Below are 57,671 nucleotides of genomic sequence, written 5' to 3' on the forward strand. Positions count from 1 at the left end.
CGATCAGTTCCGCACCTCGGCGATCATCGCCATGCTCATTGCCGTGGCCGCCATTGCCCTGCTGCTAGGCCTGCTGATCCCGGTGCTGATGCGCCCGCTGACCACCATGGGCCGCGCCATGCGTGACATCGCCGAGGGCGAAGGCGACCTGACCCGCCGCCTGGAGGTGGTGCACAAGGACGAGTTCGGCGAGCTGGCCACCTCGTTCAACCGTTTCGTCGAACGCATCCACACCTCGATCAGCGAAGTGTCCTCGGCGACCCGCCTGGTGCATGACCTTTCGGAAAAAGTGGTCAACGCCTCCAACGCCTCGATCATCGGCTCCGAAGAGCAGAGCATGCGGACCAACAGCGTGGCGGCGGCGATCAACGAACTGGGTGCTGCCACCCAGGAAATCGCCCGCAACGCGGCGGATGCCTCGCAACATGCCAGCGGCGCCAGCGAACAGGCCCATGGCGGCCGAGAAGTGGTCGAGGAAGCCATCAGCGCCATGACCGCCTTGTCCCAGCGCATCAGCGAATCCTGCGCGCAGATCGAAACGCTCAATGCCAGCACCGACGAGATCGGCAAGATTCTTGACGTGATCAAGGGCATCTCCCAACAGACCAACCTGCTGGCCCTCAACGCCGCCATCGAGGCTGCCCGCGCGGGCGAGGCCGGGCGCGGGTTCGCCGTGGTCGCCGACGAAGTCCGCAACCTGGCGCACCGCACCCAGGAATCGGCCGAAGAGATTCACCGTATGATCACCAGTCTGCAGGTGGGTTCACGCGAGGCCGTGCACACCATGAACACCAGTCAGGTCTCCAGCGAACAGACCGTGCAGGTGGCCAACCAGGCTGGCGAGCGGCTGGCCAGCGTGACCCAGCGCATTGGCGAGATCGACGGCATGAACCAGTCGGTGGCCACGGCTACCGAAGAGCAGACGGCCGTGGTCGAGAGCCTGAACCTGGACATAACCCAGATCAACACCCTCAACCAGCAAGGGGTGGAAAACCTCAACGACACCCTGCGTCATTGCGATGCGTTGTCGCAGCAGGCCGGGCGCTTGAAGCAATTGGTGGGCAGCTTCCGGATTTGAGGGCCTTTTGGGGGGCGCTCTGCGCCCCTTTCGCGACACAAGGCCGCTCCTACAAAAGCACGCGAGTCGCTGTAGGAGCGGCCTTGTGTCGCGAAAGGGCTGCGCAGCAGCCCCTATGCCACCACCGCTTTCCCCTGCCTACCCCGCCGCGCCCAGGCCAGCAACACCGCCGCCATCAGCACGAACCCCAGGTACCCGAACAGCGGATACACCTCACCCACCAGGCTGATGAACCCCACCAGGCTGCAGACAAACGCCGCCGCCCCCGTCACCACCGAGCCCCAGCGGAACTTCGCCGTGCCCGCCGGCAACAGCCGCGACAAGAACGAAAACAAGGTACCCACCGCCGTGTTGACGATCATCCCGAAGATGATCAGGCACATCACCAGCCCCAACAGCGGTGACACCTCATTGGCGATCGACAGCATCGGCATCGGCAAATCGGCGACGCTGTCCAGGCGCGACAGCAACCCGGCGCTCATCACCAGCATCAGCCCACCCAGTGCCGCGCCGCCCAGCAAGCCGCCCCACACCGCCGTTTTCTCGCCCTTGGCCGAGCCGCCCAGAATCGCCAGGATCGGCGCACCCGCGACGATGTTGTACGACACATACAGAAACGCCCCCAGCAACCAGTGGCGCGTACCGGCCTGCTGCTGACTGGCCAGTTGATCGAGCATGGCGAAACTCTGCCCCCGGGTGAACACGGCGTACAGCGCGATGGCCGAGGCCACCAGGATCAGCAGCGGCGTGATGGCGCCGATGGCGACGATCACCTTGCGCACGTCCAGGCACACGATGCCCACCACCAGCAGGGTCACCAGCACACTGCCGGTCAGCGCCGCAATACCGAACTGCTGCTCCAGCAAGGCACCGCCGCCAGCCAGCATGACCACGGTCACAGCGAACATGAAGAAGGTGATCAGCCAGTCGACGAACAGGCCCAGGTGACGCCCACAGATAGCCTGGATCACATCTTTGTGCGAGGTCGCGCGCTGGCGGTTGCCAAGCCCGGCCAGGGCCATGCCGAGGAAAGTGAACAAGGCGGCGCTGACCAGCGCACCGACCAGGCCCCAGAGGCCAAAATCGACGAAGAACAACAGCAATTCCCGCCCGGACGCGAAGCCCGCTCCCACGATCACGCCGACGAAGGCCCCGGCGATCTTCAGTTGCTCTTGCATGTGAACCTCAGGTTATTGTTGTTGTGCGCGCCAAGGTCCTGTCGCGGGCAAGCCCGCGAAAGGGTTCTACTCAGCGCTCGCCGACATACGCTTGCACTTCGATTTCCACATCCACCCCCAGCGCCAGCGCCGAAGCGACGGTCGAACGCACCGGCAACGCAGCGCCGAAGAAGGTTTTGTAGACCTCGTTGAAACCGGCGAAGTGGGCCATGTCGGACAGCCACACGGTCACCTTGACCACCTGATCGAAGCGCGCGCCGCACGCCTCCAGGCTCTCGGCAATACGCTCGCAGGCGGCGCGGGTCTGGGTCTGGATATCACCGCGCACCACCTCGCCGCCGGCACTCATCGGCACCTGCCCGGAGAGGAACAGGAAGCCGCCGGCCTTCACGGCACGCGAGAACGGAAATGGCAGGCTGCTGGGGAAACGCTGGATGTCGTTGCTCATGGGAAGCTCCTTTCAGGATGACTGGAAACGTGCCGGGGACAGGCGCTCGGGCGCCACCCCCTGGGCGATCAGGCTCGGGCACAGTGGTTGCCCGAGCAGCAGGTCGGCGGCCAGGCGCGAAGCACCGGCTGCCGACTGGATACCATAGCCGCCTTGCGCCGCCAGCCAGAAGAACGCCGGCATCTGCGCATCGAAGCCGATCACCAGGTCGCCATCGGCGACAAAGGAGCGCAGGCCGGCCCAGCTGTGGCTCGGGCGTCGAATCGCCAAGGTGGTCATGGCTTCGATGTTGTAGATGCCGAGGGCGATATCGAGCTCCTCGGGTGCGGCGTCCTGCGGCTCGACCGGGTCGGCGTTGGCCGGGGAGCCCAGCAGTTGGCCGGCGTCCGGCTTGAAGTAGAAGCTTTCGTCGACACCGATCACCGCCGGCCAGTGGGCAAAATCCTGATCGGCCGGGCCGGGGAAGGTAAAGGCGCTGCGCCGGCACGGCTGCAGGCCGATCGGTGCCACGCCACACTGCACGGCCACACGGTCGGCCCAGGCTCCCGCGGCATTGATCAGTTGGCGTGCCTGCAGGTGGCTGCCATCGGCCAGCGTCACCTGCCACAGCCCGTCCTGGTATTGGGCCTTGTGCAACTCGGCATTGCAGCGCAACTCACCGCCAGCGGCGCGGTAGCCGCGCAGGAAGCCTTGGTGCAGCGCGTGCACATCGAGGTCCATGGCACCCGGTTCATGCACGGCACCTGCGATGACGTCGTCGCGCAGGCTGGGCACCAGGGCCAGGGCGGCATCACGGTCCAGCAGGCTGACCTCGGTGCCGTTGGCCAGGTTTTGCGCGTACGTGTCTGCGAGTAGCTCACCTTGTTCATGACTGGCGACATACAGGCAGCCACGCGGCTCCAGCAACGGATGTTCGCAGAAACCTGCCGGCGGCGTTTCGTAGAACGCCCGGCTGGCCCGGGTCACGGCCTGGATCTGCGGGGTGCCGTAAGCCTCCATGAACATCGCCGCGGAACGCCCGGTCGAGTGGTAACCCGGCTGCGTTTCACGCTCCAGCAGCAGCACCTGGCGCTGGCCCGCCAGGCGGTAGCCCAGGGAGGCGCCGGCAATACCGGCGCCAATGATCAAGGTGTCGTAGATCGGGGTCATGCACACTCCTGCCAGGCAATTATCATTTATGAGAATTCTAATATATGAGAATTTCGAAATGTGCAAGGGCGCAAGGTAAGATGCGCGACCTTTGCCGTATACCGAGAGCCGCGAATGCCCGATGACCGCCCTGCCGCCACAGGCCGCCCCGATGCCCTGCCCCTGCTCGATCGCGCCGAGGTCGGCGGGCGCCTGCGCCAGGTGCGCAAGGCCCGCCAGCTGACCCTCAAGCAATTGTCCGCGCTCAGTGGTGTACCGGTCTCGACCCTGTCGAAAATGGAGCTGGCGCAGGTCTCGGTGGGCTACGAAAAACTCGCCGCCGCGGCGCGGGCGCTGAATGTCGACATCGCCCAGCTGTTTCGCGCCAGCGGGCCGGTGAGCGCCCCAGTGCCGGTGACCGTGGTGGTCGATTCCTTGCCCGCGGCGGCGGGCTATTCCACCGGCACCTACGACTACCACCCGCTCGCCGGGGCCTTTCCCGAACGCCGCATGACCCCCGCCTATGCCCGCATCATCGCGCGCGAACGCGGCCAGTTCGACGATTTCATCCGCCACCCCGGGCAGGAGTTCGCGGTAGTGCTGAGCGGGCGTGTGCGCATCGAGTTCGAAACCGGTGAAGCCGTGCGCATCGGCCCGCAAGAGACGGCGTACTTCGACAGCCAGGTGGGGCACATCTACCTGTCGGAAAGCGAAGACGGTGGCGATGCCCATGTGATGGTGGTGATGACCGACCGTTGATCGGCAGTGGGTTATAACCTAATAACGAACAAGTCTATTTGGCTATAAAAAACTCCCTATATGCTGGCGTCCATCCGATCACGGGCAAAGCTGGGCAGTCGAGTAGCGTATGGATGTAGGTTCTTTCGGTTTCACCCTCGCCGGACTGGTGGTGGGTTTCATCGTCGGCATGACCGGCGTGGGTGGCGGTTCGCTGATGACGCCAATCCTGCTCTGGTTCGGTATCAACCCCGCCACCGCCGTGGGCACCGACCTGCTCTATGCCGCCATCACCAAGGCCAGCGGCGTCTGGGTGCATGGCCGCAACAAGAACATCGACTGGAAGATCACCGGCCTGCTCAGCCTGGGCAGCGTGCCCGCGGCGGCACTCACCCTGTGGTTCCTCACCACCCTGCACACCGATACCTCGGCGCTCAACGCCGTCATCAAGCAGGGCCTGGCCGTGGTGCTGATCCTCACCGCGCTGGCGATCCTGTTCAAGTCGCGCCTGCAGGCGTTCGCCAACCGCCATGCCGGTGACCACTACCACCTCAGCGATCGCAACCTGAACATCCTCACCGTGCTCACCGGCGTGGTGCTGGGAGTGATGGTCACCCTCACCTCGATCGGTGCCGGCGCGCTGGGTACCGTGGCGCTGTTCCTGCTCTACCCGTTCCTGGCTACCCGCCGCCTGGTCGGCACCGAAATCGCCCACGCCGTGCCCCTGACCCTGGTGGCGGGCCTGGGCCACGCCGGCATGGGCAACATGGACTGGTCGCTGCTGGGCTACCTGCTGCTCGGCTCGCTGCCCGGCATCTACCTGGGCAGCCACCTCACCGGGCGCATTTCCGACCGCGTGCTGCGGCCGTGCCTGGCCACGATGCTGCTGCTGATCGGCTACAAACTGGCGTTCTGACGGCGGCCCGGAAGGAACGCCAGGCTATGATCGACACTCCAACCTAGGCGAAATGCCACCAGAGCCGATCCGATGCCTGCCAGCCCCAGCCCCAGCCCGTTACTGCTCGCCCTTCGCGAGGGAACCCTTGCCTGCCACCAGTCGCTCGAAGCGCGCCTGCCGTTCTTCGATCCCGGCTTTAACACCGCCGCCTACAGCCGCTTGCTGCAAGCCTATTACGGTTTCCACGCACCGCTCGAAGCGTGCCTGGGCGCGTATCAGGACCCCCTGCGCGCCAAGACGCCCGCACTCACCCAGGACCTCCAGGCCCTGAAGCTGAGCGCCCGTGAAATCGACACCCTGCCCGTATGCCAGGCCTTGCCGGCGATCCGTGACGAAGCCAGCGCCCTGGGCGTGATGTACGTGCTGGAAGGCTCGACCTTGGGCGGTCAGGTACTCAAGCGGGCAATGGCCGAGCGCCTGGGTCTGGGGCCCACCAGCGGTGCGGGTTTTCTCGATGTCTACGGCGCCCTGACTGGCCGCTACTGGCGTGACTTCCTCGACCGCCTTGGCCAGGCATCGACCGCCCCGGCGGCGCAGGCTGCCACCGTGCGGGCGGCAGTCGACACCTTCGAATGTTTCGAACGCTGGCTGGGGCAATGCCGTGTGCTCAACCCGGTGCGAATCAACTGATCCACTGCAATAGGCCCCATACTGGCAGCGCCGCTACCAGTCCCACCGCCAGCCGTGGCCAGTAGGGCAACAGCATGACCAGCAGCAGCCCCGCCAGCGATAGCATCGCGAACCACGCCACCGGCCCCATCGCCCAGCCCCAGGCCTGGGCGCAAAGCCACAGGCTGGCCAGCAGCGCCAGCCACCCCACCCCGCGCAATACCTTGCCCAGGGCCACCGGGCAGGCGTGATGCCATACGTGCTTGTAGTGCCGTTCCAGCCCTTGGCACAACCCGAGCATTCCGGCATAGGCGAACAGCGCTCCCCCTGCGACCAGCCACATCATGCTTCAACCTCCACACGTCGACCTGCCCTGACCTTGCGCGCGGTCGGTTGCGCACGCTGAACGCGCCACGCCACCAGGCCCAGCAGCACTCCCAGCACCAGCGCGCACGCCGCCACACCCAGACGCAGGCCATCATCCAGCCCGCCGAAAGCGACCAGGCCGATGCACAGCAGCGCCGCCAACCCCAGTTGCTCGACCCACGCCTGTCGCGCAGGCCGGATGCCCGCATGCAACAGCGCCAGCAGCCACAGACCGAAGAACGCGCGTACCTCCCAAGCTCCCCGACCGGCCAGCTCGACCGGCAGCAGCCGGCTGGCCCACAGCAGGCCGACGCAGGCCAGCAGCAGCCCGGCGACGAAGCCCACGTTGCACACCTCGGCCAACCGATACCAACGATGCCCCGGCACCTGGGCAGCGGCGTATTTGCGCCCGCGCTTGACGCAGAACAGCACCAGACCGCTGGCGATCATCACGCAGCTGATCACGCCGCAGACGAAATACAGCCAGCGCATCGGGTAGCCGCCGAACTGGGCGAAGTGCAGGCCGACCATGACCCGCTGGGTCAGGGGTGCCGCACGCCACTCGCTGACGTCGCTGAGCAACTGCCCGCTGACCCCGTCGAAGACCATGGCCTGGCCCTTGGACAGCGCAATGCGGTTGCCCAGTTCGGGGCGGATCTCGATGCGTGCCCCGGCGGTGTTGGGATTGCGGATATTGAACCCGGCGATCGGCCCCAAACGCGCCTCGGCCTGGGCCAGCAGCGGCGCCACGTCGACCATCTCGGCGGGCTGTTTGCTCAAGCCCCGTGGTTGCTCCAGGCGAGGGTTGCCCTGGGCCTGGAAGTAGGCGCGGTTGTCTCCGGCGAACAACGCATCGACCCCGGCCGGGATGTAGATGAGCATGAAGATGACCAGCCCGGTGTAGGTGATCATCAGGTGGAATGGCAGCAACAGCACCGCACTGGCGTTGTGGAAGTCCAGCCAGGAGCGCTGGCCCTTGTTGGGCCGGAAGGTGAAGAACTCCTTGAAGATCTTCTTGTGGATGACGATGCCGGTGACCAGCGCCGCGAGCATCACCAGGGCCAACGCACCGACGACGAAGATGCCCCAGTTGCGCGGCAGGTCGAGGGTGAAGTGAAAGCGGAAGAAGAAGTTGCCGCCCACGCTGTCGCGTACCGCGATGGCCTCGCCGGTGCCCGGGTCGAGTTGCACCCCGCCGCCATGGCGCCGATCGCCGGTGGAGACGCGCAACCCGGGCGAGCGCTCGGTCGGCAGGCTGACGCCCCAGTTACCGGCCTGCGGCTCATGGACCTGCAGGTAGGCGATGGCGCGTTGCGCGGCTGCCGCTTGGGACACCGGTGTGGCCGGGATCTCTGGCTGCATCCAGTGGTTGAGCTCTTTGTCGAACACCGCCAGGGTGCCGGTGACGAAGATGGCGAACAGCAGCCAGCCGAAAATCAGCCCGGCCCAGGTATGCAGCCAGGCCATCGATTGCGTGAAGGTGTTCTTCATGCCAGCCACTCCAGGGCCTGGGGCCAGAAGCCGACCAGCGCCAGGGGTGCGGCCACGGCCAGCGGCGCCCAGGCGCGCAGGGCGTCGCGGCTGGCGAAGGCCCAGAGGATGGCCAGGGTGTAGAAGATGAAGGTTGGCAGGGTGGCGACGATCACGGCGTCGCTGGGTGACAGTGGCAGCAGCCGGGCCAGGCAGGCTGTTGCGGCGTAGCTGAAGGCATAGCCGCCGAGCAGTGCGGCGCTGCTGCGGGAGAGGATCTGCAGCCAGGCGGGGACTTTGCTCATGAGAGAGTCCTTGAGGTTGTGGTGGCATCTGGGGCTGCTTTGCAGCCCTATCGCGACACAAGGCCGCTCCTACAGGGGCGTGTAGGAGCGGCCTTGTGTCGCGATAGGGCCGCAAAGCGGCCCCAAGGCTCAAAAGGAGATATTCAGCGAAGCAAACAGAGCCCGCCCCGGCTGGTTATAGGTATTGGCCCCCGAGCTACTGGCATTGCCCCCCCGGTAGATCTGCTTGTCGAACACGTTGTTCACCCCCACCCGCACGTCATAGTTGGCGTTGAACCTGTACCCGGCACTCACATCCACCAGCCCATAGGCCTCGACATCCTGCTGCGCCTCGATGTCGTAGTTTTCCTGGGTGCGGTAGTTGTAGCTCGGCGACTTCTGTTTGCCGTAGTAGGTGCCGGCGATCTGGAACGACAGCTTGTCGGTGGCGCGCCAGTCGAGGGTCGTGTTGACCGTGTACTCGGGGATCACCGACAGCGGCTCGCCGGTCTCGCGGTTGTCGTTGTCGAGCATCCAGGTCAGGTTGGTATTCCAGTCCAGCACCGGGCTCAGCTCGACGAACAGGTTGCCTTCGATCCCTTCCACCCGCGCCTCGCCGGCATTTTCCCACTGGGTCACGCGGCGCCCGTTGTTGATGGTGTAGAGCACATCGGTGCCACCGATGATCTTGTTCTGGTAGTCGTTACGGAAGTAGGTCGCACTGGTACGCCAGGTGCCACGGTCGTACTGCAGGCCGATCTCCTTGTTGACGCTGATCTCCGGCTCGAGGTCGGCGTTGCCCTGCAGGTAGCAGCCGCCTGAGTTGCCCTGCTGCACGCTGCAGCCTTGGCCACGGCTGTAGAGCAGGTAGTTGGGGTTGGACTGGTACAGGTTCGGCACCTTGTAGGCACGGGCGATACCGCCCTTGAACGTCAGCGCTTCGGTGAGCTTGTGCGACAGGTTGAGGCTCGGGCTGAAGTTGTCGCCGAAGGTCTCGTGGTGGTCGAAGCGCAGGCCCGGGGTGACGGTGGTGTCACCGAGGATGATGTTGTCCTCGACGAACAGCGCGTAGCTTTTCGCGGTCATCTTCGAGTCGCTGCGGTCGAAGCCGATGATCGCGTTGTTCCCGGAGCCACTCGGGTCGAAGCTCTGCGGACGGAACGAGCCCTGGTCGTTGAGCGACTCGTACAGGTACTCGCCGCCCAGGGTCAGCACATGCTCGGTGCTGTCCATGGCGAACGGCAGGTTCACTTCGCTGCTCAGGCGGGTATTGCGCAGCCGCGACATCGCGGCGCCGCTGTCGTTGATCGCACCTTCCGGACCGCCGGCCAGGCCCTCGTTGAGGCGCCAGTTGCGCACGTATTCGTAAGCCAGGGTGCTCTTGCTGGTGCCCCAGGTGAAGTCGCCCAGGTGCGTCAGGTCATAGGTGCTGCGCTGCATGACGTTGGTTTCATGGCCATACAGGCTGGAAATCAGCTCGACGTCGCTGCCGCCGTTGCTGTTCATGGTGTCGCCGGCATAGATGTTGCCCTGGCGGCTGTAGCCGGCACTGGCTTCGAGGCGGTGCTCGTCGTTGAGCTTCCAGCTCAGCAGGCCATTGATGTCCTTGTTGCGCACGCCTTCACGGCCGGCGACCAGCGCGCTGTTGGCGTGGTCGGCGTTGATGTCCAGGGCGTCGGCGTCGGTCTTGGCCAGGCCACCGAACAGGCGGAAACCAAGGTTGTCGGTGAGCCCGCCGCTGAGGTTGAAGTTGGCCCGGCGGCTGGCGCCCTCGGCATTGTCTTCGGGCAATTGCGTATAGAAATTGAGGTTGCCCTTGAATTCGTCGGTTGGGCGCTTGGTGATGATGTTGACCACCCCGCCCATGGCACCGGAGCCGTAGCGCGCCGCCGCCGGGCCACGGAGGATCTCGATGCGCTCGACCGCCTCGGCCGGCACCCAGTTGGTTTCGCCGCGGGTGTCGCGGTCGCCGTTCCAGCCATAGCGCACGGCGTTGCGGGCGCTGGATGGCTTGCCATCGATGAGGATCAAGGTGTTTTCCGGGCCCATGCCGCGCAGGTCGATCTGCCGGTTGTTGCCGCGTGCACCGCTGGCGCTGTTGCCGGTCAGGTTGACCCCAGGTTCGCGGCGGATGATGTCCGACAGGTCGTTGGCCGGTGGCCGGCGCTTGATGTCTTCTGCGGTGATGATCGACGAGCCCAGCGCCTGGCGCGCCTCGCGCTCGGCGGTGACCAGGGTGTCCTGGATCACCAGCGCGTTGTCGGCCGCCGGTACTTCCAGCACCTCACCGGCGCGCTGCTCGTCAGCTTCGGCGGCGTTCGCCAGCATGGCCGGCGATGCCAGGGCAACGAAGGCCAGGGCCAGGCTGTTGGGTGAGGTTCTGCACTGCATCGATACATCTCCTGCGAATCATGAGCGAAAAGGCACATCCCTGCCGCAAGCCGGGAGCCCTCGCCCACCGGCCTCGCAAACAGTGTTTGGGGGCCAACAGGGATGGTGAATATAGTGATTCTCAAATGAGTTTAAATCTTATTTACGAAACTTACATGTTTGTAACTGAACTTGTCCAAAGCACCCAAGGCCCGTGAGGAGTCGTCACCGCAGTTGCACGACATCCCCACCGTGGGGCTGCTTTGCAGCCCCTCCTCGTCAAGCAACCCTTTACTGCGCGTTGGTCGGTACAGGCTCATCGCTGACACGCAGCAGCCCCCACATGCCGCCCAGATTGCCGAATGCCGCATAGTCCCGGTACAGGTAGTCGCCAGGTATCGCGTTGGCGCCGCCGGCACTGGGGAACATGAAGCTGAAGTGCGCCGCCGGCAGTACGCTTTCCTGAGCGCCGATGTACATGGCCATGGGGTTGTAGCCAAAGCGCACCGAACCGATTCCCGCGTCTTTCATGGGGTAGCCCCACAGGTCGACCCTTTCGGCCTGGAACGGGTTGAACGCCCAGACATGGCCGTCGAGCTGGAAGGTCGCGCCACGGCTGCCGCCCGAAGGCATCAGCACGTGGGTGCGGAACGGCTGCCCGGGCTTGACGCGCAGTATCGGCGTGACCGGGTCGCCACCGACCAAGGTATTGCTGTAGGCCATGTGGGCGTTCGGGACTGCGCCCAGGCCATTGCCACCCGCCTGGCCAAACGGTGCGTTGGGCGCACGGGCGAATCGGTACCACAGGGGCTCGCTCTTGTAGTTGATGGCCATGTCCGAGTTGTCTTTCGGGTCGTTGGGAATGCCCGGCCCTTCGGACGACATGTTCTCCACGGGCAAGCCGTTGGCCCAGCGCATGTTCAGGGACTTCTGCCAGACCGTGATGAAGTCGCGGTAAGGGCTGGCGCCCGGTGCCTGCACCGTAGCCGACGCTCTGGACGCGGCATCCTCTTGCCAGGTGGCGCCCGCTGGCGTCACCGACATGGCCGCCACCAGGCCTTTTTGCGGTTGCTTGATCGGGTCGGCCGGCATCAGGTTGAGGCCACCGAACTCGATGGGGGTCGCCTCGATCATGTCGACGTTGCGCCCCAATTGCGACGCCACCGGCTGACCGGCGCGCTCCAGGTGCCCGGCATAGTACTGATAGGTGCGGGTTGGCCAGGCCCCCGTGTTGCCTGCCCGGGGCGCCACTGTCTGCACCGGGTTGCTGCCGACGTTGAAGCCATCCGACTTGCTCACGTCGTAGGTCAGCAACTGGGCGTGCAGGCCAACGTGGCTGGAGGGTCGCATCAGGTTGTTGTTGAACGTGGTCGAGCCTTGCGCACTGGAACGGTCACGCTTGACCGTGCCTTGCATCACCGCGTGGTTCGGCAGGTCCGGCATCATCAAGGGCAGGCGATTCTCCAGGGTGATGTTGATGCAATCGCCGGCGGCGGCGCGCAGTACCAGCGGCTCGACGGGCACCCCGGGCTTGAGCTTGCCAGTGACCGGGTCCAGATCGGCCTTGCGCACATACAGGATGGCCGTCGGGTCGTGCAGAGGGCCGGACTGCCCGCCAATGGTGAAAGTCTCGCCATCTTCAGGGTCGAAGATCGTCACCTGCGGCACCGTCACCGGCCTTGGGTTGTAGACCAGGGTGCCACCGACCGTGTTGAGCGGGCCACCGACATGCTGGCCGGCACCTGCCGGGTCGCCGATGGTCAGCCCCAACGGGTTGGCGAGGATATCGTTGGCCAGCGCTGCAACCACCTCATAGTTGCGCTGCACCGTCGTGCGGTTGCCGACACCATTCGGATTGGGGGTGACGCGCGGACACACGCCATTGAAGTTGACCGTGTTGCGCGCGGCCACCGGCCTTGGGTTGTTGGGCAGCGGGAACAGGTCACTGCGGCTGAGCGAATAGTTGCGCATGATGCCCCACAGGCCACTCCAGTAGCCCTCCAGGGAAGCATCCATGGAGTACAGGTAATCGCCGGTATCGCTGGCCGCACTGGACATCATCGCTACCGGTGCCATGAAGCCGAGCTGCTCGGAAATCGCCACCATCTGCGACGCCTTCCAACCGGTGTTGGAGCTATTGCCGAAGCCGCTGCCCGAATGCAGCCACTTCACGCCGTGCAACGTCAGGTTGTGCTCCTCTTCGTGGCCGCCGGCATTGACCCGCAGGCGCACGTTGTCGCCGGTATAGGTGCGTAACATCGGCGTGAACGGATCGCCCGGCAAGTCGCCCCGGTTGATATGTCTGGGCAATACCGTGACCCCGCCGGTGGGGCCGGTCGCCGTGGTGATCGCGCTGGGGGCCAGGTTGAGTGCAGGGATCGCCCGGTCGGTACGGCTTTGCAGGGCATGGGCCAGGTCACCGGCCAGACCATCGGCCTGCATGCCCGGCTTGCCGTCTGGCGCCACCTTGTTCGGGTCGTAGACGCGCAGACCCAGGGGCTCATGCCGATAGTTGACGACGAAGATGCCAGGGTCCGACGCCGAGATCGCTTGCGGGCACGGCCGCGTCGGACACGTCAGCAGTTGGCCACTGGCAGCTTCCACGACAGACTCCAGCAGGTTGGCGGCCGCCTTGCGCCCAGGCGGGTTGATGGCGTAGCGGAAGCTGTCCGCCGTGGCCGGGAAGGCTTGCGCATCGGGAATACCATCGGGGCCCGCGCCGACGTAGACACCGGCTTCATAGGCGTGCTGGAAGTCGCTGAACTCGAGGAAGAACTCGCGGTAACTGTCGTTCTTGTTGTCACCGTTGAGATCCCCGGTCTCGATCACGGCTTGCCAGGAAGTCGGGCCGCCGTCCTGGCGCCCGCCGCCGTTATACAAGGCCTCGCCGGTTTCGGCGTGGTACCACTTGGAACCGGCAGGCTCGGCCAGCACGGTGGCGTACATGCCCACTTGCTGATGGGTCGAAGGGCCAAGGTGATCGTGGGTAAAGATATTGCCCAGGCCACGGTCGATGTTGTGCACGTTCACCACTGGGTCGGCGAACCAGCGTTGCAGGGTGGTGCGCGCCCCCAGCCAGTCCGCGCGATTGAATCGCCCGAAGTAAGGGTGCTGCTTGGCCACGGGGCAATCCTCGGTGCCTTCGCGTGGATCGCCGTCCCGGCAATCGTTGAACCGGCGAATGGCGTGGATGCGTTCGACCACGGTGGACGGCGAGAGCACGCCATCCTCGTAGTTCCATCCATTGGCCGAGCCGTCGGCGGCCGTCAGGTCCCACTTGGGCAAGTGGATATGCTGGCCGATGACGTCGGTTGGCGTACGCACCTGGTAATCGTCGAGTTCGTAGACTGAAGGCACCAGGTTGGTGTGCTGGTACATGGTGCAGTCGAAGGTGTTCATGCGCATCACCAACGGTTCAGGTGGGCGCTGTTTGTTGATCACCGGCCACGCATCCTCCCACAGGGTGAGGATGCGGGTTTGCGGGAAGTGATAGCCGATCTTGTTGAACACGGCGTCGAACTGGATATTGGCGCCTTTGTAGACCCGTGGGTGATCGGCACTGAACGGCGAGGCGCCGGTGAACGACTGGGCATCGAGACGCTCACCACTGTTGAAATTGCCGGTGCCGGCACTGCGGGTCAGGCGTTTTTGCCGGTCGTCCATGCACGGCTCGAAAAACGGCGCACCCGCCACGGGCGGCGCTCCGTTGGTCAGGAAGTCGCGCGGCAGCGTTTGGCCATTGGGCAGCACGGCGAAGCTGGCATGCGCTGGCTTGGCGTGGAAGGCCATGGCCGACTGTTCGACCTCGGTGCCCTCCTCGGGGAAGTACACCGGTTTGGCGCGCCCCAGGCCCTTGCTCATGTCCAGCAGACTGGTGGTCACGTGCGCCTCACCGCCCGCCGCCCAGCCATCCAGGCCATGACGTGGCAGGCCGCCATCCCAACCACCGGCCTGAGCCGGATCCAGCGCCGCCCACAATGCCTTGCCGCTGTCCTTCAAGGCCGTGGCCTTTTGCGCGTCGAGCATGTCCAGAGGTGGCGTGGGCGGACGTTGGCCGACGGTGCTTTCAATGCCGCCGATCCAGAACGGGAAGCCCGGATTTTTCAGGGTGCCATCGGCGTTGCGGTTGGCTTCACTGCGATCGACCAGGGCCAGCGAGCCTACGACGCGCGGCGCAGCCGGCGCTTTGCTGTCGTCACCCGGCTCCTGGCCTGCGGCCAGCGTTTCACCGCCCATTTTAGGAATCACCACCACCTTGCCTGGCATCGGCGGCAGGGCCTTGCCCGGCAAGGGCACGATCGCAGGAATGGGCGTGCCGGCGACGATCTCACCATCGGGCAAGGCCCGGGCGCCCGAGGCCGGCAAGCCACTGCGCAGGGCAAACGGCTGCGCATGGAAGTTGTTGTTGCCCGCCTGGGTGACCGCCAGGCGCGTGCCCTCTTCGAACACATCATGGATGCGCCACATGGCCCACATGCCTTGGGCGAAATGCGGGTAGAAATGGCAGTGATAGATCGCATCGCCGGCCACCCGGTTGCGGTTGCCGGACCCACCATGGGCGATCTCATAGGTGTAACCGGAGCCTGGGCCGACGCCCTGCGCATCCATGTAGTCGGAGTTGTCATCGTTGGGGTTGAACAACCACTGGTGACCGTGCAGGTGGAACACGTGTTGCTCGTAACCCACGCTGATATTGCGAAACTTCACCGCATCGCCCAGGTAGCTGTGGGCGACGTTGGAAGGCTCGGCCGGATACAGCGCCATGCTGGCCTTGATACCGACACGGTCGGCGGGCGGTACCTGACCGGGCGCCAGCATCTCGAGTCCAACGTTGGCCGGCACGTCCACCTGCATTGCGATATCGCCGGTGGTGTGTGCGCTGAGGAAGAATTCTTCATAGGCGCAGGACAAGCAATCATGCATCGGGCCGACACCCACCCGGTTGGCGATGACCTCGGCGCCCATGCCACCGGAACCGTAGTTGACCATGAAGGCGTCGCGAGCCGGATCGAGCATCTGGCCGAACACAGGATCGCCCCAGAACCCTGGAAACGCCTGGACAACAGCAGACTGGTCGTGGAACACCGCCGCGAAATCGCGGAACGGCTCCAGGCGATTGGGCAGGCTGGGGTTACGCTTGCCCTGGCTTTCAAGGGGATAGGTGGTCGGTGGGAAACTGCCATCGGCATTGGGCCCCATGATCACGGCGTCGGCATTGCTGGCAATGATCTCGCTGCCGTCGACCATGCTCAGAATCGGTTTGCCGGCCTTGCCTTCTGCGATCCAGGGTTCGAGCACCGGGTAGCGCGCCTGGTAGTCGATGATGGGCTGGCCGGCCGGGGTTCGCCCGCGCGTGGCCAGGCGCATCTCTTCTTCGGTGACCGTGTTGTGATAGGCCCGCCCACCTTTGGGCAGCACCACCACCTGGCCGAACAGGCCGTTGCCGACGTTGCCGGACGAGCCCTCGCTGCCGAAGGTGGCGCCGTAGCTGGTCGCCGCGAAAGTGCCTTCGCGTTCGGCGTAGAGGGTGTAGGTACGGCTTTGTCCGGGCGCCAGCAAGGTGTTGTCGTTACGTCCGCTGTTGGCGGAAATATCGTTGATCGATCCAAATGCCTGTAAGCCGTTGACCTGGAAACCCACATGACGGTCAGCGACTTGAGCGTCGACATGCAACTCGCCGTTGGCGGCGTTCTCGTGATCGTTGCCCTGGCCATTGGGGTTGGCCTGGAAGGCCAGCAGGTTCTGCAGATTGACCGTCAAACAGTCTCCGGCGGCAACCCGCAGTACCAATGGGCGCGGGCGCTTGTCCGGGCGCAAGGTGACCTGACCGGGTGTGGCGCTACCGCCTTGGGTGATCAACACCCCGTTGGTGTCCACCACATCCCCGCGCAGGGCATACATCATGCCGTTGGGGTTATGCGCACCGAGCCGGTTGAACATCAACGGCTGGTCCATGGCCACGACATTGGCCACCAAGGTGCGCTGGCACTGCACTGCCGCTTCGGCCAGCTCACCCCCCGCGAGCCATACGCCGGCAAGCAACGCCAATCCTTGCGGCCTCCTCAACCAGCAACGTAGGCGATCAAGATCGATTTGAGCGTGCAAGTGTGCGCAGGTCATTTGGGCGGGCCTCCAAGTCAGCACAAACATGGCTGACCTTCGAGCCCGCAAATATCGCGCCAAAATAAATCAAGTTTGAATTCAACCAGTTGCGAAGTTGCCACTGATAAGGGGGAAGGATACTTGCCCCCACTAACTCCCCTGCTCCCCCAAACTTGTTTCAAATTATGTACGAAAACCAGGAATGCACGCGCGCGCGAATAACTGTCACACAAGCGCCATCGATTAGAAAAAATCGGAATTGTATTGCCTGCAGTATCACCGGTGAAACGCTTGCGAGGCTTGACGGCGCCACTCCCCGCCAAGAGCAAAGTTCCCCACCACTGGGCGAATTCCCCCATTAGCGTCTGTTTCGACAAACACAAACTTCCATTCGAGAACCCGCCGGCCCCTCTTCCATTCAATAAAAATTGAGGATCGAGCGACACCACTGCAGCAGGAAACACCAGGAATATTCATTGCTCACTGAATAACGCGAACCGCTTTAACACAGCGGTAACCCATGCCCAGACAGACCTCACCCCAACTAATTTCGATTCAAGTATTTCGCTGGCGATATCGCGCCCACGACTTTTTGAGAATTAAACAGGCACGATCGTTGCTGATGCCGATTCAGAACCTTTCGACCGAGCTGCACCACCCAGCCTGCGTCATATCCAGAGGACTGAATCATGCAAAACAGATTGACCCTACTGGCAAGTTCTATCCTGCTTGCGTCATTGAGTGGCGGGACGGCGCAGGCAGGTCTCTACGCCGTAGACCCGGGTGTCCCCGGAGAACGCCCCTACCCCCTCGATAGCGGAAACAAGACGGGTTACGCCGCCTGGTATCAAGACACCCATGGCCGAACCCTTGACCTGTGCCTGAGCAAGGCCGTCAGCTCGCGCACAGCACCCACGCCCGGGGCGCCTGCCTACATGTGCGTGCTCAACCCGGCACCAGGGGAATTCGATGACACCCAGCCCATCGTCTTCCCTACCAACTATCCAGATGAAACCTTCTGGTTCGCCGCGGACGGCGCCATTACCGACGCCGCCAGCGGCATCGACCTGACCTATGTCGCGGCCATCGAAGCCGCGTTCAACGGCGAGGTCGCTGACGGCCACCAACTGAGCTTCGCCCGTATTCGCATTCGGGTGGATGTCCCCGCAGCCGGCGTCTACACCGTCACCCACCCCTATGGCGTCGACGTGTTCAACGTCACGCCCGAAGAGTTCGCCGACACCGGCGGCACCCGGGCAATCAACATGACCCGCGATATCGGCATCGGCCCATCCGGCGATTATTCCGGCGCGCTGAAGGGCGACATCGGACCGTTCCTGCGCAGCCTCAATGGCCCTTATACCGAGACCAACCCGGAAACCGGCCAGCAGGAGACCTACATCGGCGACCCGAGTCTGGAGGAGCCAGTCACTGGCAGCCCCTTCAACACCAACTATCTGCGTGTCCAGGGCCCTAACGGCATCGATACGCGCAGCGATACATTCTCCGTTTCCGGCAAGCTCAGCGCCGTGGATCTCCCCGCCCCGGCACTGGTCCAGCGTGCCACCTACTCAAGGGGCAGCACGTCCGGTGGCGTGGTCGCGCACCAGGATGTCTTCACCATGGCCCCTCCGCCTCCCGGTACGGCCAACTTCCTGGACAGCGCGGGCACTTCCGTGACCATGACCGAAGCCAACTCGACCGGAAGCTGGTATGGCCAGTCGACAGTCGACCCGTCGCTGCCGGCGGTCCTGCAAGTGACTGTCGACAACCACCTGGCGATCCCTACCCTCCATGCGCCAACCACCGTGCCGGTGCACCTGACCGATCTGGTCACCATCCGCCGCGCCGAATACAGCCGCAGCAGCGGGCGACTGACCATCGAGGCCTCGACCAGCGACCGCATCACGCCGCCCAACCTGACCGCCTACGCCGGACGCAGTGGCGCGCTGATCGGTGAACTGTCCGGCGGCGCCGACAAGTCCCTGTCGCCTAACGCCGGCACAGTTCCGCCAGCGACCATTCGGGTGACGTCGGCGAACGGCGGCAGCGATACAGAAGAAGTGGTCATCGTCCAGTGACCCATCCGAATTCGGATCAAGCGCCAGGAGCTAACATGAACAAGTGGCCACGCTTCATCTTCAACACACTGAGCCTGTCCATCGCCATGGTGGGCGGTGCCAACGCCGCGCTGCAGAGTTTCGACCCGGGGCCCTACACCCTCGCCACCGGCCGGTTCCCCATGTGGTATCAGGACTTCAACACTGTGAAGCTTGAGCTCTGCCTGTCCAAGACAGTCAGCTCCCGCGCGCCGGGCACCGCAGCAGCCCCCGGCTACATGTGCACCATTCCGGCCGAAGGCGGCTTCAACCCCGCCGAGCCCATCATCTTCCCCAACAACTGGCCAGGTGAAAGCTTCTGGTTCACCGCTGACGGCAGCGTCGGTGACCGAACCTTCGGCATCGAGCAGTACGTTGCTGCCCTGGAAGCGGTGGCCGGCGAAGGCGAGATCGTCGATGGCGAACAGCACAACTTCGCCCGCATCCGTATCCGCGCCGCAGTGCCTACCGCGGGCATGTACACCGTGCGCCATCCGTACGGTACCAAGGTGTACGTGGTTGCCACGCCAGGGCGGCGGGCGATCAACGACACCAGTGATATCGGCATTGCCACGCTCAACTACTCGGGGGCGCTGCAGGGCGCCCTCGGGCCGTTCCTGTACAGCGCGACGGCCCCCAATAGCCTGACCAATGAAGCCGGCCTGGAAATCGCCCGCTACTTCACCGAGACCAACCCGGAAACCGGCCTGCAGGAGAAGTTCGTCGGCGACCCGAACCTTGCGGACGTGGTGCGCGGCAGCCCGATCCTCGATGCCCAAGGTAACCCGCAGAACTATCTGGAGATCTCCGGCCCCGCGGGCACACTGCGCACCGATGTGTTCGCTATCTCCGGCAAGATCTACGACGACCGCACCCAGACGCCGGTGGAAGTGGAGCGCATCACCTACCAGCGTGACAGCAGTGGCTCGCAGGTCGAAATCTTTGCCGACTCGTTCCGTACCAACAGCGGTACCCAGGCACAGACCCCGGCTGCATCGACGGTGTGCTACCGCACCACCCTCACCCTCACCGGCACACCACCGGGACCGTGCCTGCCCAACGCGAATCTGCTGACGGACAACAACGGCTACTTCTACACCACCTTCGCCACCCCCGCCGCGCCGCCCTCCGTGGTGGTGCTGACAGCCAGCGAACTGGGTGGCGCGACCAAACCCACCTCGGTATCACGCACGCCTGTCGATGTGGTGAAGGTCAGTACGGCTCGATACGACCCGGACAATCACCGCCTGACCATCACCGCCAGCTCCAGTGACAAAGTCCTTAATCCTGGCCTCGTCGCCCAGGGATACGGGCCTCTGCCAGCAGACGGAACGCTGGTGGTCAATGATCTGACCCAGCCACCGGAAAGCGTTACGGTCAAGTCGGCTGCCGGCGGCTCGGACAGCGAACCGGTGACCGTCGCCGGCATCGTCGATGTCCCTGCCGAAAACCAGAAACCGCTGGCCGTGGCGGATACCGTCAGCACCAACGCGGGTGTACCGATCACCCTCAACGTGCTGGCCAATGACAGCGACCCCGACAACAACACGCCGCTAACCATCGGCAGCTTCGTACCGCCAGCGGCCGGCCAGGGCACGGTGGCGCTCAATGGCACCACCAGCCTGACCTACACGCCACCGGCCACCAATGCCCCGCTGCAGGCGACCTTCAGCTACATCGCCAGGGACAGCAAAGGCCTCGATTCGGAACCGGCAACCGTCACGGTCAACGTGACCCCGAACCCGGCACCGGTCGCCACTAACGACACCGCCGCCAGCCAAGGTGGAACGCTGACGCTCAATGTGTTGCTCAACGACGCCGGCAGCACGCCCTTGACCGTACTCCTCCTGACCCAGCCGGCGGCTGGCCAGGGCAGCGTCAGTACTGACGGCACCGTGGTGACCTACACCGCACCGCAGAATGTCACCGCGGCCTTTACCACCACCTTCACCTACCAGGTCCGGGATGCGTTCGGCACACTCTCGGCACCGGCCACCGTCACCGTGCAGGTCACACCGCAGGTCACGCAGGAGAACCTGGTGGTGACCAGCGCCGTGGCACGGGCGCGCGCCAATGACCGCTACACCTGGGACCTGTCCGGGACTTCCTCCGCGGTGGTCGGCAACACCCTCACCGTTCAGGTCACAACCGCCAACGGGCTGGTCACGGTGGGCACCGCTACAGTCCCGGTCAGCGGCCGCTGGCGGCTCTCGACCACCACCACGACCGTGGTGCCGAGCGCCAACCCAACGGTCACGATCCGATCCTCGCTTGGCACTGTGCGCACGACACCGTTGCTGATCCAGTAGCCCACCGCCCCGCCTCCTTCACGGAGGCGGGGCTTACCCCCGGACGCAAACGCTCAACATTTGACCGTCCACAACTGATCGATTCGCGTGGTGTAGGACTGGCTCATCATCTCCCTCCTCATCCCCCAGTCCGGTGCCACGGGCACGCTGGCAGCCCGCATGGTCCCGCGACCCCAACGCTGGTTGATGTCATCCATCACTTGCATCAGCCGGTCACAGGCCACCGACTGCTTGAGCGCAAACAGGTCCTCTGAAAACTCACCCGGCTGTCGCAGGTCCATGAGCAGCACTTCGGCCTTGCTGTAACGGAAACCCGGCCGGAATAGCCGCGCCACCGCTTCGGTCGCAAGCCGGGTCATCAGCAGCGTGTCGCAGGTGGGATAAGGCAACTCGACCATCACGCCCTGGGCGTGATGCGCCTCGTCCGGATTGAACATCCCGGTGCGGATGCTCACGCGCATGCGCTTGCAGACTGAATGCTGGGCCCGAAGTTTTTCCGCGGCGCGCCCCACGTAGGTGGCGACCGCCTGCTTGATCGGCGCGAGCTCGGTCAGGCGGGTGCCGAACATTCGGCTGCAGCAGATTTCCTGCTTCGGCGGCGCGGCCTCGTCCAGTTCAAGGCAGGGCGTGCCGGCCAGCTCGCGGGCGGTCTTTTCCACCACCACGCTGAATTTTTGCCGAAGCGTCCAGGCGTCGGCCTTGGCCAAGTCCATCGCCGTGCGTATGCCCATCGCCTCGAGGTGAGCCGTCATCCGCCGGCCAATCCCCCACACCTCTTGCACTTCGGTATTGCGCAACACCCAATCACGTTTGAACGGGTCGGTGATGTCCACTACCCCACCCGTCTGCGCCAGCAACCGTTTCGCCGTATGGTTGGCCAGCTTGGCGAGGGTCTTGGTGCCGGCAATGCCCACGCCTACCGGGATGCCGGTGCACCGCAGGACCCTTGAGCGCACCGTTCGCCCGAACTGGGTGAGGTTTTCCTGAATGCCGGTGAGGTCTGCAAAGCACTCGTCGATGCTGTAGACCTCGCTCGCCGGCACCATCGATTCAATCAAGGTCATGATGCGTTCGCTCATGTCGCCGTACAGCGCATAGTTGCTGCTGAACGCCATGATGCCGTGCCGGCGCAGCTTGTCCTTCACCTGGAAATAGGGCTCGCCCATCTTCACGAACGGTTTGGCGTCATACGATCGGGCAATCACGCAGCCGTCGTTGTTGCTGAGCACGACGATGGGGGTCTTGGCCAAATCGGGTCTGAAGACTCTCTCGCAGCTGGCGTAGAAAGAATTGCAGTCGATCAGGCAAATAGCTCGATCAGCATTTTTCTTCGAGAAGCCGCTCTGGGTAAGGGTAGAGTCTGGATTGGGCATAGGTAGGGAGCATCACGAAATCTGTATATATGTACAGTATTCCAGTAGCCCGGTCGCGTCTAGGGTAGTGTGAAACGCGTGATTACTCGACGCTCACATTCAGCGCATGGCTGGCCACGCCGTGACACCCGCATGCCAGCCGATGGCCTTGCAGCACCACAGGTTTACCGTTCATGCGGCGGCTTGGATGTCCCTCAACAAAGGCAAAAACCCCTTTGTGAAGTGGGCAACTGGCCTTGTCGCCCAGCACCGCTGGCGTTTTGCCGTTGACGGTGTGGGTGCCAGCCAGTTGGCATGACAGCACGCGGCCCCCACTGCTGGTGGGGTCGCCCAGGCAAATGGGAGGGTTCATGCCTTGGGTCGTCCGACACTTGGGAGGCCATACTTGAAGGGGTCAGCGCCACGGTTCTGCTGGTTCTTCGCTTTGCGTGCCTCATCTGGCGGGCTGATCATCTGCACGGTCAGGCTGCCGTCGCTGCCGGCGTACACCACGGCACTGGCACCGCCGTCGTGGTAGCTGGCGATGGTGGCCAGGTTGATTTCCACCAGCGCGCCGCTGACGCCGGTATTGCCCAGACGGCGACCGATGTCATAGCCCTCGTCGACATTGCCCACATCCAGGCCTTGGCCATCGGTGTTGAGGCTGTGCAAGGCGTTGGTCAGGGCGATTTCTGCTTCGGCGTTGTTGGTGGTGTCGTAGAACACGCGCACCGGTTTTTGCCCATCGGGCAGGGTGTCGAGGGCCTTGAGCCAACCCGCCTGCAAGGCCTTGGCCTGCAACGCGGGTTTGAGGCGCTTGCCGTGTTCGTCCTGCATGGAAACCTTGATCGGACGGTGCAGGTAACCCAGCACTGGCGCTGCGTCAAACTCCTTCAGCTGGTGTTCGGCCCAACGCACGGGCAGCCAGGGGGACGGTTCAAAATGGCCTGGGCCGCGGTTGTTGATGGTTTTCCACAAGGTGGGCAGTTGCGATTGCCAGTAGGCGGTGGACATGGTGCTCGGGTCTATCGAGACTTCAGCGCCTTTTGCGCGCTCAGCGGCCTCATACCAGTCTGTAAATGCCCTGTCCCGTTCCCAGTAAAACGCCCACAATTTCCCGAAGTCAGTTTTTTTGTCCTGATTGTCCTCGGCGTCACGAGTGACGAAGGGGCGAATGTAGCGGTCCACTCGATCCGAGCGCGTGACCAGCAGGCCTGTCGCGTTTTCGTAGATCGTTGGAACCACGTGGCCATTCTGCAATCCCGGTGTGCCCGGTTTGCGATAAGGGTCGCGCGCCACGTCACCGTCCTGGCTCGCGATCATGGCCTGTGGAACCTTGGGGTTATCGTCAAAAAACGTGAACAGTCGTTCGATCATGCCTTGCGCATGGGTAGTGTTTTCATCGTCTTGCCACAGAAACTGGGTAACGCCCAAGGTCGCCGCATTACGCCCTTCATTGATCAGGCCTTCTGCTCTGTACCCTTTAGCGTACGGATCGGGTGGACCTAGCGCAAACACCGGGATTGGCCAGTAGGCCACTGCTTCACCTGCCGAATTTTTGAATGCGATACGGGCTTTGATGTCTGCGGAGTTTCTCCTGGAGGTTAATGACGGGTTGTAGTCTTTCGCGTCCTGCGAGTAAATCGAAGCAAAGTTGTCGTTTTTCTTTTTGATGAACTGCCAGATTTTGGATTGGCCGTCTGTGTAAATTCCAAGTCCAACTCCCCGAATCTCCAGGGCGTAGGTCCGCGCTTGCGTGGCCTGCTGTTCGGCGGTTCTGGCCTCAATCTGGTTTCGATAATTGGCAAGCTCTGCTTTCTCATTTGCCAGGGCTTTGCCCCACCAGTGAATGCCGAAGATCAGCAGCAGCGAGCCGACAATCGCGGCGATGCCCCAGGCCATGACAGGTTTCATGTCGCGAAGTACCATATCGGCTTCCTGTGCTTTGAGTTGGACAATCCAGATGAAGCTAAGCCAGAGCACAATGAGTACTCCGGCGATCAGCTGATAAGGTTTCAGGTTGGGCCGTGACTTAGGGGAGGGGGATAAGTCCTTCATCGGCCATCTCCTTTCACAGGTGCATTGGCTAACAAGGACGGTGGCGTTAGCGAGACCAGCTCAGAAGACGGGAACACGCCCCGTTGATAATACTTACTACTGGCAGTCACCAATGCTTGAGCTTCCCTACTCAGTCGCGACCAGGCCGGTAATTCTTTGATTATCTCAAAGTACTTTTTATCCATCTTCCAATCCGCAATCGCTACCAACACCTCCCGCATAGCCGGATCATCGAGGCTGTGCGCCTGGCCAATCGCAATGTCCATTGCCGTCACCCAGCGTTGGTTCTCCGGGCTGCGCAACACGGCCGAGTGGTAGCTGTTAGCGTCCATTTCATCCGGATCTGCGGGCATCCGGGCCTGGATCTCATTAGGCGTTTCTTCACGGAAAATGACGTAATGATCCTGGGTCTTCAGCATTGGATTACCCGACACGGGTTTTTGACGTATGGCTGCTGTTTGATCGCCGGGCTCTTTGCCAGCGTTCCACCGAGCACGTTCTTCTTCCCGGTCGACCCGGGTAGGGTTGGTACGGACCTTGATCCATTTGAACTTGGCCATCGGATTGCCCAACGCAGAGCGGATGCTGACGTCATCGGGGCTGTCCATACCTGCCTGGGTGGGGGTGCCGGTTACCGCCTCACCGCCGAACATCTGAGGCGCGTGGGGTGGGCTCAAGGGTTCGGCATTGATCAGGCGTTCTTCACCTTTTGCTATTGGCGCTTGCGAGGCCACAGCGGCCTTTGACCAGCCGCCGGGGTATCGGGGTTCTCCCTCCGCCCGCAGCACTGTTTGTTGTATGGCGTCACCGACCAGCACCGGCTCGCCGTTGCGATGCCGCTTGGTCCACATGCGCTGGTAAAAACGCAAGGACTGCAACGCCGCCATCGCTGGTTTGCCGTCAGGCAAGGCATTGGGCACCCCATAGGTACCGATGCCCTGGACGTCGTCCAGGGCGACCGTGGTGTCGTCCGGGCTGAAGTACAGGTATACCTTGCCGCGATTATCACGCTCGGGAAAAACGGTGATGTTACCGACCTTGTCCTTGCGCGAGCCCTGTGTGGGTGACCACTTGGGGCCCGTGCGACCGCCGTAGGTCTTGCTGTCCCTGAGCGCAGAAAGCGGCGGCTGGGCATGGGGTGCCTGGGTGACGGCCGTGGCGATGCGGATAAGCGTCGCGAGTGTGTCATGGCCTTTGGGCGTGGCCTGGGGCAACACACTGTAAGGGGTGTCCACCATGATGACGGTGTCGGCACAGCGTTGGCCCTTGTCGATCAACAAGGCCTGGGCCAGCAGGGTAATCAAGGTGCCTTGACTGTGGCCCATGATGGTAATGGTTTCATCAGGCGATACAAGACGGATCTCACTGACCAGCATGGCCAGTCGCGTCGCCGCCAACACAAAGTAACGCCGATGCGGCCCTTTTCCCATGTACTGAGGGTTGGATAGCGAGAGTTGCGCAAGTTGCCGGATGAGCTTGGCAAAGCCTTTACCGTACATCTCCAGCAGGTTGTTGGTGGCATTGGCGAAAAAACCACCGCCCTTGGCAAAGTGCCGGTCCAGACGGTTTTCGAACACGTCCTGGTATTGGTCGCGCAGTTTGGTCGGGTCGTTATTTTCATCGCGCATTATCTCGCCAGGCTCAGCGCGGTAGCCCCAGTAAAACGGGATCATCAGGCTGCGGGTTTTGGGGTCGTTCGCGTCTCGCTGATAAAGGTACGTGTCTGGATCGTCGAGTGTGGCTTTGTGATCCTCGCCGAGTTCCTCAATCGGAATTTTTTTCGCAGCACTGTAGTCAGCCCCATACCGGCCCGCCTTCAGATCAGGCCGATCCAATCGCTCATTCACCCCTTGGCACAACCCCGTCTCCACCGACTCGTAAGAAGCCCCCGGGTCATTCACGCCGTGCAAGAAGATCACCACCCCTGGCAGGTCGGCGGGTACCTCCATTTTGCGTTCGGTACTGAAGTTGGGTACCAGCCGGGTGACGCTTTCAGCCACCGCATATTGATCGCCACTCATTGGCTGCCTCCTTTGCTGCCGGTGCTGCGCAGGGCAGCCACTTGCGCCTGGTGCATCGCTTCGCGCTCGACGTGTTCGGTGAGCCCGCTGGCGTCGGTCAGGCCTTGCACGGTGCTACCGTCTTCGAGCTTGATCTGGTAGGCGTGATCAACGGCCATTCGCACGCTGTCGTCGGCGTGCCCCGGGTAGTGGAAGGCCAGGCGTTGCGCCGCCGGGTCGCGGGTGAATGCTGGCAACGGGGCGCTGTCGGTGCGGGGGCCGACCCAGTCATGCTCGCTGGCATGGACGATCACCTTGCCTTGGCTGCCGATTTCGACACCGCCGCCGATCTTCATATAGCTGCCATCATCGGCCACCAGGCGGATGGTTGGCGCGGTGATGACCACCTCGCCTTCGGCGGCCGACAGGTGCAGGCTCTTTTGTGCGTTGACGGTGATGTCGTCTTCCTGGGCCTGGACCATTACTTTGCCGCGGTTGGCAATGGCACTGATGCCCTCATCCTGGGCGAAGGCACTGATGCCCTTGCCGGCTTGCAGGCGCATGGCGGCGCCGCTGGTCAACTGCAGGTGGTCCTGGGCGGTGGTGTCGTGGTTGGCACCGGCATAGTGGATTTGCGAGCGCGGTGTGGCACTGGTGATACCCGCCGCAGCCGCAACGGCCATGACTGGCTCGCCCGGGCTGTCGCTGTCGGGCGCTGGCCACTGTTTCAGCGCCTGGCCCAAGGCGTCGATGCCCTCGCTGTCCACCGCTGCCCCGCCTCGCGCGGCGGCGGTTTGCCCGAGGCTTTTGAACAGCTCCCCACACTCGGCCAGCAGCGTGAGCAGTTCTTCGCGGTCCAGCTGTGCCCCTGTGGCGTCCCGGCGGGCATAGGTGGTCAGCAACATGCCTTGGGCGGCGCGCAGGGCAATCGCGGCGTCGGTGCGCAATTCGGCACCGTTGCCACGGGCCTTGGCCTGGCCGTCAGAACGTGGCTCGGTGAGTTTGCCCAGATTGAGCGCTGTGGCCTGGTGCGTGGTACCGACGCGGGCACGCAAGGCGCCCGGTGTGTCGTCGAACAACAGCTCGTTGAACCCGCGGCCCTTGTGCTCCTGGGTCTGGATGCCGGAAAGCGCGCGGTTGCCTGGCAGGCCCGAGGCTTTGCTGAAGCGCGGCGGAGTCTGCTCGGCGTTGTACAGCACTGAGGTGACCACGGGGCGGTCGATATCGCCTGCCAGGAAGGTGACCAGCACTTCCTGGCCGATACGCGGCAAGAACTGATGGCCGAAGCCACTGCCAGCGCTGGGCATCGCGACCCGCACCCAGGTGGTGCCCTGCGGCAGGCTGTCGCCGCGCTGCCAGTGGAACCGGACCTGGATCCGCGCCAGCTCGTCAGTGAAGACTTCTTCGCCCTCCGGCCCGACCACGATCGCACTGAGCGGCCCGTTGAGGGTGGGGCGCGGCACGGTGATCGGGTGGCGGTAAGGGATGCTTTGGCGAATACAGACAAACTGGTTGTCGTAGCCTGCAGGCTCATCCGAGAAATAGTTGTTGCACCCACGGTGCTCCACCGACACGAGCAGGAACTGGCGAGCTTCTGCCGCACCGTCCTCATGGTCGAAGTGCTGGGTCAGTTCGAAGCTGTAGCCCGCACGCATGGCCCGGCAGTTGCTGGTGCCGGTGAAGGTCTTGGCCTGGGCTTCGATGACCTCCAGGTGGCGGCGGACCAGCGCCTCGCCCTCGTCAGGCAGGCGGTGACTGTAGGCACCGAGAAAATCGTACACCTCGTAGGGCGCGACATCGCCCTGTTCATTGAGGCTGCCCATGTGGACGGGCAGCGGATTTCTTGGCTGCTTGTAATCGAACGTCTGGATGGCCATCTTGCCCGATTGCAATACCCGGTGGCTGCGCCATTGGGTGATCGAGTCACTGGTCTCGGTGACAAAGGCGCTGTGGTAGCGGATTTGCGGTTGTTCGGGCAACGCTTGCAGAGCCTGGGATTCATCCGTGATGATCAGGCTGTGCCCGTCCGTGCCGTGTTCGAAGTAGAAGAACAGGCCGTCCTGCTCCAGCAAGCGCAACACGAAATCCAGGTCGGTTTCGCGATACTGGGTGATGTAGCTGTGGGATTTGAGAGGCTTATGCAGGCGAAACTCGAATGTGCCCAGCCCGCCGTAATGCTCGAAAACCGCGCGGATGACCGTTTCAATGGTCTGCTCTTGAAAGATCCGCGAATCAACGCGCCGCGTCAGCATCCACAGCCAGGGGCTCAGTGTCGCGCTGTAACGCGCCAGGCCACCGTCGCTGCCCAGCAGGTTGAACCGGGTGATGTGACCATGGATATGGCGTACGCCGCCGTCGGCCAATTCGATGTCCAGACGGGTAGGTTGGCCGATCAATGATTTGAGTTCGAGCCTGGCATCCTGGCTGATCAACGACAGCTCGAAGCTGAACAGCGTGGATAACCCTTCATTGCCGCTGAAATGCTCCAGCAACAACGCCTGGTCATCTCGGATGGGGGTGGTGAGTTTGATCAGTCGGCGGTTTTGTGGTGCAAAGATCTTCGTCAATTCCATCAACGATATTACTCCCTGGTAAAACCAGCTGCGGAAAGTATCACAGGCTCCGGGAGGGTCGAACCCATCGGGGCAAGTCAGAATTTGACAAACTGTGCCGGTCGTTCCATTGACAGAACTTTTCTCTTTCCATCGACAGCTTCACCGACTTGGGTGGTGGGCAGGCCATACGGGTGTTTCTGCCGCTCTACCTAGACGATTGGCGCCGGGCCAGCGATGACAGTGCACCAGAGGGCATCTACGCCCATACCCCCTGTATTCGATGCCTTGGGCAGGGAGATCAGGGTAAACAAAGAGGTGATCGAAATGGCAAGAAAACGGGCGGTTGCCAGGTTCGGTGACGCGCAACCCCCTAGTGACAATGTGCGCAAGCATGTCCATAGCTGACCCTCTTTCCTTTGCATCGATGAGGCGTTTGCAGAGTTGACTGGCCTGCAAGGTGACCTTCCCCAATATGCCCATCGGATCAAGAATCGAATTCTGCGCTGTACAGGGATTTCGGTCGGCACGAATTTGCATCCTGCGCCCAGGCTCCTACAGTTTCGAGCGTAGCGAGACAACCGAGGTCACGATGCGCAGCATCGAGAAAACCGCACACACGGGCGTCGCCAAGGCCTTGCCGAAGATCCCCCGCAGCGTCTGGGCTTTGGGGTTCGTGTCGATGTTCATGGACATTTCCTCGGAGATGATCCACGCCCTGTTGCCGCTGTACATGGTCACCGTGCTCGGCACCTCGGTGGTGGCGGTGGGCGTCATCGAAGGCATCGCCGAGGCCACCGCGTCGATTACCAAGGTGTTTTCCGGCGCCCTCAGCGACCGGCTGGGCAAGCGCAAGCTGCTGACGGTGCTGGGGTACGGCCTGGGCGCGCTGACCAAGCCGGTGTTTCCCATGGCCTCGGGGCTGGAATGGCTGATCGGGGCGCGTTTCGTCGACCGTGTCGGCAAGGGCATCCGCGGCGCGCCGCGGGACGCGCTGGTGGCCGATGTGACCCCGGTCGAGCTGCGGGGGGCGGCGTTCGGCCTGCGCCAGGCGCTGGACACGGTCGGCGCGTTCCTCGGGCCGTTGCTGGCGATCCTGCTGATGTGGCTGACCGCGAGCCATTTCCAGACGGTGTTCTGGGTGGCGGTGATCCCGGCGTTTCTCGCCGTGTACATCCTGGTGGCCTTCGTCCGCGAACCCCCGGCCTCGACACCGGCGCACCCGCCACGCTCACCGCTGGCGTGGCACGAACTGGCGCGGCTGGGCCCGGCCTACTGGCGCCTGATCGGTCTGGCCATACTCTTCACCCTGGGCCGTTTCAGCGAGGCCTTCCTGCTGCTGCGCGCCCAGGACATGGGCCTGGCGCCCTTGTGGGCGCCCGCGGTGCTGGTACTGATGGCGCTGGCCTACGCGCTGTCGGCCTACCCCGCCGGTGTGCTGTCGGACCGTATCGGCCGACGCGGGGTGCTGATGCTGGGGCTCGGCTTGCTGATCGCTGCCGACCTGCTGCTGGCGCTGCTGCCGGGCTGGGCCGGGCTGGCGTTGGGCGTGGCGGCCTGGGGGCTGCACCTGGGCTTTACCCAGGGCATCTTCGCCGCGCTGATCGCCGACAGTGCGCCGGCCAACCTGCGCGGCACGGCCTTTGGCCTGTTCAACCTGCTGACCGGGTTGGCGCTGCTGGCCGCCAGCGTGGTGGCGGGGCTGCTGTGGGATGGGGTGGGCTTCCAGGCGACCTTCCTGGTGGGGGCCGGCTTTGCCGGCGCTACCTTGGCGGCGGTAGCGATGAGAGCTTCATGAGTGCGGGTCGTGGCTACGCACGCTGAAGGTGACCACGCCCCAGATGGTCAATTCGTCACCCTCCATGATGTAGCGCGGCGCGAAACCCGGGTTTTCCGAACGCAGCACCACCTGCCCGCCGATACGGTGCAGGCGTTTGCACAAGGGCTCGCCGTTGACCGCGGCAATCACGATATGGCCATGGCGCGCTTCGATCGAGCGGTCGACCAGCACCAGGTCACCGTCGAAGATCCCGGCGCCCTGCATGCTGTCGCCGTCTATCCTGACCAGGTACATGTGCGGCGCCCGCAGGTTGAACAGCTCGTCCAGCGAGATGGGTTGCTCCATGTGGTCCGCCGCCGGCGAAGGGAACCCCGCCGGAATGCGAAACAGGTAGCGTGGCAGCGCAGCGCCGCCACAGGTGAGCGGCCCCAGGATGGAAGTCATGTCGCAGCCTTGCATGATAACTGTATACATATACAGTAACGATATGCCTGCGGTGCGGTCAATTGCCCCCGTAGGAAATTTCGACAAATGGGGGTGCATACCATGTGCGGACGCTTCGCCCAGTACCAGGGGCTGGCCGATTACCTGCGTGAGCTGGACGCCGAGCAGGACGTGATCAGCGGTTACGACAATGCGCCCATCGGCCGCTACAACGTGGCTCCCGGCAGCCGCGTGCTGATCCTGCACAATGCCGCCGATGGCCTGCGTATCGACCCCTGCCATTGGGGCTGGGCGCCGTTCTGGGCCACCGGCAAGCGGCCTGCGCCGATCAATGCGCGGGTCGAGACGGTGACCACTGGCAAGTTCTTCAAGGCCCTTTGGCCCCAGGGGCGGGCCTTGGTGATGGCTGACGGTTGGTACGAATGGGTTGCCGACCCGCATGACCCCAAGCGCAAGCAGCCCTATTTCATTCGCCTGAAAAGCCAGGCGCCGATGTTCATGGCGGCGCTGGCCGAGGTGCGTGCGGGGTTGGAGCCGAACGAAGGGGATGGCTTTGTGATCATCACGGCGGCGAGTGACGCGGGGATGGTCGATATCCACGATCGCCGACCGCTGGTGCTGGGGCCTGCGGATGCGCGGGCGTGGGTCGACCCCGAGGTGCCCGCCGAGGAAGCCGAACGGCTGGCGCGGGAGCGGTGCTTGCCGGTGGAGGCTTTTGAGTGGTTTGCGGTGGGCAAGGACGTGGGGAATGTGCGTAACGAAGGGGCGGAGTTGATTGTGATGCTCGATGGTGAGCATCTGACCTGAATATGGGTTGCCTGTACCGGCCCTTTCGCGGGGCAAGCCCGCTCCCACAGGTACACCACAAATCTCGATGCCTGTGATGTACCTGTGGGAGCGGGCTTGCCCCGCGAAGAGGCCAGCAAGTTACACCACAAATCTCGATGCCTGTGGTGTACCTGTGGGAGCGGGCTTGCCCCGCGAAGAGGCCAGCAAAGGCCCCCTATACCTGTAGCTCTACCTCCGGCTGCTGCTCCAGGAACAACCACCCCCCCTGCCCATCCACTTCCAGCCGATGGGTATGGAAATCCGCCAGCGTACTGCGATGCCCGACACTCACCAGCAGGGCCTGCGGCATCTCACTGCGCAACAGCGAATACAGCATGTGCTCCAACCCTTCATCCATCGCCGATGTCGACTCATCAAGAAACACCACCTGCGGCCGATTGAACAGCACCCGGGCGAACGCCAGGCGCTGCTGCTCACCCACCGACAGAATGTGCGACCAGTCGCAACTCACCTCCAGCCGATCCACCAGGTGCGCCAGGTTGACCTGGCGCAGGGCCTGCTGCATGCGCGGCGCGTCCTCGGCCGTGCTGCCCGCCGGGTAGGCGATGGCGGTACGCAGGTCGCCCAGCGGCAAGTACGGGCGCTGCGACAGGAACAACGCCTGGGTGCCCGTGGGGCGCCTGACCTCCCCCTCGGCATAAGGCCACAGGCCCGCCAGGGCGCGCAGCAAGGTGGTCTTGCCACTGCCCGAGGGCCCCTTGATCAGCAGCGCCTGGCCAGCGTGCAGGCGCAGGTCGAGGTCGGCGATCAGCGCATGGCCGTCGGGGCGCAACACCTGCAGGCCGGTGATATCCAGGGCATGCGCCTGCTCCTCGGTGAGTACCCGCGGCAGCGCGGCGGCCTGCTGGTTGGCGTCGAGAAAACCGGTCAGACGATCGAGGGTGGCGCGGTACTGGGCGAAGGTGTCGTAGGACTCACGGAAGAACGACAGTGAATCCTGCACCTGGCCGAACGCCTGGGCGGTCTGCATGACATCGCCAAGCTTGATCGCGCCACTGAAGAACCGTGGCGCCTGGAGAATGAACGGGAATACCACGGCGACCTGGCTGACGCCCAGGTTGAAACCGCTGAACTTCAGGTTTCGGAACACCAGCGCCCAGACATTGACGATCAGCGCACCGAAACGCCCGAGCAGGGTCGCCCGCTCCACCGGCGCACCTTGGTAGAAGGCAATGTTCTCGGCATTCTCGCGCAGGCGCATCAGCGCGTAACGGAAGTTGGCGGTGAGTTTTTCGTTGAGGAAGTTCAGGCGGATCAACGGTTGGCCGAGGCGGAAGGCGATCCAGGTGGCGACCAGCACGTACAGGTAGACGGCAAACACCATCGCCCGGGGGATTTCGTAGCCGGCCACCGCCAGCGGCGCCGACAGGCCCCAGAGGATGCCGGTGAAGGCCACCAGCGACACCAGCGCACTGACTGCGCCGAGGGCCAGCGACACCGAGTTGGTGACGTAGGCGTTGATGTCCAGTTCGATACGTTGGTCAGGGTTGTCCACCGGATGTTCGAGGAACTGCCCGCGGTAATAGGCATCGCCTTGCATCCAGTCATGGGTGAGGCGTTCGGTCAGCCACACACGCCACTGGATGCTGAAGGCCTGGGTCACGTAGAAAGTGAACAGCGAACGCAGCACATGGATGGTCGCCAGCACCGCGAACACCCCGAGCAGGTACCAGAACGCGGTTTGATCGAGGGCCTGCAGGGCGCTGTAGAAGCCGTTGTACCAGAACGAGAACAGCACGTTCAGGCGCACCGAGAACAGTGTCAGCACCAGCAGCAAGGCGAACACCAGCAAGGGCCGCCAGCTGCGCCGGAAGGTGAAATAGGGCCCGGCCAGTTGCCAGAACTGGCTGCCCCAGCGCGTGTAGCGCACAGCCAGGGCAGCGGCGGCGGTAAAGCCGATGAGGGTGATGAACGAGGCGATTGCGAGCCAGATCAGGCTCTCTTGCAGGGCCTGGTGCCAGTTCATGTCCATGGTGGGTATCCGTGCAGAGTGTTTCCGCGAGCGTAGCATTGCGGGCAGACTCGCCCGGCATTCATGACGGACATTTCATGTTTTCTGTACCGGCCCTATCGCCGGCAAGCCGGCGATAGGGCCAGTACAGGCAACGGCTAACCCAAAGCCTCCACCACCTTGGGGTCCAGCCCCTGCCCCGCATTGGCCGCTATCCACTCCCCCAACTGCTGGCGCATGGCCGGCGTCCAGAAGCTCTGCAAATGCTGCCTGACGCCCTTCACCGCCAGCTCATGATCCGGCTCGCTATCAAAGTAATGGGCAATCTGGTTGGCCATCTTGACCAGGTTGTCACTGCTCATCGGCGCACCTCGGCTTTTTCCGCACCCCGGCGCTCCTGGAGCAGGCGCCGCTGTTCGTCACTGAAGTCCTGGTAACGCTTCTGCCACTGGGACGGCTGGAACACCTTCAACACCTCCACGGCCGTGACCTTGTACTCCGGGCAGTTGGTGGCCCAGTCAGAGTTGTCGGTGGTGATCACGTTGGCACCGGATTCCGGGAAGTGGAACGTGGTGTACACCACCCCCGGCGCCACCCGGCCACTGACCTTGGCCCGCAGCACCGTCTGCCCCGCGCGGCTGCCGATGCCGACCCAGTCGCCGTCGCGGATACCTCGGCTTTCGGCGTCGGTCGGGTGGATTTCCAGCCGGTCGGCATCGTGCCAGGCAACGTTGCCGGTGCGTCGGGTCTGGGCGCCGACGTTGTACTGGCTGAGGATGCGCCCGGTGGTCAGCAGCAGCGGGTAGCGGCTGTTGACCTTCTCGTCGGTGGGCACGTAGCCGGTGAGCATGAAGCGCCCCTTGCCGCGCACGAACTGGTCGATATGCATGGTCGGGGTGCCGTCGGGCGCCGCGTCGTTGCACGGCCACTGCAAGCTGCCATGGCGGTCGATCTCGGCGTAGCTGACCCGGTGGAAAGTCGGCGTCAGGCGGGCGATCTCGTCCATGATCTCGGACGGATGGCGATAGTGCATCGGGTAGCCCAGGGCATCGGCCAGGGCCACGGTGGCTTCCCAGTCGGCCTTGCCGGCCAGCGGCTCCATGACCTTGCGCACCCGCGAAATGCGGCGTTCGGCGTTGGTGAAGGTGCCGTCCTTTTCCAGGAACGAGCTGCCCGGCAGGAACACATGGGCGAACTTGGCCGTCTCGTTGAGGAAGATGTCCTGCACCACCACGCATTCCATGGCGCGCAAGGCAGCGGTGACGTGCTGGGTGTTGGGGTCGCTCTGGGCGATGTCCTCGCCCTGGCAGTACAGGGCCTTGAAGCTGCCGTCCAGCGCCGCCTCGAACATGTTGGGGATGCGCAGGCCCGGGTCGGGCTGCAGGGTCACGCCCCAGGCCTGCTCGAACTCGGCGCGCACGCCTTCGTTGGAAATATGCCGGTAACCGGGCAACTCGTGGGGGAACGAGCCCATGTCGCACGAGCCCTGGACGTTGTTCTGCCCGCGCAGCGGGTTCACCCCTACCCCTTCGCGGCCGATGTTGCCGGTGGCCATGGCCAGGTTGGCGATGCCCATCACCGCCGTGCTGCCCTGGCTGTGCTCGGTCACGCCCAAGCCGTAGTAGATCGCCGCGTTGCCACCGGTGGCGTACAGCCGGGCAGCCGCGCGAATGTCCTCGGCAGGCACGCCGCACACCGGCCCCAGGACTTCCGGGGCGTTGTCCGCCTGGCTGACGAAATCGCGCCAGCGGGCGAAGTCCTCGGTCTCGCAACGGGCATCGATGAAGCGCTGGGCCTGCAGGCCCTCGGTGACGATGACATGGGCCAGGGCATTGAGCATGGCCACGTTGGTGCCTGGGCGCAGTTGCAGGTGCTGCTCGGCGCGGGCGTGGGGCGAGTCGACCAGGTCGATGCGCCGCGGGTCGATGACGATCAGCCGCGCGCCCTGGCGCAAGCGGCGCTTGAGCTGCGAGCCGAACACCGGGTGGGCGTCGGTCGGGTTGGCGCCGATGACCAGCACCACATCGGCCTGCATCACCGAATCGAAGCTCTGGGTGCCGGCCGACTCGCCCAGGGTCTGCTTGAGGCCGTAGCCGGTGGGTGAATGGCAGACCCGCGCGCAGGTGTCGACGTTGTTGTTGCCGAACGCCGTGCGCACCAGTTTCTGCACCAGATAGGCTTCTTCGTTGGTGCAGCGGCTGGAGGTGATGCCACCGATGGAGTCGCGCCCGTACTTGAGCTGGATGCGACGGAATTCACTGGCCGCGTAGGTGACGGCCTCGTCCCAGCTGACTTCCTGCCAGGGGTCATCCAGGCTTTTGCGGATCATCGGTTTGGTGATGCGGTCCGGGTGGGTGGCGTAGCCCCAGGCGAAGCGGCCCTTGACGCAGGCGTGGCCATGGTTGGCGCCGCCGTTCTTGTCCGGGACCATGCGCACCAGCTGATCGCCCTTCATCTCGGCGCGGAACGAGCAGCCAACGCCGCAGTAGGCGCAGGTGGTGATGACCGAACGCTCGGGCTGGCCCAGCTGGACCAGGCTCTTCTCAGTGAGGGTCGCCGTCGGGCAGGCCTGCACGCAGGCACCGCACGAGACGCATTCGGAGGCCAGGAAGTTCTCGCCGCCCGCGGCCGCTACCCGCGACTCGAAGCCGCGCCCGGTGATGGTCAGGGCGAACGTGCCCTGGATGTCTTCGCAGGCGCGCACACAGCGGCTGCAGACGATGCACTTGCTGGGCTCGTAGTCGAAGTACGGGTTGGACACGTCCTTTTGCTCGGCCAGGTGGTTGGCACCGTCGTAGCCGTAGCGCACCTCGCGCAGGCCGACCTGGCCGGCGACGGTCTGCAGTTCGCAGTTGCCGTTGGCCGAGCAGGTCAGACAGTCCAGCGGGTGGTCGGAGATGTACAGCTCCATGACGTTGCGCCGCAGGTCGGCCAGGCGCGGGGTTTGCGTGCGCACCACCATGCCCTCGGTGACCGGCGTGGTGCAGGAAGCCGGGTAGCCGCGCATGCCGTCGATCTCGACCAGGCACATGCGGCACGAGCCGAAGGCCTCCAGGCTGTCGGTGGCGCAGAGTTTGGGAATGCTGGTGCCAAGCATTGCCGCAGCACGCATCACCGAAGTGCCGGCAGGTACGCTGATGCTGCGTCCGTCGATGTTCAGGCTGACCTCCACGTCGCTTTCGCGAGCAGGAGTGCCCAGGTCGGTCTCAGGGTCGAAGTAGTTGATCACTGGGCGGCCTCCGGGGTGGTCAGGCCGAAATCGGCGGGGAAGTACTTGAGGGCGCTGGCCACAGGATAAGCGGTCATGCCGCCCATGGCGCACAGCGAGCCGTACTGCATCGTGTCGCACAGGTCGCGCAGGAGCAGGGCCTGATCGTGGCGTTCGCTGAAGTCGCGGGTGGCGATCAGCCGGTCAACCACCTCCATGCCCCGGGTCGACCCGAGGCGGCACGGGGTGCATTTGCCGCAGGACTCCTCGGCGCAGAATTGCAGGGCGAAGCGCGCCATGCTGGCCATGTTCAGGGTGTCGTCGGCCACCACCACACCGCCATGGCCGAGCATCGCGCCCATGGCGGCGAAGGCCTCGTAGTCCAGCGGGGTGTCGAAATGGCTGGGGGGCACCCAGGCGCCGAGCGGGCCACCGACCTGGGCGGCCTTGAGCGGGCGGCCGCTGGCGGTACCGCCGCCGTAACCTTCTACCAGTTCACGCAAGGTCAGGCCGAAGGCACGCTCCACCAGGCCACCGTGGCGGATGTTGCCGGCCAACTGGAACGGCATGGTGCCCAGCGAGCGGCCCATGCCGAAGTCGCGGTAGAACGCCGCGCCCTTGGCCAGGATGGTCGGCACCGAGGCCAGGGTGAGGACGTTGTGCACCAGCGTCGGCAGGCCGAACAGGCCCTGCAGGGCGGGCAGCGGCGGTTTGGCACGGACGATGCCGCGCTTGCCTTCGATCGACTCCAGCAGCGCGGTTTCCTCGCCGCAGATATAAGCACCCGCGCCCACCCGCACTTCCAGGTCGAAGGCCCGGCCACTGCCGGCCACGTCAGCGCCGAGGTAGCCGGCATTGCGGGCGATGACGAACGCCTGGTCGAGCACGCGGATGGCATCGGGGTATTCCGAGCGCACGTAGATGTAGCCCTTGTCGGCACCTACGGCGAGGCCGGCGATGATCATGCCTTCGATCAGCAGGAACGGGTCGCCTTCCATGAGCATGCGGTCGGCGAAGGTGCCGGAGTCGCCTTCGTCGGCGTTGCACACCACGTACTTCTGCCCTGCCCCGGCATCACGCACGGTGCGCCATTTGATGCCGGCCGGAAACGCCGCGCCACCGCGGCCGCGCAGGCCGGAATCGAGCACGGCGGCCACCACTTCGGCGCCGCCCAGCGCAACGGCCTGCTCCAGGCCGGTGAAGCCACCGTGGGCGCGGTAGTCCTCCAGCGACAATGGGCGGGTGATGCCGGCGCGGGCGAACAACAGGCGTTGTTGGGTTTTCAGGTAAGGGATCTGTTCGATCGGGCCCAGTGCCAGTGAATGGCCACCGGGCTCACCGGCCAGGGCGTCAAGCAGCGACGGTACCTCTTCCGGGGTCACCGGGCCAAAGCCTTGGCGCCCTTGCGGGCTCTCGCACTCCAGCAGCGGTTCCAGCCAGTACAGGCCGCGCGAGCTGGTGCGCTGAATATCGATGGGCAGCTGGCGGCGCTCGGCCTCGCGCTGCAAGGCAGCGACGACCTGGTCTGCACCTACGGCACGCGCGACCGAGTCGCAGGGAATGAACAGCTTCAGCATGCTGCGTCCTCCAGGCAACCGTTCACCAGCGCCCGCAGGCGTTCGGGTGTGAGCCGCGCATGCACCTGACCATCCAGCTCCAGGGCCGGCGAGCAGGCGCAGGCACCCAGGCAGTACACGGGGCGCAGGCTGATCGCACCGTCGGCGCTGGTGCCGTGGTCGTCCAGCGCCAGCTGTTCGCGCAGTTGCGCAGCCAAGGCTTCGCTGCCCCGGCTCTGGCACGACTCGGCACGGCACAGACGCAGGGTGTGGCGGGCGGGCGGCGTGGTGCGGAAATCGTGATAGAAGCTGATCACCCCGCGCACTTCGGCGAGGCTGAGGTTGAGGGCGTGGGCAATGTCCGGCACGGCATCATCGGGAATGAAGCCGATGGCGTTCTGAATGGCGTGGAGGATCGGCAACAAAGCGCCGGGGGCGTCCTTCTGGCGACTCAGGATGCTGTTGATCACAGGCAGGTGAAGCAGTTCATCAGGCATACAGCGGACCTCGGCATCACGGACCCGGCCCGAATGATTGTGGGTGGCAGGTATCCGGCGTGTTCTGCTGCGGCATACCGGCCACGTCACGGTTGCGTGGCTGTCGGTCGCCTCCTTGCCGATGGCCGTGCGTCTGCGCGCACTGTGCTCATGGGCATCTCACAAGCATGGCACTTGTGGGGCCGCACGGTTGCATGCGAGCGACCAGGCGCATTCTGAAACCGACCTGAGGATCCGGGGTGGTTCTACCCCGGAAGCGGTCCGTCAACCGATCAAACAGCGATTCAGCGGCGCTTGAGCATCCCCATCTGCGCGTCATCCATCAGCGCCTTGGCCATCTCGCACAGATAGTGCGAGGCCCAGACCAGTACGGGTTCGTCGTCCATCACACCGATGAAGGAGGCGCGTCGTGAGCAGTCCATCAGCACCGAGGCCTGCTCCATTGCATGGTCGCAGCAGTTGCCGGGCTCGACCCGGAACAGGCGCTTGCCCTCGACCACGCCGTCTACACAACTGGCGGAGCCTACGGTGAAGCCGAGGCGGCCGGTTTCTTCAGGGAGCTCCTTGTCCATCTTCACCCTCATTTTTCATCAGTGCGTCAATGCAAGGTGTGCACCTGCCGGGGACTCTTCAGCTGCACCTGCGCAATCGCCGATTCCAGCAACGTGCGTACGGCTTCCATCTCATGCATCACCGCGAGGGTCATGAGGGTGGCGGGCGACTTGGGTAGCGTGGTGATCGCGTGCTGGGCCAATGTCAGGCCACAGAGCACGTATTCGGTAGCCTCGATCAACGTGTCTTCGAGGTAGTGGGAGGCATCGGGGGAATAAGGTGGATCGGGGACTATCTTGAGCATGGCGGCCTCGTGGTAATTAATCAGTCAGGACCGTCGCCAGATCACTTGCAGATGAAAGGGTGGCGGCTACGTGCGGGCCTGCAAGACCGGGACTTGGAGGCCTATTGCCCGGCTGGTCCGAAAACCACCCGCACGCAGCCACCATTGCTCAAAGCAATCGATAACTGAGGCCAAACCAAGTTCGGGCTTGCAGACCCGGTCGTTGAATTTGCAACGACCCAGCGAGACTAGGGGGCTCAGTTTTCCACCGCAATGCCCCAAAGCTTGATTCAGAAAAGGACTACAAAACAGAGGGAAAATCTGATTCTTAATGTGTAGGAACCCTCAAAATCCCCCCTCTTCGCAAAGAATTGTTAAGACTTTTCACTTGCCACGTTGACGTAATTTTCACACATGCCCCTTTAGCGTCACTGCCTCTCGGCAGCCGCCCGATCCTGACGGCCGCCATATGAATTACTGGTTTTACGAGGCAAACGTGTCAAACACCGCATCCCCATCCTCGCCAGCGCGCGTGGACTGGGCCGGCCTGGGCTGGCTCCTGCTGTTCTTCTGGTATTTTTCCGGCGTCACCCAGGCGCTTCTGCTGTTCAGTGGCACCACCGGTTTCGCAGGCTTTCGCAACTCCCTCTTCCTCAGCACCCTCTGGCTTGTCCCGGTGCTATTGGCGCCCCGCTTCACCCGCGCCACTGCAGCCGTTATCGGCCTGGTGTTGTGGGCTGCCTCGCTGGTGGGCCTGAGCTACTTCGGTATCTATCGCCAGGAGTTCTCGCAAAGCGTGATCTTCGTGATGTTCGAATCGAACACCGCCGAAGCAGGTGAGTACTTCAGCCAGTACTTCAATATCTGGCTGATGCTGGGGTTGCTGCTGTATACCGTGGGCGCCGTGCTGCTGTGGAAACGCGTGCGCCCGGTCACCCTGCCCCTGCGCAGCCGCCTGCCGGTGGTCGTGCTGTTGCTGGCCGCCACCCTGGTGTTCCCGTTCTACAAGCAGATGGTCAAGCAGGAACGCAACTTCGCCGATGCCTTGGACAAGGTCCAGCAACGCATGGAGCCGGCGGTGCCCTGGCAGCTGCTGGTCGGCTACAAGCAGTACCGCCAGCAGCTGGACAACATGCAGGCCTTGCTGGCCCAGAACGCCGCCCTGCCGCCCCTGCAGCAGCTGCAGGACAGCAGCGGTGACGCACCCCGCACCCTGGTGCTGGTCCTCGGCGAGTCGACCACCCGCGAGCACATGCACCTGTATGGCTACAACCGCGACACCACGCCCAACCTCGACGCCCTGGCCGCCAGCGACAAGAGTCTGACCGTGTTCCGCAACGTGGTTTCGCCGCGCCCCTACACCATCGAGGTCATGCAGCAGATCCTCACCTTCGGCGACCAGCAGAGCCCCGACCGCTTCCTCACCGATCCGTCGCTGATCAACCTGATGAAGCAGGCAGGCTACAAGACCTTCTGGATCACCAACCAGCAGACCATGACCAAGCGCAACACCATGCTCACCAACTTCTCGCAGCAGACGGATGAGCCGGTGTACCTGAACAACCAGCGCAGCCAGAACGCCCGTCAGTATGACGACGTGGTGCTCGCGCCCTTCGAAAAGGCCCTGCAGGACCCGGCGAAGAACAAGTTCATCATCATCCATCTGCTCGGCACGCACATGGACTACCGCTATCGCTACCCGAAGGACTACGCGCACTTCAACGACCGTCAGGGCGTGCCGGCCGCGCTGAGCGACAGCCAGGCAGAGACCTACAACTTCTATGACAACGCCGTGCGCTACAACGACTACGTGGTGTCGAGCCTGATCAAGCGCTATGCGGCCAGCACGCCCAATGGCTTCCTGATGTTCCTGTCGGACCATGGCGAGGATGTCTACAGCTCCGGCAACCATGACCGCCTGGGCCGTAACGAAGGTGCGCCGACCCGGCCGATGTACACCATCCCGTTCATGGTGTGGACCTCCCCGAGCTGGCAGGCGGCTCACCCGCGTGATCTGCAGGCCATGGTCAATCGGCCCTACAGCAGTTCGCACCTGATTCACACGCTGTCGGACCTGGCCGGGTTGAGCTATGACCGCTACGAGCCAGCGAAAAGCCTGGTGAGCTCGCAGTTCGTCGTTGCGCCGCGGTGGATCGGTAACCCGTATGGCAAGTTGGTCGAATTCGACAAGTTGCCGATGGACAAGAACGAGCGGGTGCAGGAAACCGCAGCCATCAAGAACTGATCCGTTATCGCCTGCTCAGTGCCAGCCGTGCGGCAAACAGGACAAACACCAGGCCTGTCGCACGGTCCATCCACTGGACGACCTTTTCCCGGCGCAACACACCCGCAAGCGACTGCGTTGCGCCGATCAGGACCATCGACCAGAGCAACCCCAGGGCCACATGGATACCGACCAGGCCGAACGTCCAGGCCACCAGCGGCTGGCCTTGCGGGATGAACTGGGGCAGGAAAGAGACGTAGAAAATACCGACTTTCGGGTTCAGCAGGTTACCCAGCATCCCTTTCAGGAACCAGTTGGCTTCTGATCGCCCCTGCGCTGCAACAGCGCCCAGCGATTGCCGGGGCCGTACCAGCATGTTCATCCCCAGCCATGCCAGATAGGCAGCGCCGCAGTACTTGAGGATGTCGTAGGCCAGCTGCGACACGGCTATCAATGCCCCCAAGCCGAAGGCAACCGCAGCGCCCCAGAGCAGGCAACCGGCATTGATGCCCAGCGCGGCGCGCAGCCCCTGCTTGCGGCCCTCGACGGTCGAGGTGCGCAAGATCAGCGCGGTATCGAGGCCTGGGGTCAGGGTCAACAACGTGGCCGCGAAGGTAAATGCAATCAGATTGTCGGCAATGGACATAGGCGTTCGAGCCTGGGCGTGAAGTGCCGTCAGGTTAGCATGCGTGCCTTGCGTCCTCTGCGTCAGGTATCAGCGTGCGGTCAGGCGTCATAGCCGGGCATGTGCTGGTCGAGTTTGCGCAGCAGGGCCGGCCAAGCCAACGCACCGCCCATGCCGGTGGTGCGCATCGTGCCACTTATCATGGCCTGGGCACCGTCGAGAATGGATTGAGGAATGTTGATCAGGCGCGCGCCGCTGCTTTGCGCCATCAACTGGATTTCGCAGGTGCGCTGGAACGTGAACATCATCAGAAAAGCGTCGGCGATGCTGGTGCCGCATGTCATCAGGCCATGGTTGCGAAGGACCATGAAGCTGGTTTCTCCCAGATCCGACTGCAGCCGTGCTTTTTCGTCTTCACGCAGGGCAACGCCTTCGTAGTCGTGATAGCTGAGGCTCGCGAGAATGAACATCGATTGCTGCGACAACGGCAGTACGCCGGCCTCTTGCGCCGACAGGGCAACACCCGCAGCTGTATGGGTGTGTATCACGCAATTGACGTCGTGACGCACCTCATGCACCGCGCTGTGGATGGTATAGCCGGCCGGATTTATCTCGAACGGGCTGTCCATCAACTTGGTACCGGCCAAGTCCACCTTGAGCAGGCTCGAGGCGGTGATTTCATGGAACATCAGGCCGAACGGGTTGATCAGAAAGTCTTCGGTACCCGGCACCTTGGCGGAGATATGGGTGAAGACCAGATCGTCCCAACCATGCAGTGCAATCAGGCGATAACAGGCGGCCAAGTCCACACGTGCTTGCCATTCGACGGCGGATACCTGTTCCTTTACGGCATTCAGTTCAAGTGGAGTCGTCACGAGATTACCCTTGGGCTGGCTATGTGCCGGGTGAGCATAGCGAAGCGACACCGAATCGAAACTCGCCTTGGCAGCCAGAGTGATAGCCTTGCGGGGCAACCTGCGTACGCCGGCGTGGCGACAGTGTTGTCGCGCGCGCGGGCGCTGGTGTAGAACTACAGCGCCTGAATCGAGCGGGAGCCACCGAATGAGCGAACGGACCACATCTTCACATTGGGCCAGTACCATTGTTCAGGCATTGGAGATGGGGGATGTCGATTGCCGCAGGCTTTTCGAGCAACTGGGCATGTCCTACGCGGCATTGAGCGACCCCGATGCACGCTTCGCGCAAGATGACATGACGCGATTGTGGCAGTTGTCGGTGGCGTGTTCCGGCAACCGCGCTATCGGCCTGAACATGGCGTGTGTGGTTCGGCCTTCCTCTCTGCATGTAGTGGGCTATGCGTTGATGTCCAGTTGCAACTTGCAAGAGGGCATCAGCAGCCTTGTCCGCTATCAACGCATCATCGCCGAAGGCGCAGATTTCAGTTTTCATCCCACTGCGCAAGGTCACGAACTGACCCTGACAATTCATGGTGATCGCCTACCCTCTGCCAAAGAAAGCGCTGAAGGTTCGTTGGCTTATTTCCTGGCCTTCTGCAGCTGGTTGGCCTGTCGACCATTGATACCGCGCCGCGTCAGCTTTTGCGGACCTGCGCCGGTCGACCTCGAACCCTACCGTGCAGTGTTCAAGGGGCCTGTGCAATTCGATGCCGAGCGTTACGCCATGGAGTTCAACAGCGCCGACCTGGATGCGCCCTTACCAACGGCCAATGAGGCGCTGGCGCAGTTGCACGAGCGCTTTGCCAATAATTATCTCGAGCGATTCTCTGATACGCAGGTGACCCATCAGGTGCGTCAGATCCTGTGCCGCGTATTGCCCCAGGGCGAGCCCAAACGTGAAACGGTCGCACAGGCCTTGTTCATCTCCGAGCGCACGCTACAGCGTCGTCTGCAGGCGGAGGGCACGAGTTTTCATCAGATGCTCGATGACATTCGGCGCGAACTGGCCAGTCAGTACCTGGCCCAGCCCAAAATGAGCTTGCAGGAGATCTCGTATCTTCTGGGCTTTTCGGCACCGAGCAATTTCTTTCGCGCTTTTCGACGCTGGTTTGACATGACCCCCAATGCGTTCCGGGAAGGCCTCTAGTGCCCCCGGATAGGTTTCATTCAGCGCAATCTTCCAGCTTGTAGAGCGATTGCCTGGGTTTGGCGAACACCCGGCGTAGCATCGGTTCGAAAAACGTCAGAGGCAGTGTCACGCGGTCCGGGTCGAATGCCGCCGCGTCGTAGCGGGCGCAGAAATCGAGGGTTCTCAGGTATTGCGGATGATCCTTGAATTGCTCACGCAGGAACCGATCCATCCCTAAGTGATGGAAGAAGTAGTAACCCTGGAACATCGCGTGCTTTTCGATCATCCAGTGATTTTCTGCACTGACGAAAGGCTTGAGGATCGCGGCGGCAATATCGGCGTGGTTGTAAGCCCCCAGCGTATCGCCAATGTCATGCAACAGGGCGCAAACGACGTATTCCTCATCTTCGCCAGCGTTGTAGGCCAGCGTGGCGGTTTGCAGCGAATGGGTCAGGCGGTCGACTGGAAAACCACCGAAATCGCCTTCTAGCAGCTTGAGGTGGGCGAGAATTCGATCGGGCAGGCCGGCGGAAAAGCCGGGAAAATGCTGGGCAATAATGGCCCAGTCATTGGCAGTGCTGTCACTCATGTGAGTGAAGTTGGCGCGTTGGCTCATCAGGCGCTCCTGTTATTGGGACTTGTGCGACGCAGTGCGCACGCTTCCCGGGAGTCTAGAGAGAGATCGTACCTGCCCCAATCACAGACGCCGCCAGTTTGATATCCTTGAAGGCCATCAGGCGGCAGCCCCCATCGACCTGACAGGTCCCCTCCTCACATACGCGACCTCAGTCACCAAGCGCCATCAAACTGCTTGCCAATACATATGGATATTCATATATTCGATTATCCATATACAAAGGGCTCCGCCATGATTACCCCACCTGAGGTCTTCAAAAGCTTGTCCGACGAGACCCGTGCCCGAGCCACGCTGCTCATCGTCCGATTGGGCGAGCTGTGCGTCTGTGAGCTGATGTGCGCCCTGGACGACAGCCAGCCGAAGATCAGCCGCCATCTGGCGCAACTGCGTAGCAGCGGCCTGCTGCTCGATCGCCGTCAGGGGCAGTGGGTCTACTACCGCCTCAACCCGGAACTGCCCGCCTGGGTGCACGAGATGCTCCAGGTGACCTTGCAGGCCAATGCCCAATGGCTGCAAGAAAACGCCTCACGCTTGCAGAACATGGACGACCGCCCGGTACGCGCCGCCTGTTGCTGACCCTTCGAACGAGTTTCCCATGCTGATTGCTGTCGCTGTCTTCGTCTTCACCCTGATTCTGGTCATCTGGCAACCCAAGGGCCTTGGCGTCGGCTGGAGCGCCGCGTTGGGCGCAATCATCGCGCTGGCCGTGGGCGCAGTGTCCCTGCAAGACATCCCAACCGTCTGGGCCATTGTCTGGAATGCCACGGCGACCTTCATCGCGGTCATCATCATCAGCCTGTTGCTGGATGAGGCAGGTTTCTTCGAATGGGCCGCGCTGCACGTGGCCCGTTGGGCAAAAGGCAGTGGCTACCGACTGTTCGCCTTCTGCGTGCTGCTGGGCGCCGCCGTATCGGCGCTGTTCGCCAACGATGGTGCGGCGCTGATTCTTACGCCCATCGTCATGTCGATGCTGGTCGCATTGCGATTTTCACCGGCGGCGACGTTGGCATTCGTCATGGCAGCAGGCTTCATCGCCGACACGGCGAGCTTGCCACTGGTGGTCTCCAACCTGGTAAACATCGTCTCGGCCGACTACTTCGAGCTGGGGTTCGCTGAGTACGCCTCGGTGATGGTCCCGGTAAACCTGGCCAGCGTGGCCGCGACCTTGCTGGTGCTGTTCCTGTTTTTCCGTCGCGACCTGCCACGGCGCTACGCCGTTGAAGCGCTGCAGGAACCCAATGCCGTCATCCGTGACCGCGCCACGTTTGTCGTGGGGTGGTGGACCCTGCTGTTGCTGCTGGTCGGGCTGTTCGCGCTGGAGCCGCTGGGCATCCCGATCAGCGCAGTGGCTGGCGTGTGTGCAGCCATCCTCTTTGCGGTCGCAGCCCGCGGCCACAAGATCTCTACCCGGCGCGTCCTGCGCGAAGCGCCCTGGCAAGTCGTGATCTTTTCCCTCGGCATGTACCTGGTGGTGTACGGCCTGAAGAATGCCGGGCTCACGGATTTCCTCACGCAGTTGCTCGACCGACTGGCCGAGCAGGGCTTGTGGAGCGCCGCCCTGGGCACCGGCCTGCTTTCGGCACTGCTGTCGTCGGTGATGAACAACATGCCCAGCGTGCTGATCGGCGCCTTGTCGATCCAGGCGAGCGGCGCAGACGGCCTGGTACGTGAGGCGATGATCTACGCCAATGTCATCGGCTGCGACCTGGGCCCCAAGATCACCCCCATCGGCAGCCTTGCCACCCTGCTCTGGCTGCACGTACTGGAACGCAAAGGCGTGCGGATCACGTGGGGGTACTACTTCAGGGTCGGCATTTTCCTGACCCTGCCCGTTCTGCTGATCACACTTTCGGCCCTGGCACTGCGCCTGAGCCTCTGAAATCCGCCCTGAAGCGAGGAGCCTTCCATGCGAGTCCTGTTCATGTGCACGGCCAACAGCTGCCGCAGCATCCTTTCCGAAGCCTTGTTCAACCACATGGCGGCACCTGGGTTCGAGGCGATCAGCGCCGGCAGTTTCCCCAAGGGCCAAGTGCTGCCGCGCAGCCTCACTACCCTGCGACAGGCCGGCATCTCCACCGAAGGCCTCAGCAGCAAGGGTAATGACGCCTTCGAGGGCAACCCGCCCGATATCGTCATCACCGTCTGTGACAAGGCCGCTGGCGAAACCTGCCCGGTGTACTTCGGCCCCGCGCTGAAAGCCCACTGGGGGCTGGAGGATCCGTCCGATGTCACGGGTGACGAAGCCTCGATCGACGCCGCCTTCAGCGCCACACTCGCCCATATCGAAAAACGCTTCCAAGCCTTCTTTGCACTGCCTTTCGACGCCCTCGACCGTGACCAGCTCAAGCGCGAGCTGGAGCGGATCGGCGCGCTCTGAGCAGGAGGAAAACCATGTCAGAACAACTGCCCAACCTCGACCTTTCGCTTTTCGACACGGAGCCTGCCGCGACGCGCAGCAGCGACCACAAGCCCCGTATCCTGCTGCTCTACGGATCGACCCGCGAACGGTCTTTCAGCCGCTTGCTGGTGGAAGAAGCAGCACGCCTGCTGGAACACTTCGGTGCCGAGGCGCGCATCTTCGACCCTTCTGGCCTGCCATTGCCTGACGATGTGCCTGTCGAACATCCCAAGGTGCAGGAGCTGCGTGATTTGGTGCAGTGGTCCGAAGGCCAGGTCTGGTGTTCGCCGGAGCGACATGGCGCGCTGTCGGCCGTGTTCAAGGCACAGATCGACTGGATACCGCTGGCACTTGGCGCAGTACGGCCCACTCAAGGCAAGACGCTGGCGGTGATGCAGGTGTGCGGTGGGTCGCAGTCGTTCAACGTGGTCAATCAGCTGCGTGTGCTGGGACGCTGGATGCGTATGTTCACTATTCCTAACCAGTCATCGGTGCCCAAGGCCTATATGGAGTTCGACGATGCTGGGCGGATGAAGCCGTCGGCGTACTACGACCGCGTGGTTGATGTGATGGAGGAGTTGGTGAAGTTCACGCTGTTGCTGCGCGATCGTCAGGATTATCTGGTGGATCGGTATTCTGAGCGTAAGGAGAGTGCTGAGCAGTTGTCTGCGCGGGTTAATCAGCCCGCCATCTGATCCGGCGCGGCGAGGAGCATTCCGAAATTTCAATGCGGGTAAAAGTAGTGCTGTTCGTCACCTGAAGCGATAATGATGGCCGTTGGCCGGTTTGCCTTCTTTTGAAACTTGCCCCGTAAGCGTAAGCTACGCGCGCGCCCGTTGGGTCGCTTTTATACGGAGCAATATCAACAATGACGTCTCTAGCTGAATCGATAAACCGGGCCGCCACGAAATCCCATGACAGCACGAAGTACCGACCAGACATAGATGGCCTGCGCGCCATTGCCGTCCTGTCCGTGGTTGGCTTCCACGCCTTCCCTGCCTGGGTAACAGGTGGCTTCATCGGTGTGGATATTTTCTTCGTGATTTCTGGATACTTGATCACGACGATCCTACTGGAGGGCTTGGCCCGAGGGCGCTTCAGCATTCCAGAGTTCTACTCTCGACGCGTCAATCGAATCTTCCCAGCATTGATAACTGTGATGCTTGTCAGCTATGTCTTCGGCTGGCTTATGCTATTTACCGATGAGTTCCAGCAACTCGGAAAACACATTGCTGGCGGATCAGCCTTCATATCGAACCTTGTTCTATGGAACGAAAGTGGATATTTCGACACTACTGCAGAGATAAAGCCATTCTTGCATCTGTGGTCACTGGGAATCGAAGAGCAGTATTACATTTTTTGGCCCGTAATCATGTGGGCGGCCTGGAAGCGCAACTTCAATCTCTTGACGGTGGCCATGCTATTGCTTGGCGCTTCATTTACTCTGAACCTGGAGAACGTAAGGGAAAATCCGACCTACACGTTTTACATGCCGCAAACACGCTGCTGGGAGCTTTTGATCGGTTCCGTTCTGGCCTACCTTTCGCTCTATAAGATCCAATCTTTTGGGAAAGCCTATAATGCAGTTGACCATTTCCTAGCCGCAATCATCCATAGGCAGGCTCCTGCGGAGAATGGTCAAACGATCCGAAACATCATTTCGTTCATCGGGCTTGGGCTTATCATCTTCGGCTTGGCAACGATCACCAAGACTGATCAGTTCCCGGGATGGCGCGCAATTTTCCCCACTGTCGGCACTGCGCTGATCATTGCGGCGGGCTCACAATCCTGGCTCAACCGTACAATTCTTTCCAACAGGATTTTGGTTTGGGTCGGCCTGATCAGCTTCCCGTTGTACCTATGGCACTGGCCGCTGTTGACGTTCGCACGGATCATCGAGGGCGACATTCCGGCGCGCAATATAAGAATCACCATGGTTGTACTGTCCTTTGCGCTGGCCTGGATCACTTACAAGATCATCGAGAAGCCGATCAGAGGCAACCGTAATAGGTTCACGACGACGGCGCTTACTATCGCCATGATCGCCGTAGGTGCTCTAGGATTTACCACATACAAGCTCGGCGGTTTGCCGGATCGCCCGAGCATCAACAACATGAACAAGGCATTGTCACAGTTCTCGGGGCCTCTATGGAAATATGCTACCAATGAGCTATGCCTTAAGAAATATCCCTATGAGGAGTCCAAGGACTTTGGCTGGTGGTTCTGCTCCACCAACAAAGATGAAAACCCAACGCTGCTGCTATTCGGTAACAGCTACGTCAATCACCTCTACCCTGGCCTAGCGCACAACAAAGACTTCGACAAAAATACCGTACTGTCTCTGGGAACGTGTGGTGTCGGGTCACCTGACTACTCCGACAAGACCATACTTGGTGGAACAGACCCATGCACCGGCTATCGCCCAGATCGCCAAGAAGCGTTCATCTTCGATGTGGTGAAGAAGGCTGGAACCGTAAAATATGCGATCATTGACGGCCTTATCAAAGAGCCTTACGGCGATTATATAAAATCCGTCGAAAAACGCGTTAACTATCTGCTCAGCCAGAACATCAAGGTTATTATCTTTATCCCTCACATGACGTTTGACTACGACATTAAAAAATGCTTCGTCAGGCCGATGTCATCAGGAATGATCGAATCTTGCACGACTGGAATAGACAAAAAGGAAGCCATCAACAAAAGTTTCAAACCTCTGATGGACGAAATCCTTCGATTGCATCCTCAAGTCCAGTTCTTTGACCAAAATGAACTGTTCTGCAAAACCGGAAGGTGCTCGATGATTCTGGAAGGAATGCCCATTTTCAGGGACCAGGTATTCCACTATTCGGAATACGCTAGCGAGAAGATGAGCGAAGAGTTTGCAACCTGGGCGAAGGTGCACGCACCAGAAATATTCACCCCATGAACAAACTGCCGCCTACCTGAGCAATACAGATAGGCGGCTTTTCACCCAATGGTTGAGAACAAATTTTTACCTATTCGATCCCTATGCCAAGATTGCCGTTCCTTTCCAGCAACGTGTCGATCTCGCTGGTGCGTGCGCGAATCTGATCCCTCTCAATACCGATCGCACCACGGACTGCCCTTTCCGCCTGCTTGCGGCTCACGCTCAGCCTTCAAGTCCGCGATGTTGGCGATGCGCTCGCCGGCCAATGATGGGCGGATCTCGTCTAGCGCCCGCTGCTCTGCCGATCGATACAGTTCGGCCGAGATCAGCGCCTGCCGGCATCAGTTGAGCGCGCGGCTGCGTCAGCATTTAGCGAGATATCAACTTTCGGGGCCTCAGTGGCGAGGCGTCAGCACAATGCATCACTGACCGCACCGCCGACGGAGTGCGGGTCGCCCCCCAAGAGGGCCATCCAGTGCGATGTTGGCCAAGCAGTCGGACAGGCCGTACTCGGTCTGATCCTGCTGGGCTGCCAGGAGCGGCAGCGGTTCCCGTCGCCTTGCGGTCGAACGTCTGGCTTTCCTGATAAACTGCCCTCCCTTCCTTCATGATGCGAATCTGGGCGGTAAAGCCAGATGACCCGTCCTTGCGCTTGCGCTGCGTTATGGTTCCCATGGGTTTGCTACACAACTGATTTGAGTTGCTTCATTGCAGCAAAGGCAGTAGCAAAATCGGAAAGAACAGGAACAAAGCGGCAACTGACCGAGAGTTAGAAATGCTACAGAAACAAGCAGAAAGCCCAAAAAACCCAGGCGACCCGGTAGTCAGGAGGTTTTCTGTTGCCCCGATGATGGACTGGACCGACAGGCACTGCAGGTTCTTCCTGCGCCTGCTGTCCAAGCACACCCTGCTCTACACCGAAATGGTCACCACCGGCGCCCTGCTGCACAACGACGCCCACCGCTTCCTGCGCCACGACGTTTCCGAGCACCCCCTGGCCCTGCAGCTGGGCGGCAGTGTGCCGGCCGACCTGGCCGCCTGCGCTCGCCTGGCCGAAGAGGCTGGCTACGACGAGGTCAACCTCAACGTCGGCTGCCCGAGCGACCGGGTGCAGAACAACATGATCGGCGCCTGCCTGATGGGGCACCCGGCGCTGGTGGCCGATTGCGTGAAGGCCATGCGTGATGCGGTATCGACGCCGGTAACGGTCAAGCACCGCATCGGCATCAATGGCCGCGACAGCTACGCCGAGCTGTGCGACTTCGTCGGCCAGGTGCGTGAAGCGGGCTGCCGCAGCTTTACCGTGCATGCGCGAATCGCGATTCTGGAGGGGCTGTCGCCCAAGGAGAACCGTGAGGTTCCGCCGCTGCGCTATGACGTGGCAGCACAGTTGAAGGCCGACTTCCCGGACCTGGAGATCGTGCTCAATGGCGGCATCAAGACCTTGGCGGAGTGCCAGGCGCATCTTGAGACGTTCGATGGGGTGATGCTGGGGCGCGAGGCTTACCACAACCCTTACCTGCTCGCTGAGGTGGATCAGCAGCTGTTTGCCAGCGATGCGCCGGTGGTAAGCCGCAGTGAGGCGATGGCGCAGTTGCGGCCGTATATCGTGGCGCATATGGAAAGTGGTGGGGCGATGCATCACGTTACTCGGCATATTCTCGGGCTTGGGCAAGGGTTCCCGGGGGCGCGGCGGTTCCGGCAGTTGCTGTCGGCGGATATTCACAAGGCGGCGGAGCCTTTGGTGGTGTTTGACCAGGCGGCTGAGTTGTTGCAGGGGCGGTAATGGGCTTGGCGGTATTGCAGCGCTAGGCCGCTTGGTGATTGTCACAACCTCTTCAGCGCCTGTGAGATCGAGCGCCGCCCGCGCGGCGCTCGATCTCATGGGCGCCACAACATCCAAAGCGAACGCCTGGGAACCTCGCGCTGACTGGTGACTCGAATCATCACCTTCGACAATTCGCCCCCGCCCCAAAGGCCCCTTGAGCGCCCGCTGGGGCTCGGGTAATGTCGAGTAAACGCACAGGACAGAGCACGCCCATGACCTCCAAGCTGGAACAACTCAAGCAGTTCACCACCGTGGTCGCCGACACCGGGGACCTGGACGCCATCACCCGCCTCAAGCCGGTCGATGCCACCACCAACCCGTCGTTGCTGCTCAAGGCTGCCGCCATCCCAGGCTATGCCGAACTGCTCAAGCAGGTGAAAGCCGACGCCAAGGGCAATGTCGACCTGGCCTGCGACAAGTTCGCCGTGGCAGTGGGCTCGGGCATTCTGAAGGTCATTCCGGGGCGTATTTCCACCGAAGTGGACGCACGCCTGTCGTTCGACGAGCCGGCGCTGCTGAACAAGGCCCGTCAGCTGATCGGGCTGTATGAGGCCGCCGGGGTTTCGAAAGACCGCGTGCTAATCAAGCTGGCCTCCACCTGGGAAGGCATTCGCGCCGCCGAAAAGCTTGAGAAAGAAGGCATCCAGACCAACCTCACCCTGCTGTTCTCCTTCGCCCAGGCCCAGGCTTGCGCCGATGCCGGGGTGTTCCTGATCTCGCCGTTCGTGGGCCGTATCTACGATTGGTACAAGAAAAGCACCGGCACGGACTACGTCGGCGCCGAAGACCCGGGCGTGCAGTCGGTGACGCGCATCTACAACTACTACAAGGCCAATGGCTACGACACCGTGGTCATGGGCGCCAGCTTCCGCAACATCGGCCAGATCGAACAACTGGCCGGTTGCGACCGCCTGACCATCAGCCCGGAACTGCTGCAACAGCTGAGCGATGATCAGGGCGAGCTGCCACGGGTGCTCAAGCCTGGCAATGCCGGCGAAGGCAAACAAGTGCTGAGCGAAAGCCAGTTCCGCTGGGCGATGAACGAGGATGCCATGGGCACCGAGAAACTGGCCGAAGGTATCCGCCAGTTTGCCCGGGACCAGGAGAAGCTGGAGAAGCTGATGGCTGACAAAGCCTGATACATCTCGGGATTGCCAGACGGGCGGGAAGTGTTCAGCATTTTCCGCCCGTTTTCGTTTCACCAGGCTTGTTTTGAATTCCAGGCCCACCAGAGCTGTCGATGACTTCCCCCACCTCCTTGCCCCTTGTTCTCGCCGGCCCGGTACTGCGCCGCCTGGAGCCCCAGCGCCTGGCCATCTGGCTGGTCGGCACGCAACCCTTGCAACCCGAGTTCATCATGGACGGCACGGCCAAGGTGGATTGCCAGGTCGTTCCCATAGGCCGGCGCGCCTTTATCCACCTGCTGGACATTCACTTCAGCCAGCCCCTGCCCCGCGACGTCGCCCTCGAATACGACATGCGCATCGATGGCCAGGGCATTGCCGACTGGGCCCCTCACCTGCTCTACCCTGGCTGCCAGCGTCCGAGCCTGGTGCTGCGTGGCCGCCTGGACCAGCTGCTGCACGGCTCCTGCCGCAAGCCGCACCACCCCGCCAGCGATGGACTGCTCTGCGCCGACCGCCTGCTGCAGGCCTGCCAGAGCCCGCAGGAGCGCCCCGCCGTGTTGCTGATGACGGGCGATCAGGTCTATGCCGACGACGTCGCAGGGCCAATGCTGCGGGCGATTCATGCACTGATCGAACGCCTGGACCTGTTCGACGAGCACCTGCAAGGCGCAGTGGTCGCCGATAGCCAGGCGCTCTATCGCCACCCAGCGAGTTATTACCATCGCGCCGACCTGCTACCCGCCCAGGCGCGCAATGAAAACCTGCGCGAACGCTTCTTCGGCGGCAAGCGCAAACCGATTTTTTCCTCCAGCAACGCCGACAACCACCTGGTGACCCTCGCCGAGGTCATGGCCATGTACCTGCTGGTCTGGTCGCCCACGCCCTGGCAGTTGATCGACCTTGAGATGCCCACGGGGCTTGCCGATGCGCACCAGGCGCGCTACCGCCAGGAGCTGCCGCTGATCGAGGCGTTCGCCAGCCACCTCGGCCAGGTGGCGCGGGTAATGGCCCACCTGCCCTGCCTGATGATCTTCGACGACCACGACATCACCGACGACTGGAACCTGTCGGCGCAGTGGGAAGAAACCGCCTACGGCCACCCATTTTCACGGCGCATCATTGGCAATGCCTTGCTGGGCTATCTGTTGTGCCAGGGCTGGGGCAACGACCCGGTGGGCTGCCAGGGGCTGGTCGAACAATGCCTGCAGCTGGGCAGCCAACCCCATGATGCGCTGATCGACGACCTGCTGCGCTTCCAGGGCTGGCAATTCAACCTGCCCAGCAACCCGCCGCTGCTGGTGCTGGACACGCGCACACGCCGCTGGCGCAGCGAAAGCGACCTGGCCAAACCTTCCGGTCTGCTCGATTGGGAGGCGTTGTGCGAGCTGCAGCAAGCGCTGCTGGATCACCCTTCGGCGATCATCGTCTCGCCAGCGCCGATCTTCGGGGTGAAGCTGATCGAGACGGTACAACGGGTATTCAGTTGGCTGGGCTACCCGTTGCTGGTAGATGCCGAAAACTGGATGGCCCATCGCGGTGCCGCGCAGGTGGTGCTGAACATCTTCCGCCATTCGCGCACGCCAGGGCACTACGTGATCCTGTCAGGCGATGTGCACTATTCGTTCGTCTACGAGGTGCTGATCCGCCACCGCCAGCGCAGCCCGCACCTGTGGCAGGTGACCAGCAGCGGGATCAAGAACGAGTTTCCGCGGCGTTTGCTGGATGTGCTGGACCGGCTCAACCGCTGGCTCTATTCGCCGCGTTCGCCACTCAACTGGTTCACCAAGCGCCGGGAAATGGAGGTGGTGCCGCGCACGCCTAGCCACAGCAAGGCTGGGGAGCGGCTGTGGAACGGGGCTGGGTTGGGGCACGTGTTCTTCGATGAACAGGGGCGGCCGGCGCGGGTGTTTCAGCTCAGCGCTGATGGGAGTGAGGCGACCGAGTTTGCGCCGACGAAAGACTGAATAGGGGAGTTTTGTAGGGGCTTTGCTGGCCTCATCGCCGGCAAGCCAGCTCCCACAGGTAAATCACAGGCCAGAAGATAGCGCGCTCCTTGTGGGAGCCGGCTTGCCGGCGATGAGGCCGGTGCAGGCTCTCGATCAGGTCCGCTCCAGCGCGCTCACCAGGTCATGGAAGGCTTCACGGTTGGAATCATTCAAGCCCATCAGAATCTTGTGCGCCTCCAGCACCTTGGAACGCACCACATCCTCGTTCTGGTCCTGGGATGGCAGGTCGGTCAGGCATTCCGGGCAAGGCACCGGGCGATCGACGATGTTGAACACCTGATCGAAGCCCATGGACTGCAACAGTCGAGAAATGTCCGGGTTGGTCGTGACCACGGTGGGCAACAAGCCAACCTTCTGCCGCGACAGGATCGACAGCTTGGCCAGCAGGCCCAAGGTGGTGCTGTCGATGCTTTCGGTTTCGGTAAGGTCGATGACGATGGCCGAGAAGTTCAGCGCGGTGAAAATCTTCTCGATCGTCGCATCCAGCGCCGAACACAGGGTCAGACGCACTTCGCCAACGAACTTCAGGACGAAGGTACCGCTCTGCTCGGCGAACTGAATTCTACCGGTACTCATTGAAGGTTCCTGCTCAACACCAATAGGGCGATATCATCCGGCATCTCCCCAAGCGTAGCCAATCCGAATCGTTGGCGCAGCCCATCCAGGCTACCACCTGATGCCTTGACGATATCCGGCAAGGCAGCTTCTTTATCTTTGAGCGTGTCACCTGGCAAAAGGTCCAAAATGCCATCGGACATCAAGCTCAGGCTGAACTGCGACGGCAGCTCGATCACCAGGTCCTGATAGGTCGCCTCTTCGAACAGACCCACCGGCAGGCCGCGGCCTTCCAGGTAACGCACCTGGCCCGGGCTATACAGCACCGGCAGCGGCAGGTGGCCACCCACGGCGTAGGTCAGCAGCCCGGTTTCCTCGTCTATCACCCCGCCAACCATGGTCACATGCTTGCCCAGCTTGCAGTTGATCAGCCCGCGGTTGATGTGGCTGAGCACTTCCGAGGGCTTGAATTCGCGTAGCTTGCTGCTGCGCTTGAATTCGAAGAGCAACCGGGTGGTCATGAACTTCAGCAGCACCGTGACGAACGCCGACGATGCGCCATGCCCGGAAACATCGGCAAGGTAGAAGGCAATGCGCCGCTCATCCACGCGGAAGTAGTCGGCAAAGTCGCCAGACAGATACAACGACGGGATGATCTGGTGCTCGAAGGCAAACTCGCCGGCCACCCAAGGGCTTTCCGGCAGCATGTTCATCTGCACCTGGCGACCGGCGGTCTGGTCCTCCTGCAACAGGTGCAGGCTGGCCTCAAGCTCCCGGTTGGCCGCTTCCAGCTTGTCTCGGTAGCGTTGGTTTTCCAGCACCAGGCGCGAACGGTCCAGCGCTCGGCGCACCGAATGCTCGAGTACGGCAAGGTCTTCCAGCGGCTTGATCAGGTAATCGGCGGCGCCCAGGCGCAAGGCCTCTACCGCATCGCTCATCACGCCGGCACCGGAAACCACGATCACCGGCAACTGCGGGGCACGCTCGCTGATCTGGCGGATCAATTCGAGGCCGCCCATCTGCGGCATGCGCAGATCGCAGATCACGAGGTCGGGCTGGTGTTCTTCGAAGACCTGGAGCCCCTGCTGGCCGTTGCCG

44 protein-coding genes and 2 pseudogenes (2 of these 46 running past the window's edge) are annotated in these 57,671 nt (G+C 62.7%); 19 read left to right on the plus strand and 27 right to left on the minus strand.

Annotated elements, in window-relative coordinates:
- Nucleotides 1–220: pseudogene (locus tag ACIPZG_RS22630) on the plus strand (cache domain-containing protein); its annotated part reaches 809 nt to the left of the window's first position; the annotation flags it as partial.
- Nucleotides 221–337: 117 nt separating this feature from the next.
- Nucleotides 338–1,078: a methyl-accepting chemotaxis protein gene (locus ACIPZG_RS22635; protein ID WP_400717206.1), complete on the plus strand. Its 741-nt coding sequence runs from the start codon at nt 338–340 to the stop codon at nt 1,076–1,078.
- A gap of 113 nt (nt 1,079–1,191) precedes the next feature.
- Here ACIPZG_RS22635 and ACIPZG_RS22640 read toward each other — a convergent pair whose 3' ends face one another.
- The 3 genes from ACIPZG_RS22640 to ACIPZG_RS22650 all read right to left on the minus strand — a co-directional run bounded on the left by ACIPZG_RS22640 (nt 1,192) and on the right by ACIPZG_RS22650 (nt 3,853).
- The gene (locus ACIPZG_RS22640) at nt 1,192–2,256 is read right to left on the minus strand and encodes a hypothetical protein (RefSeq protein ID WP_400717052.1); all 1,065 of its coding nucleotides are present in this window, start codon (nt 2,254–2,256) and stop codon (nt 1,192–1,194) included.
- Between the two features lie 70 nt (nt 2,257–2,326).
- Nucleotides 2,327–2,704 carry a RidA family protein gene (locus ACIPZG_RS22645; RefSeq protein ID WP_400717054.1) on the minus strand — a complete coding sequence of 126 codons (378 nt, stop codon included), beginning with the start codon at nt 2,702–2,704 and terminating at the stop codon, nt 2,327–2,329.
- A 12-nt stretch (nt 2,705–2,716) separates the two neighbouring features.
- Entirely contained in the window at nt 2,717–3,853 is a 1,137-nt protein-coding gene (locus ACIPZG_RS22650; RefSeq protein WP_400717056.1) for an NAD(P)/FAD-dependent oxidoreductase, read from the minus strand.
- A gap of 114 nt (nt 3,854–3,967) precedes the next feature.
- Here ACIPZG_RS22650 and ACIPZG_RS22655 point away from each other — a divergent pair, with 114 nt between their 5' ends.
- The 3 genes from ACIPZG_RS22655 (at nt 3,968) to ACIPZG_RS22665 (ending at nt 6,158) form a co-directional block, all read left to right on the plus strand.
- On the plus strand, nt 3,968–4,591 hold the full coding sequence (locus ACIPZG_RS22655) for a helix-turn-helix domain-containing protein (RefSeq protein ID WP_008099831.1): 624 nt from the start codon (nt 3,968–3,970) through the stop codon (nt 4,589–4,591).
- Nucleotides 4,592–4,700: 109 nt separating this feature from the next.
- Nucleotides 4,701–5,486: a sulfite exporter TauE/SafE family protein gene (locus tag ACIPZG_RS22660; RefSeq protein ID WP_400717058.1), complete on the plus strand. Its 786-nt coding sequence runs from the start codon at nt 4,701–4,703 to the stop codon at nt 5,484–5,486.
- A gap of 72 nt (nt 5,487–5,558) precedes the next feature.
- Nucleotides 5,559–6,158, plus strand: a complete 600-nt coding sequence (locus ACIPZG_RS22665; protein ID WP_400717060.1) for a biliverdin-producing heme oxygenase — start codon at nt 5,559–5,561, stop codon at nt 6,156–6,158.
- Here the strand turns inward: ACIPZG_RS22665 and ACIPZG_RS22670 are convergent.
- The 5 genes from ACIPZG_RS22670 to mnxG all read right to left on the minus strand — a co-directional run bounded on the left by ACIPZG_RS22670 (nt 6,151) and on the right by mnxG (nt 16,747).
- Complete coding sequence (locus ACIPZG_RS22670) at nt 6,151–6,483, minus strand: DUF3325 domain-containing protein (protein ID WP_400717062.1); 333 nt, start codon at nt 6,481–6,483, stop codon at nt 6,151–6,153. The genes ACIPZG_RS22665 and ACIPZG_RS22670 overlap by 8 nt on opposite strands.
- Entirely contained in the window at nt 6,480–7,994 is a 1,515-nt protein-coding gene (locus tag ACIPZG_RS22675) for a PepSY-associated TM helix domain-containing protein (RefSeq protein WP_400717064.1), read from the minus strand. The genes ACIPZG_RS22670 and ACIPZG_RS22675 overlap by 4 nt, the downstream gene beginning before the upstream one ends.
- Complete coding sequence (locus ACIPZG_RS22680; RefSeq protein ID WP_400717067.1) at nt 7,991–8,278, minus strand: iron transporter; 288 nt, start codon at nt 8,276–8,278, stop codon at nt 7,991–7,993. The genes ACIPZG_RS22675 and ACIPZG_RS22680 overlap by 4 nt, the downstream gene beginning before the upstream one ends.
- A 129-nt stretch (nt 8,279–8,407) precedes the next feature.
- Nucleotides 8,408–10,648, minus strand: a complete 2,241-nt coding sequence (locus ACIPZG_RS22685) for a TonB-dependent siderophore receptor (RefSeq protein WP_400717070.1) — start codon at nt 10,646–10,648, stop codon at nt 8,408–8,410.
- A 270-nt stretch (nt 10,649–10,918) separates the two neighbouring features.
- Nucleotides 10,919–16,747, minus strand: a complete 5,829-nt coding sequence (gene mnxG, locus ACIPZG_RS22690; protein ID WP_400717072.1) for a manganese-oxidizing multicopper oxidase MnxG — start codon at nt 16,745–16,747, stop codon at nt 10,919–10,921.
- A 671-nt stretch (nt 16,748–17,418) separates the two neighbouring features.
- On the opposite strand from mnxG, the gene ACIPZG_RS22695 reads away from it, so the two are divergent.
- Together ACIPZG_RS22695 and ACIPZG_RS22700 are read left to right on the plus strand one after the other, a co-directional pair.
- On the plus strand, nt 17,419–18,810 hold the full coding sequence (locus ACIPZG_RS22695) for a hypothetical protein (protein WP_400717075.1): 1,392 nt from the start codon (nt 17,419–17,421) through the stop codon (nt 18,808–18,810).
- Nucleotides 18,811–18,845: 35 nt separating this feature from the next.
- Nucleotides 18,846–21,137 carry an Ig-like domain-containing protein gene (locus tag ACIPZG_RS22700; protein WP_400717077.1) on the plus strand — a complete coding sequence of 764 codons (2,292 nt, stop codon included), beginning with the start codon at nt 18,846–18,848 and terminating at the stop codon, nt 21,135–21,137.
- A 53-nt stretch (nt 21,138–21,190) separates the two neighbouring features.
- On the opposite strand, the gene ACIPZG_RS22705 is transcribed toward ACIPZG_RS22700, so the two are convergent.
- From ACIPZG_RS22705 to ACIPZG_RS22725, 5 genes are all read right to left on the minus strand, one after another.
- Entirely contained in the window at nt 21,191–22,510 is a 1,320-nt protein-coding gene (locus ACIPZG_RS22705; protein WP_400717079.1) for a Y-family DNA polymerase, read from the minus strand.
- An 82-nt stretch (nt 22,511–22,592) separates the two neighbouring features.
- Nucleotides 22,593–22,862: a PAAR domain-containing protein gene (locus tag ACIPZG_RS22710; RefSeq protein ID WP_400717080.1), complete on the minus strand. Its 270-nt coding sequence runs from the start codon at nt 22,860–22,862 to the stop codon at nt 22,593–22,595.
- Nucleotides 22,859–24,547, minus strand: a complete 1,689-nt coding sequence (locus ACIPZG_RS22715) for a DUF2875 family protein (protein ID WP_400717083.1) — start codon at nt 24,545–24,547, stop codon at nt 22,859–22,861. Before ACIPZG_RS22715 ends, ACIPZG_RS22710 begins: the two co-directional genes overlap by 4 nt.
- Nucleotides 24,544–26,568 (minus strand): DUF3274 domain-containing protein, encoded by a 2,025-nt coding sequence (locus ACIPZG_RS22720; protein ID WP_400717085.1) that lies wholly within the window; start codon nt 26,566–26,568, stop codon nt 24,544–24,546. The genes ACIPZG_RS22715 and ACIPZG_RS22720 overlap by 4 nt, the downstream gene beginning before the upstream one ends.
- Nucleotides 26,565–29,120, minus strand: a complete 2,556-nt coding sequence (locus tag ACIPZG_RS22725) for a type VI secretion system Vgr family protein (RefSeq protein WP_400717087.1) — start codon at nt 29,118–29,120, stop codon at nt 26,565–26,567. The genes ACIPZG_RS22720 and ACIPZG_RS22725 overlap by 4 nt, the downstream gene beginning before the upstream one ends.
- A 571-nt stretch (nt 29,121–29,691) precedes the next feature.
- Between ACIPZG_RS22725 and ACIPZG_RS22730 the strand changes: the two genes are divergently transcribed.
- The gene (locus tag ACIPZG_RS22730; protein ID WP_400717090.1) at nt 29,692–30,897 is read left to right on the plus strand and encodes an MFS transporter; all 1,206 of its coding nucleotides are present in this window, start codon (nt 29,692–29,694) and stop codon (nt 30,895–30,897) included.
- On the opposite strand, the gene ACIPZG_RS22735 is transcribed toward ACIPZG_RS22730, so the two are convergent.
- Nucleotides 30,892–31,323 carry a LexA family transcriptional regulator gene (locus ACIPZG_RS22735; RefSeq protein ID WP_008099859.1) on the minus strand — a complete coding sequence of 144 codons (432 nt, stop codon included), beginning with the start codon at nt 31,321–31,323 and terminating at the stop codon, nt 30,892–30,894. The two genes, ACIPZG_RS22730 and ACIPZG_RS22735, sit on opposite strands and share 6 nt — an antisense overlap.
- 102 nt (nt 31,324–31,425) lie before the next feature.
- Here ACIPZG_RS22735 and ACIPZG_RS22740 point away from each other — a divergent pair, with 102 nt between their 5' ends.
- The gene (locus ACIPZG_RS22740) at nt 31,426–32,130 is read left to right on the plus strand and encodes an SOS response-associated peptidase family protein (RefSeq protein WP_400717208.1); all 705 of its coding nucleotides are present in this window, start codon (nt 31,426–31,428) and stop codon (nt 32,128–32,130) included.
- 196 nt (nt 32,131–32,326) lie between these two features.
- On the opposite strand, the gene ACIPZG_RS22745 is transcribed toward ACIPZG_RS22740, so the two are convergent.
- The 7 genes from ACIPZG_RS22745 to ACIPZG_RS22775 all read right to left on the minus strand — a co-directional run bounded on the left by ACIPZG_RS22745 (nt 32,327) and on the right by ACIPZG_RS22775 (nt 40,240).
- Nucleotides 32,327–34,144 (minus strand): ABC transporter ATP-binding protein/permease, encoded by a 1,818-nt coding sequence (locus ACIPZG_RS22745; RefSeq protein ID WP_400717092.1) that lies wholly within the window; start codon nt 34,142–34,144, stop codon nt 32,327–32,329.
- Nucleotides 34,145–34,281: 137 nt separating this feature from the next.
- The gene (locus ACIPZG_RS22750) at nt 34,282–34,485 is read right to left on the minus strand and encodes a formate dehydrogenase subunit delta (RefSeq protein ID WP_400643014.1); all 204 of its coding nucleotides are present in this window, start codon (nt 34,483–34,485) and stop codon (nt 34,282–34,284) included.
- A complete protein-coding gene (gene fdhF / locus ACIPZG_RS22755) occupies nt 34,482–37,352 on the minus strand; it encodes a formate dehydrogenase subunit alpha (protein WP_400717094.1) in 2,871 nt (956 codons plus the stop codon). The genes ACIPZG_RS22750 and fdhF overlap by 4 nt, the downstream gene beginning before the upstream one ends.
- Nucleotides 37,349–38,908 carry a formate dehydrogenase beta subunit gene (locus ACIPZG_RS22760; RefSeq protein WP_400717096.1) on the minus strand — a complete coding sequence of 520 codons (1,560 nt, stop codon included), beginning with the start codon at nt 38,906–38,908 and terminating at the stop codon, nt 37,349–37,351. Before ACIPZG_RS22760 ends, fdhF begins: the two co-directional genes overlap by 4 nt.
- Nucleotides 38,902–39,384 (minus strand): formate dehydrogenase subunit gamma, encoded by a 483-nt coding sequence (locus ACIPZG_RS22765; protein WP_400717098.1) that lies wholly within the window; start codon nt 39,382–39,384, stop codon nt 38,902–38,904. The genes ACIPZG_RS22760 and ACIPZG_RS22765 overlap by 7 nt, the downstream gene beginning before the upstream one ends.
- Nucleotides 39,385–39,668: 284 nt before the next feature.
- Nucleotides 39,669–39,956, minus strand: coding sequence for a DUF3077 domain-containing protein (locus ACIPZG_RS22770; RefSeq protein WP_400717100.1), 288 nt, complete (start codon nt 39,954–39,956; stop codon nt 39,669–39,671).
- Between the two features lie 26 nt (nt 39,957–39,982).
- Nucleotides 39,983–40,240 carry a hypothetical protein gene (locus ACIPZG_RS22775; RefSeq protein WP_400643021.1) on the minus strand — a complete coding sequence of 86 codons (258 nt, stop codon included), beginning with the start codon at nt 40,238–40,240 and terminating at the stop codon, nt 39,983–39,985.
- 475 nt (nt 40,241–40,715) lie between these two features.
- On the opposite strand from ACIPZG_RS22775, the gene ACIPZG_RS22780 reads away from it, so the two are divergent.
- Nucleotides 40,716–42,464, plus strand: a complete 1,749-nt coding sequence (locus ACIPZG_RS22780; RefSeq protein WP_400717102.1) for a phosphoethanolamine transferase CptA — start codon at nt 40,716–40,718, stop codon at nt 42,462–42,464.
- A gap of 4 nt (nt 42,465–42,468) precedes the next feature.
- Here ACIPZG_RS22780 and ACIPZG_RS22785 read toward each other — a convergent pair whose 3' ends face one another.
- Both ACIPZG_RS22785 and ACIPZG_RS22790 read right to left on the minus strand, forming a co-directional pair.
- The gene (locus tag ACIPZG_RS22785; protein ID WP_400717104.1) at nt 42,469–43,089 is read right to left on the minus strand and encodes a LysE family translocator; all 621 of its coding nucleotides are present in this window, start codon (nt 43,087–43,089) and stop codon (nt 42,469–42,471) included.
- Nucleotides 43,090–43,169: 80 nt separating this feature from the next.
- Nucleotides 43,170–43,943: a class II aldolase/adducin family protein gene (locus ACIPZG_RS22790; RefSeq protein ID WP_400717106.1), complete on the minus strand. Its 774-nt coding sequence runs from the start codon at nt 43,941–43,943 to the stop codon at nt 43,170–43,172.
- Between the two features lie 187 nt (nt 43,944–44,130).
- On the opposite strand from ACIPZG_RS22790, the gene ACIPZG_RS22795 reads away from it, so the two are divergent.
- On the plus strand, nt 44,131–45,132 hold the full coding sequence (locus ACIPZG_RS22795) for an AraC family transcriptional regulator (RefSeq protein WP_400717108.1): 1,002 nt from the start codon (nt 44,131–44,133) through the stop codon (nt 45,130–45,132).
- Between the two features lie 16 nt (nt 45,133–45,148).
- On the opposite strand, the gene ACIPZG_RS22800 is transcribed toward ACIPZG_RS22795, so the two are convergent.
- Nucleotides 45,149–45,730 (minus strand): HD domain-containing protein, encoded by a 582-nt coding sequence (locus tag ACIPZG_RS22800; RefSeq protein WP_400717111.1) that lies wholly within the window; start codon nt 45,728–45,730, stop codon nt 45,149–45,151.
- Nucleotides 45,731–45,982: 252 nt separating this feature from the next.
- Between ACIPZG_RS22800 and ACIPZG_RS22805 the strand changes: the two genes are divergently transcribed.
- The 5 genes from ACIPZG_RS22805 to ACIPZG_RS22825 all read left to right on the plus strand — a co-directional run bounded on the left by ACIPZG_RS22805 (nt 45,983) and on the right by ACIPZG_RS22825 (nt 51,075).
- A complete protein-coding gene (locus ACIPZG_RS22805; RefSeq protein ID WP_400717113.1) occupies nt 45,983–46,327 on the plus strand; it encodes a metalloregulator ArsR/SmtB family transcription factor in 345 nt (114 codons plus the stop codon).
- Between the two features lie 19 nt (nt 46,328–46,346).
- On the plus strand, nt 46,347–47,630 hold the full coding sequence (locus tag ACIPZG_RS22810; protein ID WP_400717115.1) for an arsenic transporter: 1,284 nt from the start codon (nt 46,347–46,349) through the stop codon (nt 47,628–47,630).
- Between the two features lie 27 nt (nt 47,631–47,657).
- The gene (locus ACIPZG_RS22815; protein WP_400717117.1) at nt 47,658–48,128 is read left to right on the plus strand and encodes an arsenate reductase ArsC; all 471 of its coding nucleotides are present in this window, start codon (nt 47,658–47,660) and stop codon (nt 48,126–48,128) included.
- Between the two features lie 14 nt (nt 48,129–48,142).
- Complete coding sequence (gene arsH, locus ACIPZG_RS22820) at nt 48,143–48,844, plus strand: arsenical resistance protein ArsH (RefSeq protein WP_400717119.1); 702 nt, start codon at nt 48,143–48,145, stop codon at nt 48,842–48,844.
- 173 nt (nt 48,845–49,017) lie between these two features.
- Nucleotides 49,018–51,075: an acyltransferase family protein gene (locus tag ACIPZG_RS22825; protein WP_400717121.1), complete on the plus strand. Its 2,058-nt coding sequence runs from the start codon at nt 49,018–49,020 to the stop codon at nt 51,073–51,075.
- 525 nt (nt 51,076–51,600) lie between these two features.
- Here the strand turns inward: ACIPZG_RS22825 and ACIPZG_RS22830 are convergent.
- Nucleotides 51,601–51,732 (minus strand): annotated as a pseudogene (locus tag ACIPZG_RS22830) (site-specific integrase); the annotation flags it as partial.
- 100 nt (nt 51,733–51,832) lie between these two features.
- On the opposite strand from ACIPZG_RS22830, the gene dusA reads away from it, so the two are divergent.
- The 3 genes from dusA to ACIPZG_RS22845 all read left to right on the plus strand — a co-directional run bounded on the left by dusA (nt 51,833) and on the right by ACIPZG_RS22845 (nt 55,976).
- On the plus strand, nt 51,833–52,843 hold the full coding sequence (dusA, locus tag ACIPZG_RS22835) for a tRNA dihydrouridine(20/20a) synthase DusA (RefSeq protein WP_400717123.1): 1,011 nt from the start codon (nt 51,833–51,835) through the stop codon (nt 52,841–52,843).
- Between the two features lie 254 nt (nt 52,844–53,097).
- Nucleotides 53,098–54,024, plus strand: coding sequence for a transaldolase (tal, locus tag ACIPZG_RS22840; protein WP_400717125.1), 927 nt, complete (start codon nt 53,098–53,100; stop codon nt 54,022–54,024).
- A gap of 101 nt (nt 54,025–54,125) precedes the next feature.
- Nucleotides 54,126–55,976 (plus strand): alkaline phosphatase D family protein, encoded by a 1,851-nt coding sequence (locus tag ACIPZG_RS22845; protein WP_400717128.1) that lies wholly within the window; start codon nt 54,126–54,128, stop codon nt 55,974–55,976.
- A 135-nt stretch (nt 55,977–56,111) separates the two neighbouring features.
- On the opposite strand, the gene rssC is transcribed toward ACIPZG_RS22845, so the two are convergent.
- Complete coding sequence (gene rssC, locus ACIPZG_RS22850) at nt 56,112–56,594, minus strand: anti-sigma factor antagonist RssC (protein WP_008099230.1); 483 nt, start codon at nt 56,592–56,594, stop codon at nt 56,112–56,114.
- Nucleotides 56,591–57,671 carry the 3' portion of a two-component system response regulator RssB gene (rssB, locus tag ACIPZG_RS22855; RefSeq protein ID WP_043274075.1) on the minus strand. The gene runs 104 nt beyond the window's last position, so only the last 1,081 of its 1,185 coding nucleotides appear in the window; its start codon lies beyond the right edge, outside the window; its stop codon occupies nt 56,591–56,593. The genes rssC and rssB overlap by 4 nt, the downstream gene beginning before the upstream one ends.

Origin of the sequence: Pseudomonas sp. NPDC089395, from assembly GCF_044749525.1 — a bacterium.
GTDB lineage: Bacteria > Pseudomonadota > Gammaproteobacteria > Pseudomonadales > Pseudomonadaceae > Aquipseudomonas.

Excerpts from the sequence above, each read along its gene's own strand:
- ACIPZG_RS22730 (WP_400717090.1), top strand. The coding sequence starts at position 29,692 with ATGCGCAGCATCGAGAAAACCGCACACACGGGCGTCGCCAAGGCCTTG.
- ACIPZG_RS22795 (WP_400717108.1), top strand. The coding sequence starts at position 44,131 with ATGAGCGAACGGACCACATCTTCACATTGGGCCAGTACCATTGTTCAG.
- ACIPZG_RS22715 (WP_400717083.1), bottom strand. The coding sequence starts at position 24,547 with ATGAAGGACTTATCCCCCTCCCCTAAGTCACGGCCCAACCTGAAACCT.
- ACIPZG_RS22735 (WP_008099859.1), bottom strand. The coding sequence starts at position 31,323 with ATGACTTCCATCCTGGGGCCGCTCACCTGTGGCGGCGCTGCGCTGCCA.
- rssC (WP_008099230.1), bottom strand. The coding sequence starts at position 56,594 with ATGAGTACCGGTAGAATTCAGTTCGCCGAGCAGAGCGGTACCTTCGTC.
- ACIPZG_RS22720 (WP_400717085.1), bottom strand. The coding sequence starts at position 26,568 with ATGAGTGGCGATCAATATGCGGTGGCTGAAAGCGTCACCCGGCTGGTA.
- ACIPZG_RS22660 (WP_400717058.1), top strand. The coding sequence starts at position 4,701 with ATGGATGTAGGTTCTTTCGGTTTCACCCTCGCCGGACTGGTGGTGGGT.
- ACIPZG_RS22685 (WP_400717070.1), bottom strand. The coding sequence starts at position 10,648 with ATGCAGTGCAGAACCTCACCCAACAGCCTGGCCCTGGCCTTCGTTGCC.
- mnxG (WP_400717072.1), bottom strand. The coding sequence starts at position 16,747 with ATGACCTGCGCACACTTGCACGCTCAAATCGATCTTGATCGCCTACGT.
- ACIPZG_RS22670 (WP_400717062.1), bottom strand. The coding sequence starts at position 6,483 with ATGATGTGGCTGGTCGCAGGGGGAGCGCTGTTCGCCTATGCCGGAATG.
- ACIPZG_RS22805 (WP_400717113.1), top strand. The coding sequence starts at position 45,983 with ATGATTACCCCACCTGAGGTCTTCAAAAGCTTGTCCGACGAGACCCGT.
- ACIPZG_RS22770 (WP_400717100.1), bottom strand. The coding sequence starts at position 39,956 with ATGGACAAGGAGCTCCCTGAAGAAACCGGCCGCCTCGGCTTCACCGTA.
- ACIPZG_RS22695 (WP_400717075.1), top strand. The coding sequence starts at position 17,419 with ATGCAAAACAGATTGACCCTACTGGCAAGTTCTATCCTGCTTGCGTCA.
- ACIPZG_RS22810 (WP_400717115.1), top strand. The coding sequence starts at position 46,347 with ATGCTGATTGCTGTCGCTGTCTTCGTCTTCACCCTGATTCTGGTCATC.
- ACIPZG_RS22725 (WP_400717087.1), bottom strand. The coding sequence starts at position 29,120 with ATGGAATTGACGAAGATCTTTGCACCACAAAACCGCCGACTGATCAAA.
- ACIPZG_RS22640 (WP_400717052.1), bottom strand. The coding sequence starts at position 2,256 with ATGCAAGAGCAACTGAAGATCGCCGGGGCCTTCGTCGGCGTGATCGTG.
- ACIPZG_RS22635 (WP_400717206.1), top strand. The coding sequence starts at position 338 with ATGCGGACCAACAGCGTGGCGGCGGCGATCAACGAACTGGGTGCTGCC.
- ACIPZG_RS22845 (WP_400717128.1), top strand. The coding sequence starts at position 54,126 with ATGACTTCCCCCACCTCCTTGCCCCTTGTTCTCGCCGGCCCGGTACTG.
- ACIPZG_RS22750 (WP_400643014.1), bottom strand. The coding sequence starts at position 34,485 with ATGAGCAGTGACAACCTGGTCAAGATGGCCAACCAGATTGCCCATTAC.
- ACIPZG_RS22825 (WP_400717121.1), top strand. The coding sequence starts at position 49,018 with ATGACGTCTCTAGCTGAATCGATAAACCGGGCCGCCACGAAATCCCAT.
- ACIPZG_RS22760 (WP_400717096.1), bottom strand. The coding sequence starts at position 38,908 with ATGCTGAAGCTGTTCATTCCCTGCGACTCGGTCGCGCGTGCCGTAGGT.
- ACIPZG_RS22700 (WP_400717077.1), top strand. The coding sequence starts at position 18,846 with ATGAACAAGTGGCCACGCTTCATCTTCAACACACTGAGCCTGTCCATC.
- ACIPZG_RS22680 (WP_400717067.1), bottom strand. The coding sequence starts at position 8,278 with ATGAGCAAAGTCCCCGCCTGGCTGCAGATCCTCTCCCGCAGCAGCGCC.
- arsH (WP_400717119.1), top strand. The coding sequence starts at position 48,143 with ATGTCAGAACAACTGCCCAACCTCGACCTTTCGCTTTTCGACACGGAG.
- ACIPZG_RS22645 (WP_400717054.1), bottom strand. The coding sequence starts at position 2,704 with ATGAGCAACGACATCCAGCGTTTCCCCAGCAGCCTGCCATTTCCGTTC.
- ACIPZG_RS22675 (WP_400717064.1), bottom strand. The coding sequence starts at position 7,994 with ATGAAGAACACCTTCACGCAATCGATGGCCTGGCTGCATACCTGGGCC.
- ACIPZG_RS22665 (WP_400717060.1), top strand. The coding sequence starts at position 5,559 with ATGCCTGCCAGCCCCAGCCCCAGCCCGTTACTGCTCGCCCTTCGCGAG.
- ACIPZG_RS22710 (WP_400717080.1), bottom strand. The coding sequence starts at position 22,862 with ATGAACCCTCCCATTTGCCTGGGCGACCCCACCAGCAGTGGGGGCCGC.
- ACIPZG_RS22765 (WP_400717098.1), bottom strand. The coding sequence starts at position 39,384 with ATGCCTGATGAACTGCTTCACCTGCCTGTGATCAACAGCATCCTGAGT.
- ACIPZG_RS22815 (WP_400717117.1), top strand. The coding sequence starts at position 47,658 with ATGCGAGTCCTGTTCATGTGCACGGCCAACAGCTGCCGCAGCATCCTT.
- ACIPZG_RS22775 (WP_400643021.1), bottom strand. The coding sequence starts at position 40,240 with ATGCTCAAGATAGTCCCCGATCCACCTTATTCCCCCGATGCCTCCCAC.
- ACIPZG_RS22650 (WP_400717056.1), bottom strand. The coding sequence starts at position 3,853 with ATGACCCCGATCTACGACACCTTGATCATTGGCGCCGGTATTGCCGGC.
- dusA (WP_400717123.1), top strand. The coding sequence starts at position 51,833 with ATGCTACAGAAACAAGCAGAAAGCCCAAAAAACCCAGGCGACCCGGTA.
- ACIPZG_RS22785 (WP_400717104.1), bottom strand. The coding sequence starts at position 43,089 with ATGTCCATTGCCGACAATCTGATTGCATTTACCTTCGCGGCCACGTTG.
- tal (WP_400717125.1), top strand. The coding sequence starts at position 53,098 with ATGACCTCCAAGCTGGAACAACTCAAGCAGTTCACCACCGTGGTCGCC.
- ACIPZG_RS22800 (WP_400717111.1), bottom strand. The coding sequence starts at position 45,730 with ATGAGCCAACGCGCCAACTTCACTCACATGAGTGACAGCACTGCCAAT.
- ACIPZG_RS22705 (WP_400717079.1), bottom strand. The coding sequence starts at position 22,510 with ATGCCCAATCCAGACTCTACCCTTACCCAGAGCGGCTTCTCGAAGAAA.
- ACIPZG_RS22740 (WP_400717208.1), top strand. The coding sequence starts at position 31,426 with ATGTGCGGACGCTTCGCCCAGTACCAGGGGCTGGCCGATTACCTGCGT.
- ACIPZG_RS22745 (WP_400717092.1), bottom strand. The coding sequence starts at position 34,144 with ATGGACATGAACTGGCACCAGGCCCTGCAAGAGAGCCTGATCTGGCTC.
- ACIPZG_RS22655 (WP_008099831.1), top strand. The coding sequence starts at position 3,968 with ATGCCCGATGACCGCCCTGCCGCCACAGGCCGCCCCGATGCCCTGCCC.